We start from the raw sequence: 57,671 nt of genomic DNA, 5'->3' as shown, positions 1-57,671 counted from the left end.
ATTAGATTGTGTAGCGGGAATTGAATGGCTATTTGAAAATAATATAACAGATCGTGATAAGTTGTTCCTTGTTGGAGGAAGCTATGGTGGCTATATGGCGTTACTATTACATGGTCGCCACCCAGAGTATTTCAAAGCGGTAGTAGACATCTTTGGTCCGTCTGACTTGTTTACTTTCGTCAACTCGGTCCCTCCACATTGGAAACCAATGATGGAGCGTTGGTTAGGAGATCCAGAACGTGATAAGGAACGTTTTGTTAAAGATTCTCCAATCACCTATCTCGAGTCCATGGTGAAGCCAATGCTTGTTATTCAAGGTGCGAAAGACCCTCGTGTTGTGAAGGAAGAATCAGATCAGATTGTAGAGAAGCTAAGAGGATTAGGTAGAGAAGTCGAATACCTTGTTTTAGAAGATGAGGGGCACGGATTCTCTAAGAAAGAAAATGAAATAAAAGTATATAATGTAATGCTTGATTTTCTTGAAAAGCATCAAGGTTAGGGAAATAAAGGACACATGGGAGATGATAATCCATGTGTCCTTTACTTGTTAACAATTAACTTTTTGTGACATATACTATTTACATGTCACCTTTTTCAATGTTTATGATTGACCAATGATAGTAATATCTTGTAAAATAAGTTGGTATCTTATCTTTGGTGAATTTTTGCCAAGAATAGGGTGACTAATAACGAAATAGTTAGGAGGGTAGAGGTAAATAATAATAAAGCGCCTGGACTATTTTCTGAACGGGAAAAAGAAAATAGTTGACGAGGATGAAGGTTATCGAGATTTATCGGCGGGTGCCTTCCGGTTGCACACTCCAGTCGTTATGCTTTTTTCGAAAAACAATAGGGCGACCTATTGCACAAAGGAAAAGGGTAGAGTGTTATAAAAAAACAGACTAAAAAACACGAGAAAGGGGCAATAAAACGCCCCAAAGAATTTTAAATGAAATCCTTTCATGGTCGTTTGTTGCCCCTACGAGGAGGAACAACTACTAATGTGTGGAATTGTAGGATATATCGGACAACAGGATTCTAAAGAAGTATTATTAAATGGACTTGAAAAATTAGAGTATCGCGGATATGATTCTGCGGGTATTGCGGTTTTAAATGAAAGTGGTTTAAACCTATTCAAAGTAAAAGGCCGTATCGCTGCTCTAAGAGAATCAGTAGATGAGTCTATTCACGCAACAATGGGGATTGGTCATACACGCTGGGCGACACATGGAGAACCAAGTGTAAACAATGCTCACCCACATCAAAGCACCAATGGAAGATTTACGCTTGTGCATAACGGTGTTATTGAGAACTATTTGGATTTAAAGCGTGAATATCTGCAAGATGTTACATTTAAGAGTGAAACAGATACGGAAGTTATTGTCCAATTAATTGAGAAGTTTTATGAAACAACTCAAAGTACGTTAGAAAGCTTCCGCCAAGCAATGGAGCTATTAAAGGGTTCTTATGCAATTGCGATGATCGACAATGAAGATCGTGATACACTTTATGTTTCTAAAAATAAAAGTCCTTTATTAGTTGGATTAGGTGAAGGGTTTAATGTGGTAGCAAGTGATGCTATGGCTACATTAAAGGTAACAGATCAATATCTTGAAATTCATGATAAAGAGATCGTTATTGTAAAACGTGAATCTGTATCTATCCAACAGCTTGATGGAACGGTTTTAGAACGTAATCCTTATACAGCATTAATTGATGCGAGCGATATCGAAAAAGGTACGTACCCACACTTTATGCTTAAAGAAATTGATGAACAGCCAATTGTTATGCGCAAAATTATCAAAGAATACCAAAACGAAGATAATGAGCTTAAATTGGATGAAGACATCCGTGCAGCAATGAAGGCTTGTGATCGCATTTATATCATTGCGGCTGGAACTAGCTACCATGCTGGACTTGTGGGCAAAAGCTTAATTGAAAAAATCGCGAAGATTCCAGTAGAGGTACATGTCTCTAGTGAGTTTTCATATAACATGCCATTGCTATCAGAAAAACCATTATTTATCTTCATTTCTCAAAGTGGAGAAACAGCAGATAGCCGTACGGTACTAGTTAAAATTAAAGAAATGGGATATCCAGCACTAACGATTACCAATGTGCCAGGATCCACCCTTTCTCGTGAAGCGGATTACACATTACACCTACATGCAGGTCCTGAGATTGCGGTTGCATCTACAAAAGCATACACTGCGCAGATTGCGGTATTAGCAATCTTAGCTGTAGATACGGCACATGCTAAAGGTATTACATTAGACTTTGACCTAATGCAAGAGCTTGCCATTGTTGCCAATGCGATGGACGTATTAACTGCACAAAAAGAAGAGCTTGAACAGTTAACTAAAGATTATTTAGAAACAACTCGTAATGCATTCTTCATTGGTCGTAGCTTGGATTATTTTGTTTCCTTAGAGGGATCATTAAAGCTAAAAGAAATTTCCTATATCCAAGCAGAAGGTTTTGCAGGTGGAGAATTAAAACACGGAACTATTGCATTAATTGAAAAAGGTACACCAGTTATTGCGGTTTCAACACAGGAGAATGTTAATTATTCTATTCGCGGAAATGTTCAAGAAGTTGTGGCACGTGGTGCAAACGCCCTTATCATTAGCATGAAGGGTCTTGAGCAAGATGATGATGCATTTGTCATCCCGACTGTACATGAATTATTAACACCACTTGCAACAGTAATTCCATTACAAATTATTGCTTATTATGCAGCCCTACACCGTGGAGCTGATGTTGATAAGCCACGTAACTTGGCTAAGAGTGTTACGGTGGAGTAGGAAGGATTTTAGTTGGAAATCTTGTTGTGAATGTCCAGTAACATTATAGTTGGTAAATTTACATTATAGTTCGTACATTTACATTATAGTTAGTAAATTTACAATAAAGTTGGTAAATTTCAATAAAGTGGTTAGCAACATTTTTTAACCCTCTGTTCTAAAATAGGAACAGAGGGTTTTTTTGTACAGTTACATTAGTGTAGTATGAAAATAAAGTTCAGTACTTGATAAAAAAGTGCTAAACTTCAAAAAAGAACTATAGACAAAGGTAAAAGTTAAACTTCAAACTTTATATCTTTTCACCCTCTGCCCTTAAATTGGACAGAGGTTTTTTCTTTGAGTTAAGAATTGGATCTTTATGTTAAAATACATATAACATTTAGAAGAATAAGTACTTAAACTACGAGGCAGTTTAGTTGAATAAGAAATAACAAAAGTAATGAGTATTTACTTTAAAATAAGATTAAACGGGGGTTTATATGCGAAAAATTTATCTAGATAGAACAGCATTCTCTGGAGCCATAGGTGTTAATTTAGAAGATACTGAGATTATATCAGCAGGAACAACCATTAATTCAATGGGTGTTCATGATAGAAATGAAGAGTATCAAACATACGCTAATGATTATGATATTCAAGTTATCTTTGACGATGATATTCCACATTTAGAGTTTTTTACGGTTCCACATGTAGATATTATGGCAATAGATAGTAAAGGAGGATTTGTTGGAATTGTTTATCAACAGTGTGATTCGGAAAGTGATGCACCAATTTGTTATATCAATAGGGATTTAGAGTGCTTTATAATTTCTGAAAACGTAGAAGATTTTCTGAGTAATATAGGAACATGGCAAGACAACATGAAACCCTATGATAAAATTACCGTTTATCGTTCAAAAGCAGAAGCAGAAACTGAACTAGAATTTATCGATTTGTCTGACATTCTTCCATTATTATAAATTCTTCTTGAACTAAAGGATGCGTTAGTTGAAGAAACATTAATAGAAAAAAGTGTTTAGTTTTGTGAAACTCAAGCATTTTTTTCTGTCTTTCGCTTCATATTACATGATCTACTGATTTCGTAGAGGTCGGTTGATTACTCTGTTTTCTTATGTTCGACAAATAGACTCCAATCAACGTTATAATTCCTCCAATTATTGCATAAGTAGTAGGAAGTTCACCAAGCCAGATCCATGCTATAAGAAAAGCGACAACTGGGGTTAAATAGAGAGAACTTGTTGCTTCTGATGCTCCTGTTCGTGAGGTAATATACGCTAAAGTAAAGTAAGGAATAACCGTTGGGAAAATTCCCAGATAAATAACCACTAGTGTTATATCTATGGGAGCATTAACAATTGCCTCTCCAAGACCTGGTGAAAATATCATCATGAAAATAGTACCTGACCAAATCGTGTACATTGTAAAAGGAACAAAACCATATCTTTTTAGATAAGCATTCTGAAAAACAAAGTAAATACTTTCTGAAAGGGATGCAACTAAAACTAGGATAATTCCGATATTTAAAGTAAAACTTTCAGTTATTCCACCTAAAGAAATAAATGCCACGCCAGAAAATCCAATTAATGAACCTATCCACCGCCAGAATCCATACTTCTCATGGAAAAAGAGCAAAGACAACAAAGCTGTGAATAAAGGTGTTGTTGAAACTAATAAACTAGCAACTCCAGCACTAATCGTTTGTTCCCCATAATTTAGTGCTGTCTGATAGACCGAAAATCCTAAAAAACCAAGTAATAAAATTATTGGTACATCTTTTAGTTCTGGTAAACGAATTCCTTGAATAACCGCAAGAAGAATCAATATTAATGATCCAATTAGTAATCGTAAGAGGGATAGATGCTCGGGTGAATAAGCAGTCAGTGCAGCTCTTATCCCAGGGAATGCTGATGCCCACAAAATAATTGTAATCAAATGAGCAGAAGTAAGCTTTAAATCTAAAGATTTTATCATAAATACACCTCATTCTATGTCTTAATCCAACCAGTTGGTTTTGATAGTTCTCATTTTAGTATGACTTTGGTAAAATGTATTCAACAGGTTGAATAGAAAAAAACCAACCACTTTGAACTTGGTTGTTGAAAAGGGGTACATATGAAAAAGCCAAAATACCAATTGATTGTTGATTTTATAAAAGACAAAATTTCCAAGGGTGAGTGGGCAATAGGTAGTCGGATCCCAAGTCAACGTCATCTAGCAAAAATGTTTGATGTTAATCGAAGTACAGTCATAACAGCATTAGAAGAACTAATGGCAGACGGACTGATCGAAGGAATAACGGGAAAAGGGACTGTTGTTACCAATAACACTTGGACTTTGATGGGAAACCAATCCTCAACCAATTGGAATGAGAACGTCACTTTAGGTATTCATAAACCGAGTGTTTCAACGGTACAGAAGATCAATGAAGCTGAATCTAATAATAATCTGATTCAATTAAGTAAAGGAGAATTATCACCAGAGATGTTCCCTTTAGAAGAAATGCGATCCGTTGTACAAAAGGTTTCAAATCAATTGACCCCCTTTGGATATGAAGAACCAAAGGGAAATATAAAGTTACGCCGAGCAATTAGTGATTACCTAAAAATAAGAGGAATAGACGTATCTCCGTCATCCATTCTTGTGGTATCAGGTGCACTTCAGGCTTTACATCTTATTTCAATAGGACTTCTGCAAAGAGGATCAACTATATTTTTAGAAGTGCCATCTTACCTTTACTCATTGACTGTTTTTCAGTCTGTGGGGATGGAGCTAGAAGGATTACCAATGGATAAGGAAGGAATTAAGGTAGATTCAATCTATCAGACAAAAGAAAAAGGAAAAAGTATTTTATATACCATTCCTACCTTTCATAATCCAACAGGCACGTTAATGCAGAAGAAAAGAAGGAAGGAACTCATTGAATACTGTGAAAGAGAACAGCTTCCTGTTATTGAAGATGATGTATATCGTGATTTATGGATGGATACCACGCCACCAGAACCATTAAAAGCAATGGATCATTATGGAAATGTGTTATATCTTGGTAGTTTGTCGAAAACATTAAGTCCTGGTTTACGAATTGGATGGGTAGTTGGATCTGAATCCGTTATTAACCGATTAGCTGATTTAAAAATGCAATCGGATTATGGATCAAGCACATTGTCTCAGCTCGTGGCAACGGAGTGGTTATCCAGTGGGTTATATGATCAACATCTTGAAAATGTAAGAGGAACAGCTTAAAGTTCGGAGAAGAACGGCTTTAGAATCTTTGAACAAGCATTTAAGATACCATGCAACATGGGAAGTCCCAACAGGTGGCTTCTTCATTTGGATTAAGATAAAACCTACTTTTAAGGTGAAAAGATTATTTGATAAAGCATTATCCAAAGGTATTCTTCTTAATCCTGGCAGTATTTATGCAGAACGGTTAGGGCAGTTTGTACGATTATCTTTCGGGTTTGCTTCCCTAGATGAAATTAAAACAGGTATATTTCAGTTAAGTCAAATCATTAAAAATCAATAAGGACAGGAATTACTTTACAAAGTGATATTAAACTAAAGGGTGCTTTAGTTTAACAAGATAATAAAAATAATACGGTTTTAAATTACAGGTTTGGTTAATAAAGGTAACTTAGTATAGAACATTTTTTTAATGTCTATTTAATGGAGTTCCAATAACTGTAAAAAGAGTGTATAACTTTATTATGATATCGCTCTGGATTAGGAACTGTATTATACGCTAGTAAAGAATTCTAGTATAGAACTATTATTTCATGTAACACTTGTTGTAGATGTCCAGTAACATTATAGTTGGTAAATTTACAATAAAGTTGGTAAATTTCAATAAAGTGGATAGCAACATTTTTTAACCCTCTGTTCTAAAATAGGAACAGAGGGTTTTTTATATGGTTACTTTGTTGTGATTTATTATCTTAAAATTTATGGGAGTTAATTGTTGATGAAACTAAAAATTGGACATTTATGTTAAAATACATATAGTATTCTGAATATTAAGTACTAGAACTAATAGGGCAGTTTAGTTGAAGAGGCAATAAAATTGTTAGAATACGTTTAGGAGGGGTTATTTTGCAATATTTTATCGGAATTGTTCCACCAGATTCCTATAAAGAGAAGGTAGCAACATTTCGAGGCAACTGGACAACCCATTGGATTAATAAAGCGGTAGAGCCCCATATTACATTAAAGGCTCAAGGTGGATTGACTCCTGACGAAAAGTGGATTTCTAAGGTTAAAAAGCTTTGTGAGATAATCGAACCTTTTCATATAACAATTGGAAAACCAAAGTTTTTCTTTGATAATATTCTTTATTTAAGTATTGAATCAGACGAACTTACCGCTTTGCATAAAAAATTGGTTCAAACTATCGCTCCAAGTCCTGAGTTAATCAAGCGGTACTTTGAGATGGACGATTTTATACTTTAGGAAAAACATATTATGGTATGTCAACGGAAGAACTTCAAGATATGGCAAGATTGGGGGGAGAAAAAATTACTCCATATCCTACGTTTAAAGTAGACTTTATTAGGATCTATCGAGAAATTGAACCGCAGATTTATGAAAAGTATATAGACATACCTTTAAATCACTAAATGACCTTATTCAACTAACGGGAGCTTTAATACAATAATGAGATCGTCGCAGTGGCGGTCTTTTTTACTAAAGGGACAGGTTAGTGGAAACAAGGTAATAGAACAAATGGGGGATTGAATAATCGATGAAACAAGAAATTTTCGATGTACAGACTAAAGCACAATTAAAGGTATTGGATGAAATTAGTACAATTTTTGAGAATCTCGATGCAGATTTTTGGTTACGTGGAGGTTGGGCAATTGATTTCATGCTTGGTAAGGTTACCCGACCACATAGTGATATTGATATACAAACATGGATAACAAATAGAGAGCGATTAGAGGCTGTACTTCTACAGGCTGGTTATGAACAAGTACCTGTCGGAGAGGAGTTTCGTAATAGACAATCTGATTTTCTTAAGGATAATGTAGTTGTTACTTTTGGATACTTGACATACGACGTGAATGGCAACCTTATTATGAATGGTTTACCAGAATGGGTATGGCGAGATGATTCCCTTTTGCCGCATTATTTTCAATTACACGGAATAAAAGCAAAAGTCCTGCATCCAAAACAGTTATTGGAAGAAAAGAAAATCTATAAAGAAATTGGTCGACCATATAGAAAAAAGGATGAAGAAAGTAAAAGGATATTGTATCAAATAATATCCGATTTAGATTAAGTATGTGAAAAAGTGTACTTTAAAGTAAAGGCTGCGTTAATTTAAGAAGGATTAACGCTTATATTATGTTTTACTAAAGGGGCAGAATCCTTGAAGAAGGGGTATTTATTTGTTCAAAGAGTTTAATTGTAGAAATTATTTGGGGGTGCTTTTTTGAAAAGGGTATTAATATTAATTTTACTTGTTGTGACTTTGGGAGCTTGTAGTCAGCAAGAGAATGATACCTCTGGAGAAAGACACGAAGGTATCATTGTTGACATTGAGAAGAATACTTTTGGTGAAATAATGTACATCGTATTATCTTTGCCAAGTGTGGAAGACATTGATATTTCGAGTAAAACAAGAGAGGAACTAATTGATCTTGCACAAGAAAATGATGGTGTGTTCTACCACCTTAACCAAAAAGAATATGAAGAATTAGATTTAGAAATAGGCAAACGAATTGTTGGCTATTATAGTTCTGTTGGAGAATCAGATCCACCTGTATTGTTTACCGATAAAATAGAGGTATTTTCACAATAGTTATGATGACTTTATTAAACAAACGGATGCAAGAGTTGAGTATAGATTTTAAATCCCGTACTGGCTTAATAGGGACATTTAAATCCCTTTTTGGGAACATATATATATAATTACAGTTCTAATTTACTTTTTCTTTTTTCCATATTTACTATTTCCCAACCTTTTTCCGTCTTTCCTAGTATGACTTTCATGTTTGTTCCATCTGGTATTCTATAGAATAGATAACCACCAAAGGCCCATTGAAAAAATTAGTATTTCTCTCACAAACTTTAGTTTAACAAGATAATATAAATAATACGGTTTTAAATTACGAGGTAGGTTAATAAAGGTAACTTAGTATAGAATATTTTAATGTCTATTAATGAAGTTCCAATAAATGTGAAAAGAGTATATAACCTTATTTATGATATCGCTATTAAGGCTATTCAAACATAGTAAGAGGAAAATAGTAAACTTCATTAGCTATCGGTGCGTTAGTTTAAGATGATTAATGTGTACTGTATTAAAGGAGTAGGTTAACTCAAGTAGAGTTCTTAAAGGCTTGGTAATACAAAAAAGACATTCTTGAAAAGTAGAATGTCTTGTATTGTTTCCTTACATTTAATGTTTACTATTTAATTTCTCGTTATCTTTAACATCATTTACTACATTTTCAATGGTTACATTTTCTAGAGTCTTCTCCAATGCAGTTTGAGCACTTATGAAGTGTGGTACAATTATATTTTGAATATTCCTTCCGACGCTACAATCAGGATTTGGATTTTCGTGAATGCTAAACAACTCGTTGTCCTTGACAACATTAACGGCTTTATAAACATCAAGCAATGTAATATCGGATAAATCCCTTGCGAGTTCTGCCCCTGCAATACCAGGTTGTACTTTTATTAATCCTGCTTTTTTAAGCATCCCCATAATCTTTCTAATTACGGCTGGGTTCGTGTTAACACTTCTAGCTATATATTCAGATGAACTTACTCCATCTTTATCTATTTCAATTAGAGTTAATATATGAATTCCAACGGAGAATCTGCTGCTGATGGACATCTTCGGTCACCTTCCTTCTTTCCTTACTCTTATTAAAATTAATTAGTTCATCATGTAATTCGTTCGATTACAAGTATATTATAACTTAAAAGATTAATCATATTGAAAAATAGTTTTTATTGTTGACATTCAATTGAAATGTAACTACAATGATTACAGGTAATCGAATCGGTTACAACTAAATTTGTCAATGCAGGAGGTCTATAAAATGAAAATTGGAATCATTGGTGCAAGTGGAAAAGCAGGTAACCTAATTTTGAAGGAAGCAGTTAGTCGGGGACATGAAGTTACGGCTATCGTTAGGGATAAGTCAAAACTCAAAGACACGAATGTAGCTGTGATTGAAAAAGATATACTAGATCTTACACAAGATGACATTAAAAATTTTGAAGTAGTTGTAAATGCTTTTGGTGCTCCAATCGGTGAAGAGCAAGCACACGTTGATGCAGGTCATGCTTTAATCGAAGCATTAAAGGGAACAGATACTAGAGCAATTATTGTAGGTGGAGCTGGAAGTCTGTTCGTCGATGAAAATAAAACCGTTAGGGTTATGGAAACAGCTGAATTTCCAGATTTGTTTAAGCCAACAGCTAAAGGACAAGCGCGAAACTTGCAAGAATTACAGGAAACATCCGATATTACATGGACATTTTTAAGTCCCTCAGCGGAATTCGATGCTGACGGAAAAAGAACTGGATCCTATCAATCAGGAAATGACCAACTTCTATTTAATTCAAAAGGTGAAAGCTATATAAGCTATCAAGATTACGCAATTGCGGTTTTAGATGAAATTGAAAATCCTAAGCACATTAATGAAAGATTTACTGTTGTTGGAGAAATGTAACTTTCGATGCTTCAGAGAAGAAATTTCTCATAGGAAAGACATTAACAAATGTGATTAAAAAGCGGAATCACAAAGTTAATGTCTTTTCTTTTGGTTTCTTAATTGTTTTTAGATTACAAAATGGGGACAGATAGTATTCAACTGAATAGATTGAACACCTAAATACGATTCAGTATTAAAAAAATTAGGTTTTCCTTTGAGGGAATGACGGCTTACCTTGATCATCACGATATTGACGCCTTCTTAGAATTATTAGAGAAGCAAAAAACTAACAGAGAAAAAATAAATGAACTAGAACGAGTTAAGCTTAGATTTCAAAATCGTCTTAACGAATAAGAGTTAAAGGGAGGAGTCAAAAGTAGGGGAGTACTAAAGTGAAAAATAGGTTAGCAAGATATTTGCTAGCCTATCCACCTTATTTGTACTGATTTGGCCACGAAGTCTTATAACAAATCATCTAAATTCGTATCTGAATGAATAGCGATAAGAATGACAGATTTTGTGTCTCCAATATTTTTTACCATATGAGGAACACTTGCATTCCAGCTAAAAGAATCGCCTTGTTCTGCGATAATAGAATCTTCTCCTTGTTCAGCAAGTACTCTTCCTTCTAGTACTAAATGAACCTCCTCTCCTTCGTGTGCGTGGGGTTCTTCTTCTCCAATGGCAAATCCAGGTGGAGATTCAACGATCATCATTCGTAATGGTCCTTTTGAGGTTATATACTCTATGTTTAAATGGTTTAATGATGAGGTTCTTCTCTCATTTTTTCGAACGACACGCATGTGCTGTTTCTTTTCTAGCAATAAATAAGGTAGAGGCACCTTCAGAAACTCAGCAATGTTATTAAGTGTATTTATAGAAGGTGATGTATTGTTATTTTCAATGTTGCTAATAAATCCTTTTGAAAGCCCTGTGCCTTCACACATTTGCGCGATAGTAATTTTTTTCCTTTTTCTAATATTACGTATTTTAGTCCCTATATCCATCCTAATCACCCCCATAAGTTTTCCTATATGAAACTAATAGTAGCAAAATCATTGACAGACTACAAGTCCCTTGTTAACATATTGAAAACAAATATTCTTATAAGTAAACAGAGGTAGTATTTTTTGCGCTAATGTTTCCTAATATGAATATTTGTTTAGTATTAGATTTCGATTTACGTTTAATAAGGGTAAATCTTACTGTATAGAACGTTTTAAGAAAGAGGTGGCATGTAGGGATACAACATTAACTTGTTAGTAAATAAGATATTGAAAATATATTACTTTAGGAGGAACTAAAATGATAAATAAACAAGATATTGGTGCGCTGTTACTACGAGTGGTTTTAGGAGTTATTTTTATTGGACATGGTGTAAGTAAATTTCAAGATGGTATTGGAAGCATTGCTGGATGGTTTGATAGCATTGGATTGCCTGGATTCTTAGCTTATATAGTAGCAAGCATTGAGTTGATTGGTGGGATTGCGATGCTCATTGGTTTGGGCACACGTGTCGTAGGTGGACTTTTTGTCTTAGTGCTTTTAGGAGCAATTGTGAAAGTACAATTAGCTACAGGCTTTATTGGAGGTTACGCGTACGATCTTGCTTTACTGGCAATATCTGCATATTTCTTATTAAACGGAAGTAAGCTATATTCTTTAGATTATTATATTTCAAAGGCAAAAAACAAATAATAAAAGGGCTCAGACCTATCAGGAGATAAAAATGAAAAATATGAAGATTATTTCGGTAATTATTATTTTATCTATTGTAGTAGCACTTTTTTTATTTGTTAAAAAAGAAGGGCGCGACGAAGAGATGAGTTTGGAAACTTATACAGGGGTTATGGAACCTAGAATTGGTTATGTAGAGCTACAAGTCTCGGACATAGACCGTTCAATATCATTCTATCAGGAATTAATAGGGTTTCAAGTGTTAGAGAGGGAAGAAAAAACAGCAATACTGACAACAGATGGAAGTGTCCCGCAGCTTGTATTAAAAGAGGAGGAATCGTTTGTTGAGCGTCCATATAGATCTACTGGTCTATACCACTTCGCAATCGTCGTTCCTACTAGAGAGGATTTGGCTTTATCCTTAGTACACCTATTGGAAGCTGGGTATCCATTACAGGGTGCTTCAGACCATCAATATAGCGAAGCGGTCTACCTAGCAGATCCTGACCATAACGGGATAGAAATATATGTCGATAGAGATTCTAATCAGTGGGAAAGAGACGGTAAGGGTGGTTATGTCGGGGGGACAGCGCAATTAGATGTTGAGGATTTATTCTCTGAAATAAAGGGAAGTACATGGAGTGGATTACCTAACGGAACAAGAATAGGTCATGTGCATTTACAGGTATCAGATATAGAGGAGTCCGAAACATTTTATGTGGAAGCACTTGGACTTGATATTGTGGCTAAGGATACTCATATGCTTTTTGTATCCAAAGATGCATACCACCATCATATAGGAATGAATATTTGGTCAGGGAAGGGTTTACCTGCACCTCCAGAAAATGCATTAGGCTTAAAGTATCTTACCCTTCATTTTACGGAAGAAGAGTATAACCGAGCAAAAGGAAATTTAGATCGATTAGGATTTAAGTATAATGATGACAACAAAGAAATGTTGATCAAAGACCCTTCTGGAAACACCATAAAAATTATTATAAAAAACTAATTAGATGGTTTCCACTCTCTTATAATGAAAAAGTTATGATCAATTAGTTACAAACTAATATGTCCGTGAACAATCTTGTGGTATTTATATAAAGTAGCGAAGCTTTACCCCTTTGGATAATTTCATCTAAGGGGGTGTTTTTTGAGCTAAGCACTGAAAGATTAGCAATTAGGCCGTTTTTGAGAACTTTTTTACAATAAAAACGTGAAAAAGCGTTTGACTTTGTGCTACTAAATCCCCTGTTAGTTCAACAAGACTTATCCGTTATTATCAGTATTAGCAAAGTTATTCCTGTTATTTTTATACCAGTCCAATGCCTTTATTTCTATTTCTCTAGCAAGGCGTTCCTTACCGTTTATATATGATTGAATATCATAGGGAAACTGTTGTGCTAATTTGTCTTTTAACTCACCATAACGGTTCTTTACATCTGGATGCCTTTGCAAGTAGTCTCGAAAAGCCAGGTGTCGTTTTATTTCATAACTTCCAACCTGATAAATATGTACATGATGGGAGCGTTTGTCTCCGCCCTTTTGGAAGTATCTTCTTCCGGGTATTCCGTTCTCACCTTTAGGCTTATATCCAATCTCTTGCATCTCCTGATTGTATTTGTCAACGTTGTTAATGTCTCTTACAACAGGCATTATGTCTATTATTGGTTTTGCCTTTAGCCCCGGAACAGATGTACTACCAATATGATGAATAGCTATAATTTCATCTCCATAAATGAGTTTCAGTTTTTCCACTTCTTCTAAAAACATGGCAGGCCATTTTTCACTATATGAACACACTTCGACCTTTCTCACGGTTCACACTTCTTTCTTCACCTTTTTTGCCTCTTTAGTACACTTAAATTAACGCCCCTGTTTGTTTAAGTACATTTTAAACCAACAGTTATCCATAGTAATGATGAAAACACCAAACCATAAGGATCATACTCATGATTCCCCAAGCTGTGGTACTCACTATCCACCAAATTATTGATTTAGCTTTTGTTGAACTTCCCTCATCTTCCATATTTGCTTGTATAAAAGCGAGTTTTCTTTCCATACCTTTTTTCATAGAAGTTAGAGCAACAAATCCGCTTAAAATGAAACCAATAGTTATCCAGAGTAATAAGTTCACCTTTAAACCTCCTTATCTGAGGATTACTTTCCTTTCAATCTTCCTGATCCCATTCTCTTGCTTCGTTATTATTAGAGGATTTCATCACAACCTCTTATTATTTTAACACGGTTGTTAAACAGATCGATAATAATGTTAAAATACATATAGGATTCTGAATATTGAGTGCTAGGCCCTAGGGTGAAAAAGGTGATCATTAAACTGATTGCAAATCTTTGAATGGTGCTATTTATTTAACTCTTTTGAAACTTTATCTTGTGATAGACGTATAACTTTATTGTAACCGCTTAATATTGTTGGTAGGAGGTAAGGATACCGTTGAACTTATTATTAAAGGGATTGATTAGAGGTGTGATTCCATTTGTTTTATTGCTAATAATTTCTTTATGGAATAGGTTACAAGGGTCGGTTGAAGAATCAAATGCTTTCTTTTTCTATGGTGTAGTTGTTTTTTTCTTAGGTCTGACCAGTGTAATATATGAAATCAATCATTGGAAGTTTTCAAAACAAATACTTGCTCATTATGGTGCAATGTTGATTACGGTTTTTCCAACTCTACTACTTAGCGGTTTTTATTCTCTAAATTCTTTTGTGGATTTAGTAAAAGTATATTTAGAGTTTAACATCACGGGGATTGTCTTGTTTTTCTCAACTTATTTGATTTTTAAGCTGATTAGGAAGTTAAATCATGTAAAAGCAGAATGAGTTAGTTACGGAACGAACGAGTGAATTGACTTCAGAGGAGTATTACCATTTTTTCTAACGGATCAGTTTAGTTGAATAACTGTTGGAACAGCATTGGGGATAGCGTCTCTTAAAAAGAAGTACATATTGGGACATCTAGCGATAATGACGGAGGGGGAAGATAGTTGAAAAAATCGTTTAAAATCATTTTCCACCTTCTCCAGAGAGATATGGTAAATTAGCTATTGAAATTATAGATGAAAATGGATATTACGCTTATGATGAAAGATGGCAAGAGCAAAAAGAAAAAGCATTACGTGAGATCAAAAATATTACTAGCTACGAAGAAGCACATTCTATTATAGAGGAATCGGTAAAAGTGGGTGGTGGAAAGCATTCGTTCTTTTATGCAGACAAAGAAAATCATGATTCCATTCAGCAGGTAATGCCGGTAGTAGAGAGAAAGGGTGACATATTATCTATTAAGCTTCCTGGTATTGCTGACGGTGAAAAGTATGGGAAAGAGTATGCAGAAATTGTACTAAAGGGGTTAAAAGAAAATAGTGATGTAAAAGGTGTTATGATAGACTTACGGTCTAACAATGGTGGGAATATGGTTCCAATGATAACTGCTATATCACCACTATTACCTGATGGTGACATATTATAGTTTACTGACCGGAATGGAGATATACCCGTTATACTAAAGGATGGACAGGTATCTATCGGAGGCACTTTATTAGGGACTAAGCCAAGTATAGAACCATTTAAGATGGAAGTTCCTGTTGCAGTTTTAATGAGTACAATGACAGCAAGTTCTGGTGAAGCAACCTTAATGACGTTAATGGGATTAGAAAACGTTAAAACATTTGGTCAGCAAACGATTGGATTAGCTTCAGGAAATGCTGTGTATAATCTATATGACGATGCATGGATGGCACTAACGGTTACATACAACAAAACGATAAATGGTCAAATATTTGGAAATACACCCATCCCAGCTGATGTGAAAACAACATACATTGGCTCTGTGGAAGAGGCAACAAAGTGGTTAGAGGAGAGCTTTTAAATAGAATAATTAATTCCTTTGTTAAATATCTTGATAACAGTTCTATACTTTGATAACAAAACAATTAATTATTCTATCCTTTGCTACTACGGTTAGCAAAGGTTTTTTTATATCCTACAATTTTTCGGAGTTAATTGCTGAGGAAGAGCAGTTAAGTGCATAATTATGTTGAACATATATAATATTTTGCATAAATAAAAAAACAGATGTTTTACAGAAGAAGGATTCGCTAAAAATCACGAAATTGACGTCATCTTATTGCGCCACAAGGAATTTCTCTCAGTCGTTACTAAATTCGAGTTGCATGAATTATCTGAGATATCTAATCCATCTAATTGATAATTGTTATCAATTATGGTATATTAAGTAGTAACGATACAGATAATGGACTAAGGAGAATATATAATGCAAATATACTGGACTACTATTAATAAGATTATTGATGAAACGCCCGAGGTCAGAACGTACTTGCTTGACTGTCCGGAAGAATTTACATGGGAGGAAGGTTCCCATACCCACTTCGCATTGGAAGGCTTTAATGCCGGAGATAAACCAAACCGCGGCCTGATCCGTCATATGTCAATCTCCACTTTACCAAATGAAAATACAATCGGGATCACAACACGTATAAGAGAGCAGTGCTCTGAATTTAAAGCAGTTTTAAGAAATCATAAAGTCGGCGATAAGGTGGCAATATTTAAAACTCATTCGAATGTACCACTTAAAAGAGAAGGCAAAAATGTTTACCTGTTGTCATCAGGTGTCGGACTAGCAACCTTCAGACCGCTTGTACTTGATTATTTGGAACGTGCTGACAATGTTAATCAAATTCATTCCTTGAACATCGATTCATCAAAAGATTTCTTATTCACCAATATCTTTAAATCAGCACCTGACAAGAAGTTCACAGCACAGTTCGTCGATAATCGTAAAGACTACTATGAAGAAGTGAAAAATCTTGCTGAAGACAGGGATGGACTTTTCTATGTTGTCGGCAGTGACGAGTTCATCGTGCAGAATATTGAAGTATTGCGTGAGCATGGCATTAAGCCAGAACAGATTATGCTCGATAAGCATGAACAACAACGGTCTGAGTTATTATCAGTTGATCTATCCATTTAAGCAAAACGATTTTAGGTAAATATGATATAGATTCTATGGACGCTTTTCTTTAATGAGTAGGCGTCCTTTTTTATCTATAATTACGGTTTCTCTTTATACTATTGTGTTAGTCTTAACATACATATTACCTCGGATATTTTTATAAATATAGCACAAGAAATGTCAAAAGAAAGAAATGGATCATTCTTATAATGTTAATAGGAGTGAGATAAATGAATGAACATATACAACTTATGATTGATTGGATTGAAGATAATTTAACAAATAAATTCTCATTAGACGAGCTTGCTCATTATATGGGATATTCCCCTTATTATTGTTCTTTTAAATTTCACCAAGTAACAGGTATCAGTATTAGGCGCTATGTTCTTCTTAGAAGATTGTATTTATCAACGAAGGATTTGGCCAATAACAAAAGGATAATTGATATCGCCTTTGATTACGATTATTCATCACAAGAAGCTTATAGTAGAGCGTTTAAATCTGTTTTTGGTATCAATCCAAGGGAATATCAACTTCGCCAGCTACCTGTTCAATCGTTTTTCAAGCTCACTATTAATAACAAAGAGGAATGGTATAGAATGAATGTTTCTAGAAAAATAGAGGTTGAAAAGTTACAAAATGGGAATAAGGAGTTGTTTGACCAGGATGTACTTAATATATTGAATGGTCAGGTGATGTATGAAGAGTTTAACAATGAAAAACTAATGGGTGATTCCGATTATGTTCCATTCAATGAAGCAATGTGTGTAAATACGACTACTGAACAAGTTTTCGATAAGGAGTTTATCAAAACGCGAGCATTAGGACATCGTGTTTCAGTAGAGGATTATATCCAAAAAGTAATAGAGCCATTAGATAATCTCTTTCATAAAGAATATAAGTATATCGTTCTATGGTTTGGTGAGGATATGTTTTGTCAAATGAACCTGCTGACCATACTTGCCTATCTGGAGCAGTCCCAATATGACGGGAGAGTTTTCTTAAATAGCTTCAGAGAGGATGAATTTAAAGTAAGCCAGACAGAGCTTACATTAGGTAACTATTTTTCTGTATATAAGGAAGTGCTGATCAATCATAAAAGACCATCAATAGAACTACTTCCAGTAATGTTCCAGGCAATAGATATATATTTAGATATGCTAAAAGAGAATAATGCAGTAGTAAAGTATATTTCCCAAAATAAAGACCTACCAACATCAGAATTAGTCAATAGGTTACTTAGTCTGTTCCCAACTATAGGATATGGCGATTCCCAATATATAGATCTTATTAATAAAAATAGATAGTCCCGCTATCTATAAACCGTATTTGATGAAGTTCAACACTTTAATCAAATGCGGTTTCTAATTATTACCGTTTGTTGGAAAGTTACCAAGGGAAAGAATGTGTAAAACTTCAACAGTATTAAAGCATTATTATCATGATTACTCCTCCTATCATACTTCGTTATCTTATAAAGCTATCAGAGCATTATATTAGAATGAAAGAGACCAATCTAGCAGTGTGACGGGTTATGGCCTCTTTTTTGTCTGTCTATAAGTCAAATTTCTAATAGATAATATACTCCAAAATATCACTATGAAAGAAATCAACTATATTGATAATGTAGAATTAATAAATGATTGACTTTAATAAAGTTAAAGATTACATTTAATTATGTTAAAGTCAATCATTAAGTTCGATTTAGCATTTGTAATGGAGGTGTATAGTTAATGTCAATAGATGTAATCCCAGATTGGCTAGCATCCTTAGATGATGAAGATATTAGTTTTATAAAGAGGTTTATATTATCTTCAGGCTCACTTAAAGAAGTTGCAAGTTCTTATGGAGTAACGTATCCTACAGTAAGATTAAGGTTAGATCGATTAATTCAAAAAATCCAAGTAGCTGAAGACACTTCAAATGATCCATATGTTTCACTCATTAAGAGGTTAGCAATAAATGAAAAACTAGATTTTGATACGGCAAAAATATTAATAAATGAATATAAAAAAATAAGAACTGGAGTGTGAATGAACTGGAAGAGTTGGTTCTTTTACTGATTGGATTATTAATTATAGTTGGGATAATAGCACTTCAAATCTCCCTATCTAAGCAGGTGAATAAATGGCCTGGTTTAATATTACCAATCATTAGCCTATTTTTTTCCATGATTATTAGTTTTAATTTACTAAATCCTTCCATCATCGAAGTCATTATAACATTCTTAGTATCTAATATTCTGACAGCAATACTAATAGTTATATACTTTACTCATAGAGGAAAAATTATAAAGAAAAAACAAATAGACAAAATGAATATTCTAGATTTAGAGTGATTATGAATATTTATCCATGCTTTTGGAACCTACGAGTGGACGGTAAAAAGGCAGTTACTACACTACGTGTTTTAACTGCCTTTTAATCTATATTTGGATAAAATCACAGTTTATCTAATTGATGAGGTAGCTTCTTGATAGAAGATACGTCAATTAATTCCAGTACCAATACTGTGCACCGTATGGATATTCTATTCTACTATCTACGTGGGTGTAGGAACTTCCATTGTAAACGCCACTAAATCCGGATGACCTAGCTGCATTTCTAAGAGTGGTTAGGGAGACACCTGAAGCGCGAATATCAGCCGCAATTCCGTATGTGTGCTGGCTGTTTGATGAAGAACCAGGAATGCTATTGTTGTGGGAAATACTTCTGAAGCCGGAGTTAATTATAATCGGACGGTTTCCTATTTTAACGCGAACTGCTTCTAGTTTATACATCATTCTGCGAACATTTTCTCTAACCGTAGTGGAGGATACTCTTCCACCGTTAAAGACACTGCCGTCCTTGGAATAAAACTCACTATAATTAAAGTGTTTCGTTCCATTCGGACCTTCTAAATCGTTTAACTTTGCTTGGGTAGCAGGTCCAACAATACCATCAGCAGTTAATCCATAGGCTCTTTGGAAACGCATGACGGCAGCTCTTGTCGCAGGACCAAATTGACCATCGACAGCAATATATGTTTGGGTAGGGGAATCGGCAGCCCAGCCAGCTACTCTTATTTGTAATTCTCTTACATCGGATCCGCTGGAACCTTCTTGTAATGTACGGGTCCAGTTATAGGCAGAAGCCTCATCTGTACTGATAAAGGTCATGGCAAGTGTAATCATGAAAGCAAAACCAACAATACTAATAAACTGTTTAAAAGCGTTTTTCACATTACATACCTCCTAAGATTTAAATTGGTAGTTGCATCCCGAAAGGCTAATGGAACATTACAAAGCTTTTAATCCATATTTTCTATTCAATTGATAAGGCTCTTTTTCAATTAACACTTGTCCGGTTTGATTCCGTCTTTTAATCTGCTTAGGTCTTATGACTTTGAATAATAGAAGCTTTGCTAGAAATAGTGTTGAAATGAATCAAGACGCTTCAAACGGTTCTGAACAGAACAGAGCTTATGAAAGTTCGCCTTTAAACAAACACCCCCTCAAACTTTGGATTAAATCGTTTGAGTTATACGAATCTAGCTGTCTATAACTATACTAACATGGAAAGGAACAGTAAGATATTCGTCAAATGTTCTAAATATATGTAAGGACTTTCGTATGGTAGAAAAGGTAGGAGATAAACGAAGGAACTATAATAGAAATATAGTCATGCAGAAAGTGGTATATTGTTACTAGTTTTTAATTTCCTTACACCATTTGTAAGTGTTTTTGAGCTTTTGTACTGGATATAATGTGTATAACTCGATTCAGTCTATTATATTTCAGAAAAGGATAATAAAAAGGGAGAGTTATATATGGTTAAACAGGGGAAATTATTAGAGGTTCAAGACTTACAAAAGCGCTACGGGAAGAAAAACAATATAACTAAAGCTTTGAATGGTGTCAGCTTTGATATTCTTCCAGGGGAATTTTTAGGAATCATGGGTCCAAGCGGTTCTGGGAAAACTACATTGTTAAACTGTATTGCAACGATTATAAAACCAACCTCAGGACGTGTCCTTTTAAATGGGGAAAATATTAGTGCTTTTGATAGTAAGGATTTAGCCGAGTATCGTGGTAGTCGGATTGGATATCTATTTCAAGACTTCGAGTTACTAGATAATCTAACTGGAAAAGAAAATATCCTCTTACCACTATCTATACATGGGGTGGACTTTGGAAAAGCACGTGCAAAGTTAAATGAGCTAGCGAGCTTTTTAGAAATTACAGATATACTGGATAAATTCCCATCCCAAATGTCCGGGGGACAGAAGCAACGGGTAGCTGCAGCTCGGTGCTTGATAGCTGATCCGGATATCGTTCTGGCGGATGAACCAACAGGGGCTTTAGACACACGCTCTGCGAGAACATTAATGAATAAGTTAGAAGGGATAAATAAAAACAAGGAAAGAACGATTTTAATGGTTAGTCACGATCCAAATGCAGCTAGCTTTTGCTCCAGAATTCTGTTCATTCAAGATGGTGTGCTCTTTCATGAACTGCGTCGTAAACAAGATGAATCTCGAGAAGAATTTTATGATAGGATACTAAAGGTAATGGCTCAGCTTGGAGGGGGAAGTGCAAATGTTCTCTAGGTTGATTTTTCGTAATGCAAAACGAAGTCGTAAGGAGAATTTAATTTACTTTGCCACACTCGTAACCGCAATAGCTTCGTTTTATATTATTCTTTCCCTTGGTAGACAAGATGTTATTATATTTTTAAGGGAATTTGAAAGTGAGGCAATTGATAAACTGTTACAGTTAATGCCGATTGTCTATGGCTTTGCTTTGTTTTTATTATTCTTCTTAATTTTATTTGCTAATCGCTATCAATTAAATCGAAGAAGTAAAGAATTTGGCGTTTACCTCTTATTGGGAATGAGGAAGGAGCGCCTTGTTCTTCAGCTTTTAGCAGAAGGATTTATTACTTCTGTATTAGCACTTATTGGGGGGATATTAGTAGGCGGATTTTTGGCCGAAATAATTAGCTTGACGGTTTCTAAATTAGTTGGTCAGGGCATTATTGGCCATCAAATGAGCTTTTCCTTAAGTGCAGTGTTCTTTACCATTATAGGTTTTCTATTCATCCAGTTCATAGCATTGTTCATTCTTGGTGGAAGGTTATTTAATCAAGAGGTTCAACAATTGCTTAAGGGACAAATGGAAAAGAAACAAGATATGGGGCGTGTTAAAGGTAATATTCTTCATATATTGGTAGGGTCTGTATGCTTAGGAATTGCGTATTGGATTGTACTCTATCGTTTTGAGGAGCTCGGGGGTCTACTGTTGCTTGTGGCACTGATTCTCGGATGTGTAGGAACGGTATTTTTTATGAGGGGATTTGGCAGGCTCTTAGGGTTAATGGCAAGCTTATCTGAACGAAAGTCTACGAAAGGGTTGCGCACATTTACATTAAGGCAGTTTCAAGAAAATGTGGCTAATCGATCGGATTCTGTTGCGGTAACGTCAATCCTCATCACACTATCTATCATTTTATTAGCAAATGGTGCTTCCACTATTATAGGGTTTGATAGTACTTCTGTTAGAAGCTCCTCGTTATATGATTTTACTGTTAATGGGGATCATCATAAGGTAGAGGAATTCCTTCATTCTGATGCCATGTCGCCTTATGTAGAGCACTTAAATTTGCTAGAAATTGCTAAGCTTGATAATCAAGATGTGCACACGGAGAATGGTCAGCAGAAGACATTGGTGGATTGGTCTAAATTAAAAGAACAACTTATTATGTCTCTGCCAAGCGAGGAAAAGGAGCAATTTTTATCGGGGGAAATGCAAGGGTATACGATTAGTCGAGAAAACCCGGAGGCACTTAATCTGCTAGGTATCTTAGAGATCGATGCAACAACCCCTTATCTAATTCCAGAATCATCTTATAATCGGCTGTTACAAGCTATAGGAGAAGAGCCATTGAACCTTCATGCTGATGAAATGGCTCTATACTTCAATCCTGATCTTTTGTATATGGATGATTTGGGAAATATGTCTGTATTGGACACTATTCTAGAAAAAGCCTCCATAGAAGGGCAGACTTTAGTAAGCATTGGTGACCAACCAATTTCCATTCGAACTTCTGTCCCTATGAGAGGCTTAGTAGCAGATCGTTCGGTAGAAATTCATTCAGCGTTTATTGTCCCCAATCAAATGTTCGAGCAATTAGTGAATACAGAAACTTACAGGTCCTATTGGAACTTTCTTATCCCACAGAAGTTGCAAGAAGAACAAGGTTTAATGAAACCAATGATGGAAGCTAGGGATATATTAAAAACATCAGGCTTTGAATTTGAAAGTTATTTGGAAAATTATGGACGAAAACTCTTTTATGTTGTTTCAGGAAGCTACACCGAATTATACTTGGGCTTCTTATTTCTGATTATTGCTTGTACCGTATTAGCATTACAATTCTTAACACAAATAAGGCAGACTGGTCAACGTTACGTTACACTTTCCATGCTAGGTGCAAAGCGGGGACAAATGAAAGAAGCGATGTATAGGCAAGTACTGTACACCTTTTTATTGCCTATGTCTCTTGCGTGTATCAGTGCAGCGGTTGGAATCAAGGCAATGTTATCCTTCCATTATCTGTATATCGAAGAAAGTGCTATGCTATATCCGATGCTCCTTCTCTTTGCAAGTGTAGTAATCGTCATTGTTATTATATATGGAGCAGCAGTTGCTCGGTCAGCGGGTCATGAGATAGATAAATTACGATGGAAGTCGAATATGGATTAGTAATTTCACAATAGGGGGTGCTGAAATGGCGACAATTACAATTGTAGAAGATGATTCTTTTATGAGAGAAGAGCTAACGGATATTTTGCTAAAAGCGGGGTATAACGTAATCGCTATTTCAGACTTCCAGGATGTTGTTACTCCTATAGTAGCCAATCCCCCAGACTTAGTTTTATTAGATATCAATTTACCGGGCCTGTCTGGGTTTGATATATGTAGAAGTCTTAAATCAAAAGGTATTAGGCCCATATTAATTTTGACATCTAGAGATAAGCTGCAAGATGAATTACATGGCCTGCAACTAGGAGCAGATGATTATCTGACCAAACCATGTAATCGAGATAGATTGTTAGCACGCATTCAAAATCTATTAAGAAGGTTTGAGGGACAACCTGATTTACTAGAGGGTAGTAATTTTACTCTAGACCCTAATACATTTACCTTATATAAGGGAGATCAATCGCTGTTATTATCAGCTAATGAGGGGAAGATATTAAAAGCGCTAGTGCAACATAAATCCGAGATGGTATCAAAGTCAACATTGAGTGAACATCTATGGGGAACCAACCAATATATAGACGAAAATGCACTTCAAGTCAATATCACTCGATTGCGGAAAACATTGCGAAAGTTAGACCTAGATGACCAAATCGAAACCATAAGAGGTCAAGGGTACCGACTTAGGGGGTAAGGAGCATGAAATGGCTAAAACAAATCTATGATTGTTTTCAAGCTTATAAGCTTTGGTTTCTCATTTTACTAGTTACAAATGTATTCTTTATCTTTTTAGCCTGGTTAGCTTACCCAGAAACCTTTACGGTATTAGTAGGGCTCATGATTATGTTTACATTAGCAATGGTCGTCATATCGTTATTTTTTATAGTAAAAAAGCAACGGGAAATTGAAGCGGCATTTGAGAATTTTTTAGTAGAGGCAAATGAAACGAATGAAGAAATACTATGTCGAGTGTCTCCTAAGACCCATAGGTCGTTTATTCGTAGAATGGGAAGCGTCATGAGAGTAAATCAGATGAAATTAGATGAGCAAGTGACCGAGTTAGCTGATTATGAAAGCTATATAGAAGGCTGGGTGCACGAAATTAAAAAACCTCTTTCATTAATGACGTTGGTGTTAGATAACCGCCGAGACGGCATGTCTCCTCTAGTCAGACAGCGTATGGTTCATGTTCGAGATCAAATGCAAGGGGATGTAGAACGAATCTTGTACTTTGCAAGACTGAGATCAGCTCATAAAGATTACATATTTGAGCCTATAAACATAATCGCGTTTTGTAAACGGACAATGGAAGATCAGCAATCGTTATTAGATGAAGCTGGTTTTCACATACAGTTCATAGGGGAAGAGATGGAAGTCTTATCCGACAGAAAGGGTTTAGCATTTATACTTGAACAAGTAATTGCTAATAGTGCGAAATATATGTTACCAGATCAAGAAAGCCCCATGTTAAAATTCGAAACGGTTTATGATAAGGTAGGCGATCAAACTATTTTACATATTACGGATAATGGACCTGGTGTGTTTCAAGAGGATTTGCCATTTATTTTTGATAAAGGCTTTACTGGAAGAAAAGGCACGTATGCAAGAGAATCGACAGGTATGGGACTTTATTTAGTGCATAAGATGGCTAATGATTTAGCTATTCAGCTAGATGCGAAATCAGAGCCTGGTTCTGGACTTTCTATATCGCTATTCTTTCCACGTGTTAAAGCTTCATTGTCCAATAAAGTATGAGAATACCATCTTGTTTTTGGATGTGTTGCACACTAGTACTTGATAGTAGTAGTGAACTTCATTTAATCCTTGGTTTAGTTGTAAGGGACTATGCCAGGGATTTTTGTTTTTAGTATGTTATGTTCTAATAAATATAGTGAAAATCATGATGAATTTTATTAAAAAAAGTGAGAAAATTGTCGTATTTCTGTGGTATACTATTCCGTGCGTTTAGGTCTTTATAACTATTTATTGATTATACTTAGGAGGAAGAAAATTGAAGAACAACTTTATGAAAATTGTCCTCGTTTTTGGGATAATTATGTTCCTAGCGGCTTGCGGTTCTAAAGCGGAATTATCAGATTATGTAAAGGTTAATTTTAGTGGGTATGATACAATGGGAACCGCCACTTACGAGATAGATCAGGATAAATTAATAATGGATACATTTGAAGTATCAGATAATATTTTTGATCTTGATTTTGAGAAGTTAAATGAGATAGATGATATGTTATCTGCGTACAGTATTGAGTTAGATAAGGACAAGGATTTATCTAATGGTGAGCAAGTTGTTGTTAAACTATCGGTAGATGATTCTAAAACGGATAAACTAAAAACAAAAAGTGAGATTAAGGTAACTGTCTCAGGTCTTGAAGAGCCTAAAGAATTAAGTGATGAAGAAATTGAGAAGCATGTTGTTGTTAACTTCAACGGTGTTAGTGGAAGAGGGTCACTCATGATTGATACCACTTTCAGTGATGACTTAAGGGGGTTAACTTTCGAATCATCCCAAGATGGTGAAATAACAAATGGTGATACGGTTGTCGTTAGTTTAACAGAAGATTCTAGAGATTCTTTAGCAACTCTTGGCTATGTCCTTACAGGTAAAGGAGAGGCAAAATTCGAAGCATCCGGTTTAGATGTGGTAGCAGAGAAACCTTCGGATATTGCCAATTTAGATGATGTAGAACGATTTATTAGTGAAGGGATAAATAGGGAATATCAAGATTGGGGTTTTTACAAATATGAAATTATAGAGGGAAATACATACTATAGACAATTCTACAAGGAAGAAGAGTCAATTTCTTTTTGGGGAAATTCTTCTAGTGATGGTACATTAGTCAATATATATACTATTGAAGAATATGGTTCAGAGGGAGAATTAGTAGATACGTATACAGTAGTTTATGGGTTTACTGATATTATCTTGGATGAGAATAATAAGGCGAATGTTACAGAATTAAGGGAATATTCGAATAAATATGATGACACATACTCCTTAGAATCTGTTGAAAAACTTTTAGAGGGGTATGGATATCAAGTAGTCGAGTAGTAGTTAAAAGGTGAACAATGTAATAAGGTAATTGAAATTTACTTCGGTGTTTTTATTTACTAGCATGATTTTTCTGGACCTAAACTTTTTACCAGAGTCTCAAATTATTTTTGTTACAATGTCTTTTAAATCAAAAGACCTCTATGTGTTAACTTACCATATGGGGTCTTTTTATGTTAAATAGCTACGAAATATTTTTTATCTAAATAACTTCCTAAATAGAATCTTCATAATCATATTGCATTCGGATTTCTGAAGTGATAGAATAGTAAAAATTAAATAACAAATGCGATGAAGAGAAGAGTAAATGAAATGTAATTCATAACAGAGAGCTCCGGATGCTGAAAAGGAGTATGATTTATTTCATTGAAGCAAGACTCTGAGCAGCACGTTGGAATCATAAGATGATGGCGTGACAGGAGCTCCTGTTATAGAGCTAGAGTATAAGCAATTAGTAAATTGCCGTACTTAAAGAGGTTAATATGGCGACATATTAACAAACTGGGGTGGCACCGCGAACAGGAAATGATTCAAAATCTCGTCCCCAAGGCTAAAAGTCTTGGGGGTGGGATTTTTTTATTTGTTTAAGTAATGATTAGGGGAGGTTTCGGTATGGAGCGTAGAAAAATAGTAGATTATTGGAAGTATCCTGCTATTCTTTTATTTGGCATTGGAATTTCTAGTATTGGATCATGGATATATTTTATTGCCCTAAATGTCATCGTATTTAATATGACAGGTTCCCCTCTTGCTGTAGCAGCACTTTATATCATTAACCCATTAGCGACGTTGTTTACGAACCTTTGGGGTGGGAGTGTAGTGGACCGGGTTAATAAAAAGCATTTCATGATCTGGTTGGATTTAATTCAAGGGGTGCTTATTACTTGTTTAGCATTTTCAACGAATACATTGTGGGTAATCTATTTGTTTGTGTTTCTAATCAATATGGTTAGTTCTTTATATGACCCGACCTCTATCAGTTATATAACAAGATTAATTCCTAGAGAACAAAGACAACGATTTAATTCGTTAAGAAGCTTGTTAGACTCTGGGGCCTTTATCCTTGGACCAGCCATTACGGGGATGTTGTTTATACTGGGAACACCACTATATGCCATTTTCATTAATGGATTATCTTTTTTCTTCTCTGCTCTCGTTACGTTGTGGATGCCCAATGTGGAGAAGAACAAGCCTTTGGACCATGTATCTAATCAAAAATTATCATTACATGTCATAAAGAAGGATTTCATAGTAGTCATCCGGTTTAGTAGGCGTTACCTGTATGTAATGATCGTATATTTTCTTTTTACTGCATTCGTGGTCTTGCAGACGGCAGTTGATTCACTAGAAGTAGCATTCGCAAGGGAAGTGATTTCACTATCGGAGGGAGCGTATGGCTTTCTTGTCAGTACGGCAGGAGCTGGGATTTTGATCGGTGCATTGTGTAATGCGGTATTCGCAAAGAAATTATCTATTCGCTTCATTATCGGTCTTGGTTCTGTCGTGGTGTCAGTGGGTTATCTTATCTTTGCTTTCTCTAGTAACTTCACAATGGCATCGGTTGGTTTCTTTGTATTAGCATTTTCCCTTGCCTTTGCTAACACAGGTTTTTATACTTTCTACCAGAATAATATTCCAGTAGAGATTATCGGCCGAATTAGTAGCATATATGGATTTTTAGAAGCTCTGTTGGTCATTGTGCTTACGTCGATATTTGCGGTAGGAGCTCAAGTCTTATCGATAAAGCTAGTAGTTATTTCGGGTGCTATATCTATGTTTATTCTAACTGTCATATTGTTCATTATTTGTTTAGCCCCTAGTAAACGTAAGCATTATGAAGTGACATCATGAACGTTTTAATAATACGCATTGTACCAAGATCTCCCAGCGGGTATAATAAATTAAAATAAGGACCTAATTAACGTTAAATATATTCTAGGACAAGGAGGAAAGCAAAATGGCAGAAGAAAATGTAGTTAGCGGTAAGAGAGAGTTAACTCCCGAACAGCAGGAAGGCTTGCTAAGAATACTAGAAGGTAGATTTATCAAATATATGAATCGCCATGAAGGTATGGAGTGGGCTGAAATCCGGGAAAAGCTAGAGGCAAATCCTGAAAAACTCTGGTCACTTCATGAAATGGAAAGAACAGGCGGTGAGCCAGATGTTGTAGGGTATGATGTCGAAAAGGATGAGTATATTTTCTATGATTGTTCTGCGGAGAGTCCTAAAGGTCGGAGGAGTCTCTGTTACGACCGGGAGGCACTGGAGGCAAGGAAAAAACATAAACCAGAAAATAGTGCTGTAGATGTAGCGGCTGCTATGGGGATTGAGATTTTAACAGAAGATCAATACCGAGAATTGCAGAAGCTGGAACGTTTTGATCAGAAAACATCGAGCTGGGTGCAAACTCCTGCTGATATTAGAAAACTTGGTGGTGCGTTATTTTGTGATTTTCGTTTTGGTCATGTCTTTGTGTATCACAACGGGGCGGACTCGTACTATGGATCAAGGGGATTTCGGGGTTCGTTAAGGGTGTAAGGTTTAGTGTAATGGCATATTCGGATTACTGTTGTACGTACTTAAATAAGGGCTTTCCTAGAGGATAAGGCTAGCTTATATTTGGAGCGGAATCGAATGGGATTTCGCTCTTTTTTATACCAGTTTTCTGAGAGCAAATGTTCCTCATTTAGATTGCGGTGGAAGGAAAATTAAAGCCGATAATAGGATAAGCCTAATTACAACTCAAAATTTAATCATTTATATTACAGCTATATATATAATTAGGATAAATTGACTACCCTAAATGGCAGTTTTGTAACGGGATGGTTACGAATGAATAGTAGATTACAATAGATAGTCCAAATGGATTGCAATCCTGTAATAATAGAGAAATACATGATAGTTTTGTAGGATTTTAGAAAATAATTACAAACGCTTTCGCCTTTTTGGTTAGCGTTTTCTTTACGTGTGTCATAGCGGGGTAGTGAGTCATATGACCCTGTTTTATTCGCCAATAATCGCGCATTGACGGCAAGTTTCGCATGCGGTTAGAGTGAAAGAGGCAAAAAACTACATGGAAGGTGGATTAAGGTTAGGCAACGTAAGAAATACAGCTTAGAAAAGGAGCGAACAGGATGTCAACAAAATCTATAAAAATCCATTTGATGATTACGCTATTACTAGTTGGGCTTTTCATAACACCTTTTGGTACGGCTATGGCTGAAACATCTCAGCCTTGGATGAATAAGTCGCTTACTGCGAATGAACGTACAGCATTGTTGCTCGAGCATATGACGTTAGAACAAAAGGTTCAATTTATTACAGGAAATCTCAATAATTACTATGGTTTTTACAATGAAGAAATGCAGGAATTAGGTATTCCGGCTCTAAAAATGGCAGATGGCCCTGCAGGCGTTCGTATTGCGAATCCGGATATTCAAGATAAAAAATCAACTGCCTTACCAGCGCCAATTGCTTTAGCAGCGACTTGGGATATCAATGCTGCAAAAGAGTATGGAGAGCTTTTAGGAAATGAAGCATTTAACACGACACATAATATTTTATTAGGACCAGGCCTTGATATTGCCCGTTTCCCATGGGGAGAACGTAATTTTGAATCGTTAGGTGAGGATCCGTTATTACAATCTAAATTAGCCATTCCATATGTGAATGGCGTTCAAAGCTACCCTGTTATGGCAACAGCGAAACATTGGTTATTGAATAACCAAGAGACAGAGCGTTTTACGATTAATTCCATTGCAAGTGAACGAACACTTCATGAGTTGTATGCTCGTCCATTTGCAGAAGTTATTGAACATGCTGATTTAAGTTCTGTCATGTGTTCATTTAATCAGGTCAATGGTGTCAATGCTTGTGAAAGTGAAGCAGTACTGACAACGCTGTTGAAGGATCAATTAAACTTTAACGGCTTTGTTATGAGTGATTATGGTGCCAACCACACAACGGTTGAATCTGCTAATGCTGGATTAGACCTAGAGACACCTGGTGAACCAAATGGATACTGGGGCAGTCAGCTAATTACAGCTGTTGAAGAAGGAAAAGTTAGTGAAGCAAGAATTGATGATATGGCTACCCGCATTCTAACCGAAATGTTTAGTAAAGGGTTATTTGATCAGCCTGCTGGAAATAATCCGCTTCCGGTTGAAGAACATGGACAAATAGCTCGAGAGTTAGCAGAACAGAGTATGGTACTAATGAAAAATGAAAATAATGCTTTACCATTAGACGAAGATGCTTTAGATTCCATTGCAGTAATCGGCCCAGACGCTGATAATGCTTCAGCAGCTGGTGGAGGAAGCTCTATGGTAAACCCTACTTATACAGTGAGTCCATTAGAAGGAATCAAAAATAAAGTAGGAGAAGATGTGGAAGTATCGTATGCACCAGGTAGTGATCCTATCAGTGCTGGTGATATATTACCAGGACCTTCTGCAGTACCATCTTCTTTATTAAGCCCGATTGATGGTGATCAAAATGGGTTGACTGCAGAATACTGGAATAATATTAACTTTGAAGGGGAGCCTTCTTTAGTTCGTACAGATAATCAAGTAAACTTAAATCTTGGATTCTATAATTATGAAGGGTTTAATGCACAATCACCGAAACTAGAAACTACTCCAGGTGATTTTAACAGTGAAATGTCTGCACGCTGGACAGGTCAGTTCATCGTACCTGAAACAGGAGACTATACACTTTCTCTTTCAAGCCTAGGTACAGGTAAATTATATATCAATGATACGTTAGTCATTGATAATGAAAGCAAGAAATTAACAACATCTAAAAAGACACTTTCCTTTGTTAAAGGGGAAAAGCCTGATGTCCGAATTGAATACAGCACGGGTGATTCTGGTGGACAGCAAGACTTTGGTGGCATGATTCGCTTTGGTTGGGAAGCACCAACTAATGTAGTCGACGAGAAGATACAAGAAGCAGTAGAATTAGCGAAAAAATCCGATGTTGCTGTAGTGGTAACTCGTACGTATGATAGTGAAGGTTACGTGGATAATTCTAGTCTTGACTTACCTAATAACCAAGCACAATTAATTAAGGAAGTTGCGAAAGCAAATCCAAATACTGTAGTCGTACAAATGAGTGGTAGAGCCGTACAAATGGATACATGGGATGACGAAGTACCTGCTATTGTTCAAGCATGGTTCCCAGGTCAAGAGCAAGGGAATGCTATTGCAAATGTATTATTTGGTGAGGTGAACCCATCTGGTAAACTACCAATCACCTTCCCTGTTAATGAAGATCGTACCCCTGTATCAAATGAAAACCAATTCCCAGGGGTGAATGGGGAATCGGATTACTCCGAGGGTATATTTGTTGGATACAAAGGCTATGAAAAAGAAGGTATTAAACCAGCATATGCATTTGGCCATGGGTTATCCTATACGACATTTGATTATCGTAATGTAAAAGCGAAGGCGCAAAGAAAAGGAAAGGATAAAGACTTAACATTATCCGTTGACCTTAATTTACGTAATACTGGTGATGTAGCTGGAGCAGAAGTTGTTCAAGTTTACGCTGGAGCATTACCAACGAATGTGGAAACTCCAACTAAACAATTAGCAGGTTTTAAAAAGGTAGAGTTAAAACCTGGTAAACAAGAACGAGTGAAAATTGAGCTTGATCCGAAAGCCTTCTCTTATTGGGATGAAGACAAGGGTGAATGGGTAACACCTAAAGGAGAAGTTCCAATTTATGTAGGTAGCTCTTCAGAGGATATACAATTAAAAACAACGATTACGATTAAGTAATATAAGAAGTTGGGGTATCTCATACCCCAGCTTTTCTTTATATGCTAAGGAGAATAAGGAAAACAAGGGAGACAATCGGCTTTTAAAAGGGAATCTTTTCTTCTAGCTATCATTCTTTAAGATAGGGGGGTTATAATGCGTAATAAAAAGGTAGAGATACCAATTCTATTAACCGGTATCTTAGTATTAATCATTTTAATCGTTATGCTAAATGCTCCTTCGGCAAATAGCGTTGATATATATTTAACCACATCAGATCAAAGGAACTTACTCACACAGCAAGAACCATTAGTGTTGGAAGATATCAAGGAAACAGAAGTACCTATAATTCAAGTTGATCCCAATGTTCCGTTTCAGACAATGGAAGGTTTTGGTGCAGCGGTTACTGGGTCTTCTGCTTACTTGATCAATCATGAATTAAGTTCGGAGCAAAGAGAAGCACTCCTGTATGACTTATTTTCTAGTGAGGGTATTCACTTAAACTTTATTCGTCATGCCATAGGAGCTTCTGATTTTTCAGTTGATAGGGACGGTAACTCGCTAAGCTACACCTATAATGATATGGAGTCAGGAACGGATTATGAATTAGAGCATTTTTCTATAGACAACGATGCGGATGTTATCAGTCTGATACAAGATATTCGTACGATTCATAATCAGGTTAAGATAATAGGTACGCCTTGGACTGCACCTGCATGGATGAAATATAGTAATCAGTTAAACGGATCCTATTTGAATTATGAAGATGAGCGTGTTTATGAAGCATACGCGAACTATTTTGTAAAATACATTCAAGCCTATGAAAACAACCAGATTCCAATTGATGCTATTACGATTCAAAATGAACCAGAGCATACCTCAGAATCCTACCCCACTATGAGTATGAATGCTGAGGAGCAAGCGATGTTTATTAAGCAATATTTACACCCTACATTTTCACAACACGATATTAACACCAAAATTTTGGCGTACGATCATAACTGGGAGAATGCTTTTGATTATTCGAACAAGGTTCTTCATGATGAAGAGGCTAATGCATACACGAGTGGCATCGCGTTTCATTGCTATGAGGGGGACCCTGAAAGTATGTCGAAGGTGCATGAAGCATATCCGGACAAGCATATCTATTTGACAGAGTGTAGTGGTGGTGATTGGAGCGCAGATTTTGGCGATAACCTAAATTGGTATATGTCGAATCTCATTATTGGTGGACCTCGGAATTGGGCAGAGGCAGTACTACTATGGAATATTGCACTTGATCCTAATGGCGGACCAACGAATGGGGGATGTAGTGATTGTCGCGGTGTTGTGACAGTAAATAAAGAGGCAAATGAGGTGTCAAAAAACGTCGAATATTATGCCCTTGGTCATGCTAGTAAATTTGTAAACCCCGGTGCAGTCCGAGTAAGTACTACGCATTATCAAGGTAAACTAGAAACAGTGGGGTTTCGAAATCCTGATGATTCAATGGTTCTAATCGTAGCCAATACAAGTGATCATTCTGAAACATTTCAAGTCAATTACCAAACCGAGTCTTTCACTTACACAATGGACCCGAATAGTGCTGCCACGTTTACATGGTAGGACAGGGACGAGAGATTCTATGAATTATTTTAAAAAAAAGATTGACATCTAATTCATTAGGTACTATAGTATTTATCATAACTTACAACTACATAAATATTGAATTTTCTTCTTATCCAGAGAGACCGAGGGATCAGGCCCTATGAAGTCTCGGCAGCGGGTTAATGTAAATTAACACTGTGCCACTTCCTGCAAATGTACGTACATTTGAAAGATGAGAAGGAAGTCGTTTCAGTTTATATTTTGAGACCTTCCTTTTTTCTATGGATAAGAAAAGAGGAAGGTCTTTTTCGTTGTGAATGAATAAAGGAGTGGCGTGAGTATATGATTGAATTTCGGAATATATCAAAAACCTTTAAAATTGGCAATCGTGAAGTAAATGCCGTTAAAAATGTATCTCTTTCAATTCAACAGGGAGAGATATTCGGAATTATTGGCTTTAGTGGTGCAGGGAAGAGTACCTTGTTACGACTAGTGAATTTATTGGAGACGCCGACAAATGGTGAAATTGAAGTGCAAGGCATCAATATCGGATCGCTCTCCCAAAAGGATGTCAGAAAGCTTCGAAGTAGAATTGGCATGATTTTTCAAAACTTTAACCTATTCGCTTCTAGAACAGTAGCAGGAAATGTGGCATATCCACTGAAGCTTGCTGGTTGGTCTAAAAAAGAAATCGATAAAAGAGTTAGCGAGCTACTTAGCTTTGTTGGTCTTACCGATAAGGCAAAAGATTATCCAGAGCAGTTATCTGGTGGGCAGAAGCAACGAGTCGGGATTGCGAGAGCACTAGCTACCTCTCCAGATATATTAATTTGTGACGAGGCAACATCTGCCCTAGATCCAGATACAACAAGTGAAATTCTTCGTCTTCTCAAAAAAGTAAATAAAGAATTAGGGATTACGATTTTGCTGATTACCCATGAAATGCATGTTATACAGGAGATTTGTGACAAAGTTGCGGTGATGGAGAATGGTGAAGTGATTGAAACGGATTCAGTCTTTAATGTATTTACCAATCCACAGCATCTTACGACACAGCGCTTCATCCAATCCGTACAGCAAGACAGACCATCAACTTCATTATTAAGGGAATGGAGAAGAAAAGGTGGAAAACATTTATATCGCGTTATCTTTAAGGGCGAGGTTGCCAGTGATCCAGTCTTATCTCGAGTAACTAGAAAATTTGATGTGGATGTCAATATTGTATACGGCTCTGTCCGAGAGCTTCAGGAGAAATTATACGGAAACTTGCTTGTCTCGTTTGAGGGACAGGAAGAAAATATATCTTCTGTTCTTTTAGCACTTCAGCAAGATGTAACAGTAGAGGAGGTGAATGTAAATGAAGGTTGATTGGAGTACATTTTGGCCGCGAATACTGGAGGCTACTGGGGAAACAGTTTTAATGGTTATTATGACACTTATTTTAGGTTCCATTCTGGGTATAACGATAGGTTTACTTTTATTTGTAACAAGAACTGGTAATATTTTGGAAAATAAGATTATGTTTAATTTACTGAATGTCTTGATTAATATTATTCGCCCTATTCCGTTCATCATCTTCTTAGTGGCAATTAGTCCATTAACTAGAGCAGTAGTTGGGACAACGATTGGGACATGGGCAGCAATTTTCCCAATGACGATTGCTTCAGCATTTGGAATTGCAAGGGTAGTAGAGAACAACTTAGTGAGTATTGACTCCGGAGTAATTGAAGCAGCGAAGGCAATGGGAGCAAGTCCTTTACGAATTATTTTCACCGTACTAATCCCAGAGGCGTTAGGACCACTTATTTTAGGGTTAACCTTTGTAACCGTAAGTTTGATCGACTTCTCAGCAATGGCAGGAACTGTTGGCGGAGGCGGTTTAGGTCATGTAGCAATGACCTATGGATACCAACGATTTGATGGCAGTGTCATGCTAGTGACCGTTATTATACTGATTATTCTAGTACAAATCGCACAGTGGATTGGAAATACAGTATCAAGAAAGATTATGAGACGATAGATTACTTCATAGTAAAAATACAAAAGGAGATGGAATGATGAAAAAATGGTTTAGTATGTTAATCGTATTAATTGCAGTGAGTACATTAGTTGCTTGTGGAAGTGATACTACTTCAGGTAATGGAGATGAAGTAGTAGTTAAAATTGGTGTAACAGGAACAGATGGCGAGGTATGGCCAATTCTAAAAGAGAAGGCGAAAGCAGAAGGTATTGAAATTGAATTAGTGGAGTTCTCTGACTACACATTGCCGAATCAAGCGTTAGCAAACGGTGATATTGATCTCAATTCATTCCAGCATATTGCATTTTTATCCCAATTTAATGAAGAGAATGATCTTGATTTAGTTCCGATTGGAGCTACGATGATTGCACCGATGGGATTATATTCCGAAAAGCTGGAAGATGTAAGTGAAATTAAAGAAGGCGATAAAATTGCTATACCAGATGATCCTTCCAACCAAGCACGTGCACTGAAATTATTAGAATCAGCAGGATTAATTACGTTAGCAGATGACTTCGGACTATTTGGTGACCCAAGTAAGATTGTCGATAATCCTAAAAACTTAGAAATTCTACCGATCGTCGCGCAACAAACCCCACGTGTATTACCAGATGTGGCAGCATCTGTTATCAATAATGGGGTTGCAGGGCAAGCCGGATTTGACCCAGTGGAAGATCCAATTTACTTAGAAGACGCGAATGATCCCAATGCATTACCATACGTGAACATTTTCGCCGCACGTTCAGCTGATCAGGATAATGAAACGTTTCAGAAGATAGTGGAGCTATACCACGAAGAGGATGTAGTGAAGGCGATCGAAGCGGATACAAATGGTGGTTCCATTGTAGTTGATATAGAAAAAGCGGAGTTGTTAGAACAATTTAAAGGACTATAAGGAGCATCTCTGTAACCTAAATGGAGGAGGAAATTGGGAGAAGGTAATAGAGGGAGCCTCTCAGTGACCTAAGTGAGGAAGAAAAGCGAGAAAAGGTAACAGAGGGGGTCCCTCAGTGACCTATGAAGAAGGAAAGCGTAAAAAGGTAACAGAGGAGGCCCCTCAGTGACCTAAAAGAGGAAGAAAGCGGGAAAAGACAAACAGAGGGAGTAGATGATATTGAGTAAAACGTTAACCGGAGTTGAATTAATCCAATCATCCATTGAATCTAACAAGGAGCTATATATTGAAACAAGTCAGGCTATACATGCAAACCCAGAAATAGGGAATCAGGAGTTTTTTGCAAGTAAAAAACATGTAGATATTTTGAGCAATGCGGGATTTGCGGTAGAAACGGCAGTTGCAGGGCATGAAACTTCTTTTTATGCAGTGAAGGATAGTGGAACACCTGGTCCAGCTATTGCCTTTCTTGCTGAGTATGATGCGCTTCCAGGCTTAGGGCATGCTTGTGGTCATAATATTATTGGAACAACTAGTGTAGCAGCAGCAATCGCGCTTTCGAAAACGTTAGATGAAACAGGCGGTCGTGTCGTTGTGCTCGGAACCCCGGCTGAAGAAGGCGGACCTAACGGTAGTGCGAAAGGTAGCTTTGTAAAGCATGGTTATTTAAACGGGATCGATGCTGCACTAATGATCCATCCAGCAGGAAAAACATCCTTAACAGGAGAATCACTCGCTGTTGATCCATTAGATTTTCACTTTTATGGAAAAGCTGCCCATGCATCAGGGTCTCCTGAAAAAGGAATTAATGCATTAGATTCTGTTATTCAGCTGTTTGTTGGTATTAATGCATTACGTCAGCAGCTTCCTTCAGATGTGCGAATTCACGGAATTATAACCCATGGTGGAGATGCACCTAATATAATCCCGGATTATGCATCAGCGAGATTCTTTATCCGTGCGGAATCGTGGAAGAAAACAGAAGAGGTATCGAATAAAGTACGGGCAATTGCAGAAGGTGCAGCACTTGCTACTGGTGCGACGGTGAAAATTGAACGTTTCCAAAATGAGGTGAAAGACTTCGTGCCCAATCCCATGCTAGATAGTGTCTTAAAAGAAGAGCTTGAAGCTGTGGGGGAGAAGGTTTGGACAGTTAGAGGAAGAGGGAAAGGCTCAACAGATGCTGGGAACATCAGTTATGAAGTGCCAACTGCCCACCCTTATATTAAAATTGGGCCAGACGACCTTATTGGACATACGAATGAGTTTAGGGAAGCTGCGAAGTCCCCAGAAGGTGATGCAGCACTTATTAAAGGTGCAAAGGCCCTGGCAAATACAGGATATCGGTTGTTAAAAGATGAAGACTTATTAAAGGAAGTAAAAGAAGCATTTGAACAAGCGAAAGCAAAAAAAGAATAGTAGAATCATGAAAACGACATAAGCGAGGGCTACTGATCAGCTCTCACTTATGTCGTTTTATCAAGTGGATGTTTTTAATCTAAATGAATTATATCAGTTAGGAAGCCTTCTCGTCCTGTCCTCTGTAATAAATAATCAATGCCATAGTGGGAGGCAATTCCCATAGCAATGGTCCAACCCACTATACTAAAGGTCATCCAAACAGTAATATTCCTACGTGTTCCACCAAAGCTCATCGCTAAAATTGCACCAAGATGGCTGCCAATTAAGATTGGGGATAGTAATGCAAGACCAGGAAGACCGTATTTCTTCCAAACGTTTGCTGCTCGTTTCTGTCTCTTCTCTGGTATGTTTTTTCCCTTTCTTTCTCTACGCTTTTGTAGCCATAATTTTACACGGTCCATCATAATGATTAAAAGCCAGATGGTAAGAATATTCCCAGCAAATGCTACGATGGTAACTGGAAGTGCTGCAAGCCCTGCTGCAACGCCAATTGGTATGACACCAACTACTTCAAAAAACGGAGTAGCTCCAAGTAAAAAAAGAATGATATATGCAACATAAACACTCAAGATAGGTCCTCCTCTGTCTCCTGTTTATAATATTTTCTTTCTTCCCATCAAAAGATTCCATATTGAAACAGCCCAAAGACTAGGAGAAGCAGTACAGGTAGTCCTGGAATGGAAGGAGTCATGACGAGTAATGAAAAATGCAAATTTTCATTCTCATAATGTACAGAGTTCATTACAATTATTGTACAATATTTTCAAAAAACTCCCAATCATTTGTCTGCTGTAAATGTGCTAGTTTCTTCGAGGACCACCAAGAAAGGATAGTTCGTAATGCTAAAATAGCATACGTTTATAGCGGGGTAGTTTTTTTAGACTAGTTTCAATCTCTTTCTAAAAAAGCAATCTAAAAGATTTAATGATTGGTTTGAAAGGTTATCATTGTGTTATAGATGAATTAGAAAGGAGGTCGCTAAATTGGAAAAGAAACCGCTAGAGTTTAAGGGTGGAAGTAATATTGCTTTAAAGGTTCCTAAGTTTAAGTATGATGAAACTGTACAGTTTTATAAGGATGTCCTGAAGCTACCTTATTTAGGGTTGTCATCAGGATCTCACGCTTTTCAGTTTGGGGATTGTACATTGTGGTTGGATTGTATGGATAATTATGCTCAACAGGATGTATGGTTAGAAATTCGGACAAGTAATATACAAGAATCGGAATTATATTTAGATCTGAACCATACCAATAGAAGAGATGAGATTGAAATCCATGAGAATTCAAAAGGTTACTGGATTTCAGATCCTTGTGGCACCATTCTTAGGGTCAATCCATCCAAACCATAAAAGCCTAAGTGATAATCGAGCATAGTCTTTACAGTAAACAGTTCCAATATCACTAAAGTGTTTGTAAAGGGATATAGCAGTACGTAAAGTAAAAAATCCATTTTAACCTTAACAAAATGGATTTTTTTATTTTGTAGATTTCGTACATTAAATCCTTTAAAAGGTTAGTATACCAGCTTAATAATTCAAATTGACTTTCATGGTAAGGTTCGTTATTATTAAACATAATTTAATAGTAAATTCGATGACGAGAAAGAGTAGTTATGTAAATCTTATCTACAGAGAGTTGACCATGTGCTGAAAGTCAACGTTAAGACCATAATGAAAATCCTCTCCGAGAAGCAAAGTTGAAAGCAATTAAACTTTGACGGTATTCTACCGATATCCAGGACGCGTATGATAGTACGTAGTGTCAGAATCTAATAAAAACCACTACTATGGTTTTTTTATTTGGTTAAAAATTAGATAATTGTAGATATAAACTCGCCCCTATGTACTAGATGGGGGCGAGTTTTTTTATATAAAAGGGGTGATGATGTTGAAGGAGACCAGTATGGAAAGAGAAGGAAGGGTTCGTAAAAAATGGGAGGAGGATGGTACGTTTCAGCGGTCTATAGCTAACCGAGAGGGTAGAGAAACCTACGTTTTTTATGAAGGGCCGCCGACTGCGAATGGCTTGCCACATGCAGGGCATGCGCTTGGAAGAACGATCAAAGACTTTGTAGCTAGGTACAAGACGATGTCTGGGTATCAGGTCTTGAGAAAAGCGGGGTGGGATACCCATGGTTTACCAGTGGAATTAGAGGTAGAAAAGCTGTTAAACATTCGCGGAAAGGATCAAATTGAGGAATACGGTGTCGAAAACTTCATTCAGAAATGTAAAGAAAGTGTCTTTACCTATGAAAACGAGTGGAAACAATTCACAAAAGCCCTAGGTTATTGGGTGGATATGGATGATCCGTATGTTACGTTAACGAATGACTATATCGAATCCGTTTGGAATATTTTGTCCACCATTCATGAAAAAGGTTACTTATATAAAGGGCATCGGGTTGTTCCGTATTGTCCCCATTGTGAGACTTCTCTTAGCTCCCATGAAGTTGCACAAGGATATAAGGATGTCTCTGATTTATCCGTTACAGCAAAATTTCGCTTAATGGATAAAACAAATGAATATTTTCTAGGATGGACAACGACTCCGTGGACATTGCCGGGTAATGTTGCACTGGCAGTTAATCCGAAAATGAATTATGTAAGAGTAAAACAGGGGACGGAAATATATATTCTGGCAGAAAGCTTGGTAACTACTGTGCTTCAGGAGGATTATGAGATTCTGGAAGTAGTTGCTGGTAAAGACTTAATTGGCCTTTCCTATGAGCCTCCATTTGATTATGTCGCCGTAAAAAATGGACATAAAGTTCTTGGGGCTGATTTTGTTACAGATTCAAGTGGAACGGGCATTGTCCATCTAAATCCTGCCCATGGAGAAGATGATTATAAGGTAATTCATGATAATAATTTTGATTATGTGAATGTAGTAGATTCAAAAGGACGCTATAAGGAAAAGGTTTCCTTACTTGCTGGGAAATTTGTCAAAGATTGTGATGTCGATATTATCAAGATGCTTTCCCAGAAAAACCGATTATTTGCTAAGCAGAAATATGAACATAGTTATCCCCACTGCTGGCGATGTGACAGTCCACTGCTTTACTACGCAATGGAAGGCTGGTTTATCAAGACAACAGCAGTCAAGGAAGCAATGCAAGCCAATAATCAAGAAGTAGAGTGGTTTCCCTCTCATATGAAGGATGGAAGGTTCGGGAACTTCTTAAACAATATGGTGGATTGGAATATAGGAAGAAATAGGTATTGGGGAACACCGTTAAATGTATGGGTCTGCAAGACTTGTGGGAAAGAGAAGGCACCAAGCTCTATTAAGGAATTAAGAAAGCTTTCAGCAGCAGAAGTGCCTGCTGACTTAGAATTGCATAAGCCCTATGTTGATAAAGTACAATTAGCCTGCTCCTGCGGCAGAAGGATGGAACGAACAAGTGAAGTCATTGATGTATGGTTTGATAGTGGTTCCATGCCATTTGCCCAGTATCATTATCCGTTTGAAAAAAAAGATATGTTTAACAAGCAATTTCCTGCTGATGTCGTAATAGAGGGAGTGGATCAAACGAGAGGCTGGTTTTATAGCTTATTAGCAGTTTCTACATTGTATACAGGACAGTCCCCTTATAAACGTGTTCTTTCCTTAGGGCATATTTTAGATGAAGACGGACAAAAGATGTCTAAGAGTAAGGGGAATGCATTAAACCCAACAGAATTAATACAGGAATTTGGAGCGGATGCGTTACGGTGGGCCCTGCTTGCAGATAGTTCTCCTTGGAATAATAAGCGATTTTCTAAAAAAACGGTAAGCCAAGCGAAATCAAAAGTGATCGATACATTGTTAAATGTCTATACCTTTTATACGATGTATGCGGAAATCGATCAATTTGACCCAAGTCGTGATGTAGGTGGTGTCCAGACAACGTTGGATAGATGGATCGTATCCCGATTGAACACGGTGGTTAAAGAAGTAGTTCAGAGCTTAGATGCGTATGATATTACTAGGGGTGCAAGGTCTATTACAGTATTTATTGATGAATTGAGTAATTGGTATGTACGGCGTTCTAGACAGCGCTTTTGGAGTAGCGGAATGACAGATGATAAACGGTCTGCATTTAGCACATTGTATGAGGTATTAACGAAATTATCACAGCTTATGGCACCTTATACACCGTTTGTTTCAGAAGATATTTATACGAATTTAGTGAATGATAGTGTGCATGTATCCGATTATCCTAAGCCAGAAGAATCCCTAATTGATATACAATTGGAGAATGATATGAATGCGGTATTGGAAATTATCGAATTAACTAGGTCTGCTCGCAATATAACAGGAATCAAAACTAAACAACCACTAGCAAATTTGGCTGTCATTCCAACAGACGCTATATTATCTGATTTACACCATTATTCCCCAATTATAAAAGAGGAAGTAAATGTGAAAGGGCTAGAGTTTAGGAAGGATTTTCGTGATTTGTTACAGCTTCATCTTAAATTAAATTTTGCTGTCGCAGGGCCAAAGCTAGGGAAGTCATTAGGTGAAGTGAAAAATATACTTGAAAAACTAGATGATCAACTAAAGGCAAGGTTTGTGGAGGGAGGAGAATTGCAGCTAACTTTACAATCAGGCGAACCGGTCAACCTTACAAAGGAAGACATTCTACTAGAGAAAACCGCTAAAGACGGATATGCCTTAGGTGAAGGAACTAATTTTATCATTCTTTTAGAAACAACCGTAACGAAGGAATTAAAAGAAGAAGGATTGGTTAGAGAATTTATTCGGGCAGTTCAATCTTATCGTAAGGAATTAAATCTCCCTGTTGATCTGCGTGTAGTTCTCTATATTCAAACAGATTCATGGCTACAAGAAGTATTGGTGAAATTTGCTCCATTAGTAGAACGTAATCTTATTATAAAGGCGGTTCACTTTGAACATAAACCAATGATGAGAAGCTTTCAAGTGGAGGAGTATGAGGTTAAATTATATATTCAATCCTAATCAATCTATCTTAACAAATCATTAACCGTATGACATGTTTGTTTTAAGAAGACAAACGGTAAATAGCGAAAGGGGCAAATCCAAAGCGCTCTGCTTTTAGGGTTTGCCTCTTTGTTTGTTAGCAGCTGAATCGTTTTCCGCTAATTGATTCCGGTCCTGAAATTGCTTGGTCATTAGTATAGATGCCATAAATAGTAGTTCGAGTATATTCATTATGGGGAAACTATGTAACCACCCAGCTAAAATACCACCTAATACCATACTAAGCGTACCAATAAAAAGCCATGGAAAGTGAAATTTCTTCCATAAAATAAAGCCGACAACACCGATAACTATTGTAATAATAATGACCATTAAGGCACTACCCGAACCTTCATACGTTAGCACCCCATTTTTCCAATTTGGTCTAAGCTCAAGTCCCACTAAAGTGGTCAACGATTCATATAAAATTAATCCGATTGTCAAAATTGCCGCTAAGACCTTCCACCCGGTTTTCTTCGCTGTAGGTAATCCAGTTCGATAATATGTATTCCAAGCAAATAAAATAAGGGTAGGAGTGATGAAGGTATGTAGCCAATAACGTAGAAGGTTTAAGCTTTCCAAAGTATGTCCTTCTCCAATATATTTCCCCAATGCAATCATGACGTTATCATATACTAATCCAAGTAAAACAAGAAGTATGACATTGGCGAAAGTTAAAAATCCATATTTTCTTGCAAGGGAAATTCCCCAGAGAAATAAAATAAAGTTTCCAAGTCCAACTAGTAAGTAAATGAACGTATTCAGGGAGATCACATCCTTTTTGAGCTATTTTTCCCCATTATGAGTTAGATACTCTTTAAATAGTTGGAATAACTTGGACTTGTCTTTGGAAAATATTCTAAAGTAGTATAGAGCATCCCATCAGTTACCTTAAAGAGGAGGAAGCAGAGAAAAAGATAACAGAGGAAGGTTATCAGTTACCTTAAAGAGGAAGAAGCAGAGAAAAAGATAACAGAGGAAAGAAAGAGAACACCTTTAGTCCTGGAGTGTTCGAAATATTCATCATTAATTTGCTATTTGATTCAATTTTCGATTAACATATACACAACTGGAGGAAGTTGTATGTCTACATACACTAAGCGATTGCCTTTATAATGGTTAGCTTTGACCTTGATTCTATTAGTATTTCACAGCTTTCAAGCCGATTAGATGACTTCAATCCTATTCTTATTAAATTATAGACAGGTTAATAAAAAGGTTACGAGGAGGAGTTAAATGTTTGCAGAAAAAAGATACCACCGGGCGTTTGGTGTGTATGGAATATATGTAGAAGATAATAAGCTCTTGGTCATAAACAAAAATGGTGGACCATATAAATATCGCTATGATCTGCCCGGAGGAAGCTTGGAGGAAGGGGAGCGTTTGACCGAGGCGATGGTACGAGAATTTAAAGAGGAAACAGGTATAGATATAGCGATAGAGCGGAGCGTTGGTGTAATTGATTTCTTCCTTCCGTGGGAGTGGAAGGAGTTTACCGATGTTCATCATATAGCTGTTTATTATCTAGTGAGGAAAATAAGTGGGGAGATTTCAATCCCGGAAAGCTTTGAGGGGCAGGATTCTCTAGGAGCTGTTTGGGTAGGTAGGGAAGAAATTTCACAGGACAATGCATCCCCACTAGTATGGAAGGCATTCGAGTGGCTTGAAACAAACCATCTTGGACTACAATCCGTTCACTATGAGACTTGGGAAGTTAAGGGGCCGAAGCAATGATAAAAGCAGTGTTACTGGATTTAGATGGGACGCTACTTAATCGAGATGCTTCGGTAAAACATTTTATAGGCAATCAATATGAACGGCTAATTGGACCTATAAGCAGTATCGCAAAGGAAACATATTGTACAAGGTTTATAGAGTTAGACTGTAAGGGTTATGTTTGGAAGGATAAAGTATACCAGCAACTTACACAGGAATTTAAGATTGATGATATCTCTTGGCAGGCATTACTGGAAGACTACAAAGAAGAATTTCACAAAAGTTGCGTTCCTTTCCCGAATTTATTAAGCATGCTAGAGATGCTAAAAAATGAATCCGTAAAACTTGGGATCATTACAAACGGTATAGGAAAATTTCAAATGGATAATATTAAGTCGCTAGGAATTGAACGCTATGTGGACTGTATCCTTGTTTCAGAATGGGAAGGAATAAAGAAGCCCAATCCTGCTATCTTTCAAAAAGCATTAGCCGAATTGAATGTATCGCCTCATGAAGCAATATACGTAGGTGATCATCCAGAATATGATGTAATAGGTGCAAAAAATGTCGGAATGGTAGGTGTATGGAAGAAAGATGAAGCACGGACTTGTGAGGACGCTGAATTTGTAATGGAGGATTTGGGAGAGATTCCGTCCATTTTGCAACGGTTAAATAGGAATGGCGAATGAAATCAGTATTTATTATAAAGTCCTCATATAAATGCCTTATGTACACTTACCTAGTTTCTCGCATAGAATAATTTAGAAATTCTATGAAAGGATGGGAGAAAATGTACTATATCCCATATCCATATTATGTACCCTATTATGTACCGCCAAATTATGATGTCAGAATGCAGACGAATGGCTACTTGCCCGATGAAAGATGGGGAGCTTGGCAATCCCAAAAATTAAAAGCAAGAGTTTCGCTAAGAGACTATGGTCCGAACCCTTATGTCGTGGACATTAACGCGGCTACAACGCAAAATAAAAACTATCGAACAGCACTTTGGACAGGCGAACACCTTCAAGTTACCTTAATGAGTTTAGGGGTAGGAGAGGATATAGGGTTAGAGGTTCATCCAAATACCGATCAATTCCTACGTGTTGAACAAGGAAAGGGTGTAGTTCGAATGGGGAATCGAAGAGATAACGTAACAATAGAGAAAAAAGTAAGAGATGATTCTGCTATCATAATACCTGCTGGAACTTGGCATAATGTCATCAATACTGGTAATGTCCCATTAAAATTATATTCCATTTATGCTCCACCACATCATCCACGCGGAACCGTTCATCAAACAAAGGCTATTGCATTAGGAGAAGAAGAACTGGACTGAAAATAAGCATGGTACCTGAAGTATGTTCACCTGCTCCGGAAATATATGTAGACTACTCTTGGTGGGAGAGGGAAGCTTGAGTGTACCTGCTCCTAGGTGCAACCGTAACAAGCTTTCTTGGTAAACAGTATATTTCCCGGAGCAGGCTATGAAGTAATTATATATGTAATAACTCCTTTTCCCTTCATTTTTTGATAAGTAATATATACACTAACACTTAAAAATAGAACTAGCTTATAATAATAGTAATGACATAAAAAAAGGAAGTGCTTCTATGAAAAGAAAAGTATACTTAAACCATGATGGTGGAGTAGACGATTTAGTCTCTCTATTCCTATTATTACAAATGGAAGATGTGGATTTAATTGGAGTTGGCGTAATTCCCGCTGATTGTTACCTAGAACCTGCTGTTTCAGCAAGTAGAAAGATAATAGACCGTTTCGGGAAAGGAAAACAAATTGAGGTAGCGGCCTCTAACTCACGTGGTAAGAATCCTTTTCCAAAGGAATGGCGCATGCATGCCTTTGTAGTAGATGCCTTACCAATTTTAAATGAGTATTTACCAGTGAAAACGAAAGAATCAAAGTTGCCAGCACATAAGCATTTAATTGAATCATTACGTAACAGTACAGAAAAAGTAACACTAGTATTTGTAGGACCATTAACTGATTTAGCTCGCGCGTTGGAAGAAGCACCTGATATTGAAGGAAAAATTGAAAGACTAGCCTGGATGGGTGGAACCTTCCTTGAAATGGGTAACGTTGAAGAGCCAGAGCATGATGGGACAGCGGAATGGAATGCATTCTGGGACCCGGAGGCAGTGAAGGTAGTATGGGATTCTAATATCCATATTGATCTGGTTGCGTTAGAAAGTACCAATATGGTTCCTTTAACATTAGATGTCAGAAACCGTTGGGCAAGAGAGAGAAAACATCTAGGGGTAGATTTCCTTGGACAATGCTATGCAGCCGTACCACCACTAGTTCATTTCCAGACGAATTCGACCTACTTCCTATGGGATGTATTAACAACCGCAACGATTGGTAAAGAAGTATTAGTGAAAAGAAAAGAAGTAAAAAGTATCGTACACGCAGATGGTCCAAGTCAAGGTAAAACAGAGCTATCAGAAAATGGACGAGCTGTTGAATTAGTGTATGAGGCAGATCGGGATGCATTTTTTGATTACATCACAGATTTAGCAAAACAGGCATAGGAGGGAGACAGATGAGGAAAGTTATTATTGATACCGATACAGCAGGTGACGATACGATTGCTATTTTAACAGCACTCCATCACTTTAAGGTGGAAGGGGTTACGATAACGGGAGGAAATGTGGATTTTGATCAAGAGGTAGAAAACGCGTTGTACACGATCCAAGTTTTCCAGCCGGATTATCATGTTCCTGTTTTTAAAGGGTATGAAGGACCAATTTTAGGAAGTCAGGAAGGACATGTGACGGTGGAAGATGTACATGGTAGTGATGGGATGGGAGATTCATTTTTCCCTAAAGCGACCCAACGCCCAGAAGAAAAACATGCCGTCGACTTTATCATTGAAACTGTCAAGGCAAATCCAGGGGAAATAGCCTTACTAGCCATTGCACCACTCACTAATATTGCGATGGCGATGAAAAAGGATCCAACTATAGTGAAGGATATTCCACATATCTATATCATGGGCGGAACAAATAATTCGCTTGGAAATATTACCGCGGCTGCGGAGTATAATTTTTATGTGGACCCAGAAGCGGCTAGGATTGTACTTCATTCTGGTGTACCGATTACAATGGTAGGCTGGGATATGTGTACAAAGTATTCGGTTATGGGGGATGAGGACCATGCAGAAATTGCAACACTGAATACGGACCTTTCTAAGTTCTTTATCGATATTAATCGTGTTGTATTGAAGTTTAATCGAGAGGTACATAAAATCAACGGAACAACCCATCCAGATACCTTATTAGTGGCAATTGCTGCGCATGAAGAGCTAATGACGAAGTATGGGGAATATTATGTGGACATAGAGACAGCTGGTAATATCACGAGGGGCTATAGTATGGTCGATATTAATAACCGAAGTGGTAAAGAGGCAAATGTTAGGGTTTGTGAAGTAGTAAATAGAGAAGGGTTTAAAGAAACGTTACTAAAGGTATTAGAAGGATAATTGAAGGAAATTTAGGCCAAGGATTACTTTTTTAGGAATTGTAATCTTTGGTTTTTTTTATTATATCCATCTTTTAAACTGCATATTGATATAAAAAAATGGGTTCATTAGAAAAGAATTTATGGTATGGTATTAATATAGGAAATAAATGGTATCTCATAATCCGGGGTATCATTTATTTTGATGAGAAAAGTGTATAAATATCTGTTCAAATATGGATATAGATACTGTAAAATTTATGTTAAATCTAACTTTTTCAAAAAAACATACAAGTTTACTCTTGTATACTGAAATAAGTAAGAGTTATAGGGGAATAAGAGGAGATAACTATGAAAATATTAATTACAACCGAATGGTACGCACCTACCATTAATGGTGTAGTTACGTCAATAGTTAATTTAGAGAAAGAGTTAAATAGATTAGGTCATGAAGTAAGAATTCTTACGTTATCAGATCGAAACCGATCTTATAGAAGAGATCATGTTACATATATTCGTTCGATTAGTGCAGGAAAAATATATCCAGGTGTAAGGGTTACTTTTTCCAAGGTTAATCGATACATTGAAGAATTGGAGGCATGGAAACCGGATGTTATCCATTCTCAATGTGAATTTAGTACGTTTCGTATCGCAAAACATATAGCGAAGAAATGTAGAATTCCGATTGTTCACACTTACCATACGGTCTATGAGGATTATACCCACTACTTTTCGCCTAATCAGAAGTGGGGGAAACGAATGGTGGCGTTATTCTCGAAAAGAGTCCTAAATCAAGCATCGTATGTTATCGCACCAACGAAAAAAGTGTATTCTATCCTCACTGGTTATGGTGTACATCAACCTATTGAAGTAGTGCCAACAGGAATTGATTTGAAAAGGTTCAATCTTCAACTGTCAGGTGATGAGAAGAAGCGATTACGTGAAAAACATAACATACCGATAGAGAATAAAGTGTTACTCTCCGTTGGTAGATTAGCAAAAGAGAAGAACCTAGAGGAAATCTTAACCTTTGTGTCAAATATGAGAAATGATAATTTAACCCTATTGATTGTAGGGGACGGTCCATACCGAAGTGAACTAGAGAATATCGCATCTAAGCTAGGTATAACAGACAAGGTCATTTTTGTAGGAATGATTCCCCCAGAGAAAGTTGCATCTTATTACCAATTAGGGGATGTATTTGTCAGTGCTTCAAATTCGGAAACACAAGGATTAACCTATATTGAGGCATTAGCGAATGGTCTTCCAGCATTATGTAGGAGAGATGCATGTTTAGAAGATGTGATTGAAGATGGCAAGAATGGATGGCAATATGACTCATTTGCACAATTTCAAGAGATCTTGAATTCTATGTTACGTGACAAAGATTTATACAGGAAATTAAGCTTACATGCTAAGGAAGGTGCGATTCGAAAATATTCCTCGGTGAATTTTGCTGAGACATTAGAGAGACTATATGAACATACTATACAAAACTATTTACACGCTGAAGAAGTGTCAGTATCAATAAAGTAGAATAAGCTGAGGTACGAAAATGAAAAAACCTAGAATGCGGAAATTGATTAACATACTTACAATCATCTTTACGATAGCAGCAATCGCTTTCTTAATCTATGGATTGAAGACAGATATTTTTTACTCGGAGCATGCTTTAGTGGACTTTGTGAGTCAATTTGGAATATGGGCTCCGTTAGTATTTATTATATTTCAGGCAATTCAAGTTATTATCCCAGTAATCCCAGGAGGATTAGGCTTACTTGCAGGGGTACTCCTCTTTGGGACGACAATGGGATTTGTTTATAACTATGTTAGTATTTGCTTAGGATCTATTATCGCTTTCTTAATAGCTAAGCAATATGGACAGAGCGTTATTAAAGTGTTGTTTAGCAAAAAAATGCAAGAAAAGTATTCGAACGTGACCGAGCATAAAAATTTCACCAAGTATTTCGCCATTGCTATTTTTCTCCCGTTAGCTCCTGATGATTTCTTATGTTATTTGGCGGGGACAACCAAGATGAAGTTACGACATTTTACCATCATTATCTTATTAGGGAAACCTTTTGCAATAGCGATGTATACGTTTGGGTTAGATTTTATAATGCGAAAACTATCGATATTAATTTAACAGAATTGAAGGGAAACTTTTACACCATGCAAATGAAACAGAATAAGGTATTACTATATGCAGGGTCACTTAAGCTAGTAGAGAAAAGTGGCGTAGGACAAGCAGTTCGTCACCAGCAGCAAGCATTGAAGCTAGCAGGTGTCCCATTCACGATGAATAGTAAGGAAGAGTATTCCATTATACATCTGAATACCATATTTCCTGATTCCTTACTGAAAAGTAAACGGGCAAAACGAAAAGGGAAAAAAGTGATTTACTATGCACACTCGACTATGGAGGACTTTCGTAATTCTTTTCGTGGATCAAATCTTATAGCTCCATTGTTTAAGAAATGGATTACCTATTGTTATAACAGCGGAGATTTGATAATTACGCCAACAGAGTATTCGAAAGAGCTACTAGAGGGTTATGGATTAAAACGCCCGATTGTTAGTCTGTCAAACGGAATAGACACCGACTTTTTCAAGAGAAATGACGAAGCGCGTAGGAGATTCCGCGATAAATATCAAATACCAGATACGGATAAGGTCGTCATTTCTGTTGGTCATTATATTGAACGTAAAGGAATATTAGATTTTGTTAAGCTAGCAGAAAGAATGCCTAACTATCAGTTTTATTGGTTTGGTTATACGAATTTAAACCTGATTCCAAATACGATAAAAGAAGCCATAAAAATGCAGCTACCAAACTTACACTTTCCTGGCTATGTGACAAGAGAAGAAGTACGGGACGCCTATTGTGGTAGTGATTTATTTCTGTTCCTTACCCATGAGGAGACAGAAGGCATCGTATTATTAGAAGCGTTGGCAGCTAAAATTCCAATCTTAGTTCGGGACATTCCGATATATAAAAATATGTTTAAGGACCGGGAAACGGTTTATAAGGGAAAAAGCATAGATGAGTTTGAGGAATTAATAACTCAAATTCTGGAAGGGCAACTACCAGATTTAACAGAGAAGGGCTATAACATGGCTTTAGAGCGTGATATAAAAGTTGTTGCGCAAAAGCTATTGAGTATTTATGAACTGGAATAATTTATGGAGAAAAGCCCTGTCCATTTACCCTGGATATACAGCTAAAAAGGAGAGCCCACCCCTTAAGTAGTTAAAATTAAAAAAGGTGGCAAATCCTCTAAAATAGCAAATTAACTTACCAAGCTAAACTAAATGGTGACCGGATGGTTAGTCACCATTTTTTAGTGGCTTAGTAGTTTTATTAGTAATTTTCTTTATCGTTAACATGAAGATTGATCCTATTAATAGAATAACCCCAACAATCTTCCAAATCGTTATTTCAATCGGGAAGAATGGAAAAGAGATAATAGCAAGTAATACAGGACTGAATGCTCTCATTACGTTAGCAATTGAAAATCGTAAATATTTGAGTGCTTGATATAATAAAATAGTCCCCAGAAAACCCGTTAGGAAAGAGGATAATATAATAAAGCTAACCCCTTTAACATTCCCCCAGTTCGTAGTAAGCTCTCCTGAAAAAGTCACATAAATCATGACAAAGACCAATGTTATACAATTATTGGTGAAAAGAATAGAATTGGAGCTCTTTTCCTTTGACATCGATTTCTTAATATAAATATTGGTTAACGCAAAGAAAAAAGTATAAAGAAGCGCAAAGATAACACCAGGTAGGTTAGTTGTGTTATCTCCTTTATCGACAAAAAGAAAGCCCCCGAGAATTGCTAGGGTCATAAAGATAGATTCCCGCAAGGAGATTTTTTCCTGTAATAAAAATATAGATAGAAGGATAGCGAATACAGTATAAAACCTGCCTAAAAAACCAACCTCCACTGGTGAAAGCAAATTCATGCTTAAAAAAAGAAAGATAACACCTAATGAATTGAATAATGCTAACATGATAATTTCCTTTTCAAAATAAAACATCACATGCTGTTTCGTAATGATACCAAATAATACACTTGCCACAATAATCGTTACCACATTGATAAAAGACGCCTTTGCAGGGCTCATATGTGCCAATCCAAATTTAGAAATTAGTGGGCCAATTGCCATTGTTAAAACCGATAGTAAATTAAATAGATGCCCTTTTTGGGTATTAGTCATACTCCTGCTCCCTCCCATGTTTTGAATATACCTTTCATTGTAGTTGATTAAAGGGGAAGAAAAAGTGTAAGTTGTTAGTATATATTTCACCTTTTAGTGGAGGGTCTAATGCAATTACTTTATTATTACATCCATTTATTTGTTCAATGTTCGAACAGCAATGCAAATAAACCTATTAAGCTGACCAGAAATGAGATAAGCAATATCCTCCAATGTACCGAGCGAAATGTTATTCATATTTTAAATCGTATGGAAGAGAAAGAATGGATTACTCGAGTGCGTGGGAAAGGAAGAGGAAACCCAACCGTTATTACCTTTACGAAATCTATTACAGATATGCTGACGTATATGGAAGCATCCTCAAGGGATACAGATTTTAATGGCTTAATCACATATTTAGAACGGCATGATATACTACGTAATCATCAACACGTGTTGGATACTATACTAAAGGAATTGTTTGGCATGAGGAAAGATATAACTCAACAAGAGGGTGAGGAGTGTTTACATATTCCGTATTTTCGGTCATTTCATTCTTTAGATCCATCACAAGTAGAGCGACAAACGGAAATACATATGGTACAACAACTATTTGATACCTTAGTTACGTTTAATAAAGATACGGACAAAGTAGAACCGAGTATTGCCTATTATTGGGAACGGGATGAGAGCGGGAAGGTATGGACATTTTACCTTAGAAAAGGAATTCCGTTCCATAATGGTAAGATGTTAGATGCTGAGGATGTAAAATTCACCTTCGAAAGACTTAAGGATACGCCAGCAAAATGGATAGTCGCATATTTAGAAAAGATGAATAGTATTGGTTCACATGCCATTCAATTTCACTTTGCTATTCCGATTGTAAATTGGCCATTTATGTTATGTTCACCAAAAGCATCTATTGTTCCAATGGGGTTTGCGGAACAAACGGTAGAAGAATTCTCTCGAGAACCAATTGGAACAGGTCCGTACAAGGTGAAGTCTCACAATACGAATCTTCTCTCACTTTCGGTACATCAAAGCTATTTTAAAGAGAGGGCTCATATTGATGAAATATTTATTCATGTTATGCCATCAGTCGAGAAGTTCATGAATATAAAAGAGATTGAGGAAGAGCCACTTTTCTATATCCCATTTACTTGGAATACAAATACAGATAGGGGGTATAAGAATGTGGAAAGGGGGCATTTATCCATCAAGTATCTCATGTGGAATATGCGGAAGGATAAGATAAGGTCCAATCATTTGTTACGAGAAAAGCTGGGGGTACTTTTAAATAAAAAGAGAATGATAGAGGCTCTAGGCTATCCAAGATATGAACCGGTAAGAGTTTTTCATCAGAATCGTCCAAATAACGATAAGCTATATAATATGTCATTGGATATAGATTATATGGATACTTTAATATTAATGACCTATAATCTTAAACCAAACGAAGAGGATATTAAATGGATAAAGAGTGAATGTAACAAACAAGGGATTCATTTGGAATTGCGAGTCGTTCCATACTCTAATTTCTATGAAGAGGCTAAAGAGGCAGACATAGTATTATCGGAATATGTTGCGGAAGATGTTGAAGAGGTTGCGTTATTAAATTTATTTCATTCAGAAATGAGTATTTTACATAATCTATTAGACAGAGAGAATAGTAGAATTACGCAGGGCATTTATAAAGAGTTGGTTCAGGAAGTGTCATCGAACAGAAGGATTCAGATAATGAACCAATTAGAAAACAAACTAATAGAAAATCATATTGTTATGCCTTTATATTCAACATACCAAAAGGCTTTATACCATGAAAACTTGATGGGAATTTCACTAAGTATTATTGGATTAGTACCATTTAAAGACTTGTTCTTTAGGAAGGAATATGGATCGAACTAAATTGGTGTATGAGTAAGAATATTCAATAAAAGCTTGACGGAATCAAAGAGATAGATTAAATTGAAAGTAATTTAATAGAAAAAACAGGTTGATTTGACGACTTTTTTAGATCGAATCATTAAAAGGGAAGTTCGGTTAGAATCCGGCACGGTCCCGCCACTGTAATTGGGAGTCTTTTATCACAATCCACTGTCATTTTGATGGGAAGGAGATAGAAGATGATGAACATGAGTCAGGAGACCTGCCTGTTTTTTTATATCACACAACCTACGAGGATAGGGAGGCATGTGACGAACAATATACTTTATTGTGTTTTGGTAGCGTTTACATAACATCTCTTCTAGGTAGAGATGTTTTTTTATTGGACATTGTGAAAGCTAATAAATAAAAAGGGGATTTTTGGATGGTCAAACATCATAAACTAGTAAACTATTTAATTATATTAATCATGTTATTAAGCCCATTATTCATCAATGCATCCTATGTACAAGCTGCAAGTGATCAAAAAGACATCAAACCTCATAATGAAGCACAGAATAGCGTACAACTTACCATTGTTGTTTCAGAAGAGGAAGTACCTTTACCGTTCTCAGAAATAAAAATTGAAGAAGGGGATATGGTTTTAGATGCTTTAATTAATGCTACAGAGGAAAATGATATTACATTATCGTACCGTGGGACAGGGGCGACGGCCTATGTAGAAGGTATAGATGACATTTATGAGTTTGACCGAGGTCCCGGTAGTGGCTGGATGTATCGAGTAAATGGTGTCTTTCCAAACCGAGGTGCAGGAGTTATTCCGCTAGTTCCAGGTGATGTTGTTGAATGGCTTTATACAACAGATTTAGGAAATGATATAGGTGCTGATCTACACCCATTCCGTGATCATTTGGATCCTACTATTCATATAGACAACCTAAAGGATGGTTCTACGGTTTACGATAGCAAACTGTCCTTTGCTGTAGAGGCGGTTAGTTATTTTGGAACAGCTCTAATCCCCACTGTAAAAGTGAATGATACAGTAATTGTAGCGGAGGAAGGTAATCACTACTCTGCTACATTACTAAAAGGTCAAAACATAATAACTATTGAGGTTAGAGATAAGCAAGGCTATACCTCTTCGTTATCCTTGACCATTACATATGATGATAAACAAGTTGCTCCACATTTAGTGGAGGCGGATAAGGGTGATAGAGGTGAACTAGATAGCGCTCTAGTGGTAATCCAGGATGCTATAGAAAAAGCTAGTAACCATATCATCCAAAATGGTGTAAATAGTGAATGGGAAGCAATTGGGCTGGCCAAAGCTGGAAAAGAGATTCCAAGTGATTACCTTACTATTTTTTATCAAAATATTCAGGACCAAGTAATCAGAGGTTTAGAGAATGGTCGTATTAAGATTACAGATATTGAAAGACTAGTGATGGCTGCGGTGGCTGTTGGCATAGACCCCCGTGATATAGAAGGCTTAGACTTAATCGAATTGATATATAATAGCCCTGAGCGCCGTGGTGGTTATGATACGATGACCTTCCAAGGCAATAATGGCCCTATATTTGCCTTAATTGCTTTAGATACTCAAGGGTTTTCTGTCCCTGAGGATGCAAAGTGGACGAGGCAGAGACTAATAGAAGAATTAATACGTACCCAAAATGAAGATGGTAGTTGGTCATTAAATAGTGACTTTAGTACCCCGAGTGTAGATATAACAGGAATGGCGTTAATAGGTTTAAGTCCCTATAAAGACCAACCGGCAGTATCGAGCGCCCTTGATAGAGCGGTTCAATGGCTATCAAATGTCCAAACGGAAGATGGAGGCTTCGATGGTGGGGATTTTGTAGGTGGGATTACTAGTGAAGCCGCAGCCCAAGTTATTATTGGTTTAACTGCTTATGGTATTGATCCTACAAGTGAGCCATTTACAAAGAATGGAAATAATTTAATCACCCATCTATTCGAATTCCAAAATACTGATGGTGGTTTTAAACACACTATGGACTATGACTATTCAGATCCTATGAGTACAGAACAGGCAATGCAAGCATTGGTTGCATACAAACTATTCCTGAGGGGAGAAGGAAGTCTGTACCACTTTAGTGATGTAATTGATAATGTGGATGATCCACCGGGTGAACAGGAAGAAGGGACCGATGAGAAAGAATTACCAGAGGATAAAGAAGAAAAAACAGATGATAATGAACCCCCGCGAGATGATTTGAATAACGAGGAAGAATTTTCGAAGAATCCACCATCCAATAATAAGGATGACACAGATAATAAGCAGGATATGCTACATAAAGAGAAAAAGTCAGATAATACACAAACTCCAAAGGGAAAAGAACTTCCAAACACAGCTAGTAATTTCTATAACTATATGCTAGTAGGTATGCTTCTAATGATTATAGGAGGATTAGTTCTATTTTACTTAAATAGACAACCAATGAGATATCGTTGAGGAGGATGATGTAATGCCAAACTGGTTAAACCGCCTTTTAATTACGTTTTTAATGCTTACTGGCCTAACTCTTGCAGGATGTGATTCAACGCTTCAAATGCTTCAGACAAAAGAAGAGGCAAGCCAGGATAAAGTATTAGAACAAGAAGAACAAAGCCAGTTAGAAGCACCCGAGCAAGTGGAAATAAAGTCAGCAGATAACATAATACCTGATGAAACTAACGGGGAAGTGGATGATAACTCGAAAGTAGAAATACTAGATAAAGAGAATGAAGATACAAAGAATAAACAGTTCAATGAAGA

48 protein-coding genes, 2 pseudogenes, 2 riboswitches and 1 other annotated feature (2 of these 53 running past the window's edge) are annotated in these 57,671 nt (G+C 36.6%); of the genes and pseudogenes, 41 read left to right on the top strand and 9 right to left on the bottom strand.

The features are described from left to right. The 3 genes from ACSKT4_RS14710 to ACSKT4_RS14700 all read left to right on the top strand — a co-directional run. Nucleotides 1-499, top strand: the 3' end of a protein-coding gene (locus ACSKT4_RS14710) for an alpha/beta hydrolase family protein (protein WP_211742244.1). 1,292 nt of this gene lie to the left of the window's left edge; 499 of the gene's 1,791 nt are visible here — the last part of the coding sequence; its start codon lies beyond the left edge, outside the window; the stop codon is at nucleotides 497-499. A 502-nt stretch (nucleotides 500-1,001) separates the two neighbouring features. Next, complete coding sequence (glmS, locus tag ACSKT4_RS14705; protein ID WP_211742245.1) at nucleotides 1,002-2,804, top strand: glutamine--fructose-6-phosphate transaminase (isomerizing); 1,803 nt, start codon at nucleotides 1,002-1,004, stop codon at nucleotides 2,802-2,804. Nucleotides 2,805-3,283: 479 nt separating this feature from the next. Continuing rightward, nucleotides 3,284-3,763, top strand: coding sequence for a hypothetical protein (locus ACSKT4_RS14700; protein WP_186869430.1), 480 nt, complete (start codon nucleotides 3,284-3,286; stop codon nucleotides 3,761-3,763). Nucleotides 3,764-3,860: 97 nt separating this feature from the next. Here ACSKT4_RS14700 and ACSKT4_RS14695 read toward each other — a convergent pair whose 3' ends face one another. Beyond that, nucleotides 3,861-4,775 (bottom strand): DMT family transporter, encoded by a 915-nt coding sequence (locus tag ACSKT4_RS14695; protein ID WP_186869431.1) that lies wholly within the window; start codon nucleotides 4,773-4,775, stop codon nucleotides 3,861-3,863. Nucleotides 4,776-4,916: 141 nt separating this feature from the next. Between ACSKT4_RS14695 and pdxR the strand changes: the two are divergent. The 4 genes and pseudogenes from pdxR to ACSKT4_RS14675 all read left to right on the top strand — a co-directional run bounded on the left by pdxR (nucleotide 4,917) and on the right by ACSKT4_RS14675 (nucleotide 8,598). After that, a pseudogene (gene pdxR, locus ACSKT4_RS14690) lies at nucleotides 4,917-6,327 on the top strand (MocR-like pyridoxine biosynthesis transcription factor PdxR). A 563-nt stretch (nucleotides 6,328-6,890) separates the two neighbouring features. Beyond that, nucleotides 6,891-7,247 (top strand): 2'-5' RNA ligase family protein, encoded by a 357-nt coding sequence (locus ACSKT4_RS14685; protein ID WP_255488104.1) that lies wholly within the window; start codon nucleotides 6,891-6,893, stop codon nucleotides 7,245-7,247. Nucleotides 7,248-7,539: 292 nt separating this feature from the next. Continuing rightward, the gene (locus ACSKT4_RS14680) at nucleotides 7,540-8,076 is read left to right on the top strand and encodes a nucleotidyltransferase domain-containing protein (protein ID WP_186869433.1); all 537 of its coding nucleotides are present in this window, start codon (nucleotides 7,540-7,542) and stop codon (nucleotides 8,074-8,076) included. Nucleotides 8,077-8,229: 153 nt separating this feature from the next. Beyond that, complete coding sequence (locus tag ACSKT4_RS14675; protein WP_186869434.1) at nucleotides 8,230-8,598, top strand: hypothetical protein; 369 nt, start codon at nucleotides 8,230-8,232, stop codon at nucleotides 8,596-8,598. 600 nt (nucleotides 8,599-9,198) lie between these two features. Here the strand turns inward: ACSKT4_RS14675 and ACSKT4_RS14670 are convergent. Beyond that, on the bottom strand, nucleotides 9,199-9,642 hold the full coding sequence (locus ACSKT4_RS14670) for an Rrf2 family transcriptional regulator (protein ID WP_186869435.1): 444 nt from the start codon (nucleotides 9,640-9,642) through the stop codon (nucleotides 9,199-9,201). A gap of 208 nt (nucleotides 9,643-9,850) precedes the next feature. Between ACSKT4_RS14670 and ACSKT4_RS14665 the strand changes: the two genes are divergently transcribed. Next, nucleotides 9,851-10,486 carry an NAD(P)-dependent oxidoreductase gene (locus ACSKT4_RS14665; protein ID WP_186869436.1) on the top strand — a complete coding sequence of 212 codons (636 nt, stop codon included), beginning with the start codon at nucleotides 9,851-9,853 and terminating at the stop codon, nucleotides 10,484-10,486. Nucleotides 10,487-10,929: 443 nt separating this feature from the next. Here the strand turns inward: ACSKT4_RS14665 and ACSKT4_RS14660 are convergent, their stop codons facing one another. After that, nucleotides 10,930-11,475, bottom strand: coding sequence for a helix-turn-helix domain-containing protein (locus tag ACSKT4_RS14660; protein ID WP_186869437.1), 546 nt, complete (start codon nucleotides 11,473-11,475; stop codon nucleotides 10,930-10,932). 298 nt (nucleotides 11,476-11,773) lie between these two features. Here ACSKT4_RS14660 and ACSKT4_RS14655 point away from each other — a divergent pair, with 298 nt between their 5' ends. Both ACSKT4_RS14655 and ACSKT4_RS14650 read left to right on the top strand, forming a co-directional pair. Next, a complete protein-coding gene (locus ACSKT4_RS14655; RefSeq protein ID WP_222619010.1) occupies nucleotides 11,774-12,166 on the top strand; it encodes a DoxX family protein in 393 nt (130 codons plus the stop codon). Between the two features lie 31 nt (nucleotides 12,167-12,197). Then, on the top strand, nucleotides 12,198-13,154 hold the full coding sequence (locus ACSKT4_RS14650) for a VOC family protein (protein ID WP_186869438.1): 957 nt from the start codon (nucleotides 12,198-12,200) through the stop codon (nucleotides 13,152-13,154). Nucleotides 13,155-13,411: 257 nt separating this feature from the next. Here ACSKT4_RS14650 and ACSKT4_RS14645 read toward each other — a convergent pair whose 3' ends face one another. Together ACSKT4_RS14645 and ACSKT4_RS14640 are read right to left on the bottom strand one after the other, a co-directional pair. After that, complete coding sequence (locus tag ACSKT4_RS14645; RefSeq protein WP_186869439.1) at nucleotides 13,412-13,960, bottom strand: GrpB family protein; 549 nt, start codon at nucleotides 13,958-13,960, stop codon at nucleotides 13,412-13,414. Between the two features lie 88 nt (nucleotides 13,961-14,048). Beyond that, the gene (locus tag ACSKT4_RS14640) at nucleotides 14,049-14,279 is read right to left on the bottom strand and encodes a hypothetical protein (RefSeq protein WP_186869440.1); all 231 of its coding nucleotides are present in this window, start codon (nucleotides 14,277-14,279) and stop codon (nucleotides 14,049-14,051) included. Nucleotides 14,280-14,597: 318 nt separating this feature from the next. Between ACSKT4_RS14640 and ACSKT4_RS14635 the strand changes: the two genes are divergently transcribed. The 5 genes and pseudogenes from ACSKT4_RS14635 to ACSKT4_RS14615 all read left to right on the top strand — a co-directional run bounded on the left by ACSKT4_RS14635 (nucleotide 14,598) and on the right by ACSKT4_RS14615 (nucleotide 19,169). Further along, nucleotides 14,598-14,984 carry a DUF3021 family protein gene (locus ACSKT4_RS14635; protein WP_186869441.1) on the top strand — a complete coding sequence of 129 codons (387 nt, stop codon included), beginning with the start codon at nucleotides 14,598-14,600 and terminating at the stop codon, nucleotides 14,982-14,984. A gap of 424 nt (nucleotides 14,985-15,408) precedes the next feature. Next, nucleotides 15,409-16,032: pseudogene (locus tag ACSKT4_RS14630) on the top strand (S41 family peptidase). 405 nt (nucleotides 16,033-16,437) lie between these two features. Continuing rightward, entirely contained in the window at nucleotides 16,438-17,154 is a 717-nt protein-coding gene (locus ACSKT4_RS14625; protein WP_186869444.1) for a dihydropteridine reductase, read from the top strand. Between the two features lie 212 nt (nucleotides 17,155-17,366). Continuing rightward, entirely contained in the window at nucleotides 17,367-18,443 is a 1,077-nt protein-coding gene (locus ACSKT4_RS14620; protein WP_186869445.1) for a helix-turn-helix domain-containing protein, read from the top strand. A 426-nt stretch (nucleotides 18,444-18,869) separates the two neighbouring features. Further along, nucleotides 18,870-19,169, top strand: a complete 300-nt coding sequence (locus ACSKT4_RS14615) for a DUF2089 family protein (RefSeq protein ID WP_186869446.1) — start codon at nucleotides 18,870-18,872, stop codon at nucleotides 19,167-19,169. A gap of 458 nt (nucleotides 19,170-19,627) precedes the next feature. Here the strand turns inward: ACSKT4_RS14615 and ACSKT4_RS14610 are convergent, their stop codons facing one another. Further along, nucleotides 19,628-20,356 carry a D-Ala-D-Ala carboxypeptidase family metallohydrolase gene (locus tag ACSKT4_RS14610; protein WP_343221462.1) on the bottom strand — a complete coding sequence of 243 codons (729 nt, stop codon included), beginning with the start codon at nucleotides 20,354-20,356 and terminating at the stop codon, nucleotides 19,628-19,630. A 587-nt stretch (nucleotides 20,357-20,943) separates the two neighbouring features. On the opposite strand from ACSKT4_RS14610, the gene ACSKT4_RS14605 reads away from it, so the two are divergent. From ACSKT4_RS14605 to ACSKT4_RS14545, 13 genes are all read left to right on the top strand, one after another. After that, nucleotides 20,944-21,723 carry an ABC transporter ATP-binding protein gene (locus ACSKT4_RS14605; RefSeq protein ID WP_186869447.1) on the top strand — a complete coding sequence of 260 codons (780 nt, stop codon included), beginning with the start codon at nucleotides 20,944-20,946 and terminating at the stop codon, nucleotides 21,721-21,723. Further along, nucleotides 21,713-23,878: an ABC transporter permease gene (locus ACSKT4_RS14600; RefSeq protein ID WP_186869448.1), complete on the top strand. Its 2,166-nt coding sequence runs from the start codon at nucleotides 21,713-21,715 to the stop codon at nucleotides 23,876-23,878. Before ACSKT4_RS14605 ends, ACSKT4_RS14600 begins: the two co-directional genes overlap by 11 nt. Nucleotides 23,879-23,903: 25 nt before the next feature. Further along, on the top strand, nucleotides 23,904-24,569 hold the full coding sequence (locus tag ACSKT4_RS14595) for a response regulator transcription factor (RefSeq protein ID WP_186869449.1): 666 nt from the start codon (nucleotides 23,904-23,906) through the stop codon (nucleotides 24,567-24,569). Nucleotides 24,570-24,574: 5 nt separating this feature from the next. After that, nucleotides 24,575-25,630 (top strand): sensor histidine kinase, encoded by a 1,056-nt coding sequence (locus ACSKT4_RS14590; RefSeq protein ID WP_186869450.1) that lies wholly within the window; start codon nucleotides 24,575-24,577, stop codon nucleotides 25,628-25,630. Nucleotides 25,631-25,886: 256 nt separating this feature from the next. Then, entirely contained in the window at nucleotides 25,887-26,942 is a 1,056-nt protein-coding gene (locus ACSKT4_RS14585) for a hypothetical protein (protein ID WP_186869451.1), read from the top strand. A 282-nt stretch (nucleotides 26,943-27,224) separates the two neighbouring features. Beyond that, nucleotides 27,225-27,491, top strand: a binding site (T-box leader). Nucleotides 27,492-27,554: 63 nt separating this feature from the next. Further along, nucleotides 27,555-28,793 carry an MFS transporter gene (locus tag ACSKT4_RS14580; RefSeq protein WP_186869452.1) on the top strand — a complete coding sequence of 413 codons (1,239 nt, stop codon included), beginning with the start codon at nucleotides 27,555-27,557 and terminating at the stop codon, nucleotides 28,791-28,793. A gap of 106 nt (nucleotides 28,794-28,899) precedes the next feature. Beyond that, the gene (locus ACSKT4_RS14575; protein ID WP_186869453.1) at nucleotides 28,900-29,481 is read left to right on the top strand and encodes a DUF4256 domain-containing protein; all 582 of its coding nucleotides are present in this window, start codon (nucleotides 28,900-28,902) and stop codon (nucleotides 29,479-29,481) included. Between the two features lie 596 nt (nucleotides 29,482-30,077). Next, on the top strand, nucleotides 30,078-32,723 hold the full coding sequence (locus tag ACSKT4_RS14570; protein WP_186869454.1) for a glycoside hydrolase family 3 protein: 2,646 nt from the start codon (nucleotides 30,078-30,080) through the stop codon (nucleotides 32,721-32,723). A 135-nt stretch (nucleotides 32,724-32,858) separates the two neighbouring features. Then, nucleotides 32,859-34,307 (top strand): glycoside hydrolase family 30 protein, encoded by a 1,449-nt coding sequence (locus ACSKT4_RS14565; RefSeq protein WP_465823632.1) that lies wholly within the window; start codon nucleotides 32,859-32,861, stop codon nucleotides 34,305-34,307. Between the two features lie 109 nt (nucleotides 34,308-34,416). Next, nucleotides 34,417-34,528: riboswitch (SAM riboswitch) on the top strand. 103 nt (nucleotides 34,529-34,631) lie between these two features. Then, complete coding sequence (locus tag ACSKT4_RS14560; protein WP_186869456.1) at nucleotides 34,632-35,657, top strand: methionine ABC transporter ATP-binding protein; 1,026 nt, start codon at nucleotides 34,632-34,634, stop codon at nucleotides 35,655-35,657. Further along, nucleotides 35,647-36,309, top strand: coding sequence for a methionine ABC transporter permease (locus ACSKT4_RS14555; protein WP_186869457.1), 663 nt, complete (start codon nucleotides 35,647-35,649; stop codon nucleotides 36,307-36,309). The genes ACSKT4_RS14560 and ACSKT4_RS14555 overlap by 11 nt, the downstream gene beginning before the upstream one ends. A 37-nt stretch (nucleotides 36,310-36,346) precedes the next feature. Next, nucleotides 36,347-37,204, top strand: coding sequence for a MetQ/NlpA family ABC transporter substrate-binding protein (locus tag ACSKT4_RS14550; RefSeq protein ID WP_186869458.1), 858 nt, complete (start codon nucleotides 36,347-36,349; stop codon nucleotides 37,202-37,204). A gap of 213 nt (nucleotides 37,205-37,417) precedes the next feature. After that, on the top strand, nucleotides 37,418-38,623 hold the full coding sequence (locus ACSKT4_RS14545; RefSeq protein WP_186869459.1) for a M20 family metallopeptidase: 1,206 nt from the start codon (nucleotides 37,418-37,420) through the stop codon (nucleotides 38,621-38,623). A gap of 74 nt (nucleotides 38,624-38,697) precedes the next feature. Here the strand turns inward: ACSKT4_RS14545 and ACSKT4_RS14540 are convergent, their stop codons facing one another. Next, nucleotides 38,698-39,195, bottom strand: coding sequence for a small multi-drug export protein (locus tag ACSKT4_RS14540; RefSeq protein ID WP_186869460.1), 498 nt, complete (start codon nucleotides 39,193-39,195; stop codon nucleotides 38,698-38,700). Between the two features lie 414 nt (nucleotides 39,196-39,609). On the opposite strand from ACSKT4_RS14540, the gene ACSKT4_RS14535 reads away from it, so the two are divergent. Next, nucleotides 39,610-39,975, top strand: coding sequence for a hypothetical protein (locus ACSKT4_RS14535; RefSeq protein ID WP_186869461.1), 366 nt, complete (start codon nucleotides 39,610-39,612; stop codon nucleotides 39,973-39,975). A 538-nt stretch (nucleotides 39,976-40,513) separates the two neighbouring features. Beyond that, on the top strand, nucleotides 40,514-43,588 hold the full coding sequence (gene ileS, locus ACSKT4_RS14530) for an isoleucine--tRNA ligase (RefSeq protein ID WP_436262596.1): 3,075 nt from the start codon (nucleotides 40,514-40,516) through the stop codon (nucleotides 43,586-43,588). Nucleotides 43,589-43,684: 96 nt separating this feature from the next. On the opposite strand, the gene ACSKT4_RS14525 is transcribed toward ileS, so the two are convergent. Continuing rightward, the gene (locus ACSKT4_RS14525; RefSeq protein ID WP_186869462.1) at nucleotides 43,685-44,383 is read right to left on the bottom strand and encodes a hypothetical protein; all 699 of its coding nucleotides are present in this window, start codon (nucleotides 44,381-44,383) and stop codon (nucleotides 43,685-43,687) included. Nucleotides 44,384-44,845: 462 nt separating this feature from the next. On the opposite strand from ACSKT4_RS14525, the gene ACSKT4_RS14520 reads away from it, so the two are divergent. The 8 genes from ACSKT4_RS14520 (at nucleotide 44,846) to ACSKT4_RS14485 (ending at nucleotide 51,985) form a co-directional block, all read left to right on the top strand. Next, the gene (locus ACSKT4_RS14520; RefSeq protein WP_186869463.1) at nucleotides 44,846-45,343 is read left to right on the top strand and encodes an NUDIX hydrolase; all 498 of its coding nucleotides are present in this window, start codon (nucleotides 44,846-44,848) and stop codon (nucleotides 45,341-45,343) included. Then, nucleotides 45,340-46,014, top strand: coding sequence for an HAD family hydrolase (locus ACSKT4_RS14515; protein WP_186869464.1), 675 nt, complete (start codon nucleotides 45,340-45,342; stop codon nucleotides 46,012-46,014). The genes ACSKT4_RS14520 and ACSKT4_RS14515 overlap by 4 nt, the downstream gene beginning before the upstream one ends. A 101-nt stretch (nucleotides 46,015-46,115) precedes the next feature. Then, entirely contained in the window at nucleotides 46,116-46,664 is a 549-nt protein-coding gene (locus ACSKT4_RS14510) for a cupin domain-containing protein (RefSeq protein WP_186869465.1), read from the top strand. 274 nt (nucleotides 46,665-46,938) lie between these two features. Then, complete coding sequence (locus ACSKT4_RS14505) at nucleotides 46,939-47,877, top strand: nucleoside hydrolase (protein ID WP_186869466.1); 939 nt, start codon at nucleotides 46,939-46,941, stop codon at nucleotides 47,875-47,877. An 11-nt stretch (nucleotides 47,878-47,888) separates the two neighbouring features. After that, entirely contained in the window at nucleotides 47,889-48,827 is a 939-nt protein-coding gene (locus tag ACSKT4_RS14500; RefSeq protein ID WP_186869467.1) for a nucleoside hydrolase, read from the top strand. A 329-nt stretch (nucleotides 48,828-49,156) separates the two neighbouring features. Next, nucleotides 49,157-50,341 (top strand): glycosyltransferase family 4 protein, encoded by a 1,185-nt coding sequence (locus ACSKT4_RS14495; protein ID WP_186869468.1) that lies wholly within the window; start codon nucleotides 49,157-49,159, stop codon nucleotides 50,339-50,341. A 19-nt stretch (nucleotides 50,342-50,360) separates the two neighbouring features. Continuing rightward, complete coding sequence (locus ACSKT4_RS14490) at nucleotides 50,361-50,951, top strand: TVP38/TMEM64 family protein (RefSeq protein WP_186869469.1); 591 nt, start codon at nucleotides 50,361-50,363, stop codon at nucleotides 50,949-50,951. 32 nt (nucleotides 50,952-50,983) lie between these two features. Then, nucleotides 50,984-51,985 carry an LTA glycolipid anchor biosynthesis glycosyltransferase, IagA/BgsA family gene (locus tag ACSKT4_RS14485; RefSeq protein ID WP_186869470.1) on the top strand — a complete coding sequence of 334 codons (1,002 nt, stop codon included), beginning with the start codon at nucleotides 50,984-50,986 and terminating at the stop codon, nucleotides 51,983-51,985. A gap of 147 nt (nucleotides 51,986-52,132) precedes the next feature. On the opposite strand, the gene ACSKT4_RS14480 is transcribed toward ACSKT4_RS14485, so the two are convergent. Beyond that, the gene (locus ACSKT4_RS14480; RefSeq protein WP_186869471.1) at nucleotides 52,133-53,029 is read right to left on the bottom strand and encodes a DMT family transporter; all 897 of its coding nucleotides are present in this window, start codon (nucleotides 53,027-53,029) and stop codon (nucleotides 52,133-52,135) included. A 108-nt stretch (nucleotides 53,030-53,137) separates the two neighbouring features. Here ACSKT4_RS14480 and ACSKT4_RS14475 point away from each other — a divergent pair, with 108 nt between their 5' ends. The 3 genes from ACSKT4_RS14475 to ACSKT4_RS14465 all read left to right on the top strand — a co-directional run. Beyond that, entirely contained in the window at nucleotides 53,138-54,913 is a 1,776-nt protein-coding gene (locus ACSKT4_RS14475; protein ID WP_186869472.1) for an ABC transporter substrate-binding protein, read from the top strand. A gap of 68 nt (nucleotides 54,914-54,981) precedes the next feature. Continuing rightward, nucleotides 54,982-55,176: riboswitch (cobalamin riboswitch) on the top strand. 140 nt (nucleotides 55,177-55,316) lie between these two features. Further along, nucleotides 55,317-57,368, top strand: coding sequence for a DUF4430 domain-containing protein (locus tag ACSKT4_RS14470; RefSeq protein ID WP_186869473.1), 2,052 nt, complete (start codon nucleotides 55,317-55,319; stop codon nucleotides 57,366-57,368). A gap of 13 nt (nucleotides 57,369-57,381) precedes the next feature. Then, a protein-coding gene (locus ACSKT4_RS14465) for a DUF4430 domain-containing protein (RefSeq protein WP_186869474.1) crosses the window boundary here: on the top strand, nucleotides 57,382-57,671 show its 5' portion. 559 nt of this gene lie beyond the right edge of the window; the window shows 290 of its 849 coding nt (coding positions 1-290); its start codon is at nucleotides 57,382-57,384; its stop codon lies beyond the right edge, outside the window.

The sequence above is a fragment of the Ornithinibacillus liuyingii genome, assembly GCF_055550225.1.
Note: the sequence above shows the minus strand (reverse complement) of the source record. Positions and strands in the feature narration are given on the sequence as shown.

Bases quoted from the DNA above. Each gene is read 5' to 3' on its own strand.
- ACSKT4_RS14470 (WP_186869473.1), top strand. From the start codon at position 55,317: ATGGTCAAACATCATAAACTAGTAAACTATTTAATTATATTAATCATG.
- ACSKT4_RS14655 (WP_222619010.1), top strand. From the start codon at position 11,774: ATGATAAATAAACAAGATATTGGTGCGCTGTTACTACGAGTGGTTTTA.
- ACSKT4_RS14600 (WP_186869448.1), top strand. From the start codon at position 21,713: ATGTTCTCTAGGTTGATTTTTCGTAATGCAAAACGAAGTCGTAAGGAG.
- ACSKT4_RS14510 (WP_186869465.1), top strand. From the start codon at position 46,116: ATGTACTATATCCCATATCCATATTATGTACCCTATTATGTACCGCCA.
- ACSKT4_RS14520 (WP_186869463.1), top strand. From the start codon at position 44,846: ATGTTTGCAGAAAAAAGATACCACCGGGCGTTTGGTGTGTATGGAATA.
- ACSKT4_RS14650 (WP_186869438.1), top strand. From the start codon at position 12,198: ATGAAAAATATGAAGATTATTTCGGTAATTATTATTTTATCTATTGTA.
- ACSKT4_RS14570 (WP_186869454.1), top strand. From the start codon at position 30,078: ATGTCAACAAAATCTATAAAAATCCATTTGATGATTACGCTATTACTA.
- ACSKT4_RS14505 (WP_186869466.1), top strand. From the start codon at position 46,939: ATGAAAAGAAAAGTATACTTAAACCATGATGGTGGAGTAGACGATTTA.
- ACSKT4_RS14495 (WP_186869468.1), top strand. From the start codon at position 49,157: ATGAAAATATTAATTACAACCGAATGGTACGCACCTACCATTAATGGT.
- ACSKT4_RS14560 (WP_186869456.1), top strand. From the start codon at position 34,632: ATGATTGAATTTCGGAATATATCAAAAACCTTTAAAATTGGCAATCGT.
- glmS (WP_211742245.1), top strand. From the start codon at position 1,002: ATGTGTGGAATTGTAGGATATATCGGACAACAGGATTCTAAAGAAGTA.
- ACSKT4_RS14545 (WP_186869459.1), top strand. From the start codon at position 37,418: ATGATATTGAGTAAAACGTTAACCGGAGTTGAATTAATCCAATCATCC.
- ACSKT4_RS14480 (WP_186869471.1), bottom strand. From the start codon at position 53,029: ATGACTAATACCCAAAAAGGGCATCTATTTAATTTACTATCGGTTTTA.
- ACSKT4_RS14575 (WP_186869453.1), top strand. From the start codon at position 28,900: ATGGCAGAAGAAAATGTAGTTAGCGGTAAGAGAGAGTTAACTCCCGAA.
- ACSKT4_RS14625 (WP_186869444.1), top strand. From the start codon at position 16,438: ATGCAAATATACTGGACTACTATTAATAAGATTATTGATGAAACGCCC.
- ACSKT4_RS14595 (WP_186869449.1), top strand. From the start codon at position 23,904: ATGGCGACAATTACAATTGTAGAAGATGATTCTTTTATGAGAGAAGAG.
- ACSKT4_RS14620 (WP_186869445.1), top strand. From the start codon at position 17,367: ATGAATGAACATATACAACTTATGATTGATTGGATTGAAGATAATTTA.
- ACSKT4_RS14500 (WP_186869467.1), top strand. From the start codon at position 47,889: ATGAGGAAAGTTATTATTGATACCGATACAGCAGGTGACGATACGATT.
- ACSKT4_RS14550 (WP_186869458.1), top strand. From the start codon at position 36,347: ATGAAAAAATGGTTTAGTATGTTAATCGTATTAATTGCAGTGAGTACA.
- ACSKT4_RS14615 (WP_186869446.1), top strand. From the start codon at position 18,870: ATGTCAATAGATGTAATCCCAGATTGGCTAGCATCCTTAGATGATGAA.
- ACSKT4_RS14665 (WP_186869436.1), top strand. From the start codon at position 9,851: ATGAAAATTGGAATCATTGGTGCAAGTGGAAAAGCAGGTAACCTAATT.
- ACSKT4_RS14680 (WP_186869433.1), top strand. From the start codon at position 7,540: ATGAAACAAGAAATTTTCGATGTACAGACTAAAGCACAATTAAAGGTA.
- ACSKT4_RS14605 (WP_186869447.1), top strand. From the start codon at position 20,944: ATGGTTAAACAGGGGAAATTATTAGAGGTTCAAGACTTACAAAAGCGC.
- ACSKT4_RS14485 (WP_186869470.1), top strand. From the start codon at position 50,984: ATGAAACAGAATAAGGTATTACTATATGCAGGGTCACTTAAGCTAGTA.
- ACSKT4_RS14515 (WP_186869464.1), top strand. From the start codon at position 45,340: ATGATAAAAGCAGTGTTACTGGATTTAGATGGGACGCTACTTAATCGA.
- ACSKT4_RS14670 (WP_186869435.1), bottom strand. From the start codon at position 9,642: ATGTCCATCAGCAGCAGATTCTCCGTTGGAATTCATATATTAACTCTA.
- ACSKT4_RS14590 (WP_186869450.1), top strand. From the start codon at position 24,575: ATGAAATGGCTAAAACAAATCTATGATTGTTTTCAAGCTTATAAGCTT.
- ACSKT4_RS14555 (WP_186869457.1), top strand. From the start codon at position 35,647: ATGAAGGTTGATTGGAGTACATTTTGGCCGCGAATACTGGAGGCTACT.
- ACSKT4_RS14695 (WP_186869431.1), bottom strand. From the start codon at position 4,775: ATGATAAAATCTTTAGATTTAAAGCTTACTTCTGCTCATTTGATTACA.
- ACSKT4_RS14580 (WP_186869452.1), top strand. From the start codon at position 27,555: ATGGAGCGTAGAAAAATAGTAGATTATTGGAAGTATCCTGCTATTCTT.
- ACSKT4_RS14565 (WP_465823632.1), top strand. From the start codon at position 32,859: ATGCGTAATAAAAAGGTAGAGATACCAATTCTATTAACCGGTATCTTA.
- ACSKT4_RS14700 (WP_186869430.1), top strand. From the start codon at position 3,284: ATGCGAAAAATTTATCTAGATAGAACAGCATTCTCTGGAGCCATAGGT.
- ACSKT4_RS14660 (WP_186869437.1), bottom strand. From the start codon at position 11,475: ATGGATATAGGGACTAAAATACGTAATATTAGAAAAAGGAAAAAAATT.
- ACSKT4_RS14475 (WP_186869472.1), top strand. From the start codon at position 53,138: ATGCAATTACTTTATTATTACATCCATTTATTTGTTCAATGTTCGAAC.
- ACSKT4_RS14490 (WP_186869469.1), top strand. From the start codon at position 50,361: ATGAAAAAACCTAGAATGCGGAAATTGATTAACATACTTACAATCATC.